Annotated in this window: 56 protein-coding genes and 2 pseudogenes (1 of these 58 only partly in view); 37 read left to right on the plus strand and 21 right to left on the minus strand. The window is 71.7% G+C overall.

The window, feature by feature from the left end; all coding sequences use genetic code 11:
- Window positions 1-615 precede the first annotated feature (615 nt).
- Window positions 616-1,173, minus strand: a complete 558-nt coding sequence (locus ACZ7LV_RS34910; protein WP_471945377.1) for a hypothetical protein — start codon at window positions 1,171-1,173, stop codon at window positions 616-618.
- Window positions 1,174-1,438: 265 nt separating this feature from the next.
- Between ACZ7LV_RS34910 and ACZ7LV_RS34915 the strand changes: the two genes are divergently transcribed.
- The 7 genes from ACZ7LV_RS34915 (at window position 1,439) to ACZ7LV_RS34945 (ending at window position 9,536) form a co-directional block, all read left to right on the plus strand.
- Window positions 1,439-1,624, plus strand: coding sequence for a hypothetical protein (locus ACZ7LV_RS34915; RefSeq protein ID WP_471945378.1), 186 nt, complete (start codon window positions 1,439-1,441; stop codon window positions 1,622-1,624).
- Window positions 1,621-1,710, plus strand: coding sequence for a K(+)-transporting ATPase subunit F (gene kdpF, locus ACZ7LV_RS34920; RefSeq protein ID WP_401672192.1), 90 nt, complete (start codon window positions 1,621-1,623; stop codon window positions 1,708-1,710). Before ACZ7LV_RS34915 ends, kdpF (ACZ7LV_RS34920) begins: the two co-directional genes overlap by 4 nt.
- A 7-nt stretch (window positions 1,711-1,717) precedes the next feature.
- Window positions 1,718-3,379: a potassium-transporting ATPase subunit KdpA gene (gene kdpA, locus ACZ7LV_RS34925; RefSeq protein WP_471945379.1), complete on the plus strand. Its 1,662-nt coding sequence runs from the start codon at window positions 1,718-1,720 to the stop codon at window positions 3,377-3,379.
- Between the two features lie 32 nt (window positions 3,380-3,411).
- The gene (gene kdpB, locus ACZ7LV_RS34930) at window positions 3,412-5,511 is read left to right on the plus strand and encodes a potassium-transporting ATPase subunit KdpB (protein WP_471945380.1); all 2,100 of its coding nucleotides are present in this window, start codon (window positions 3,412-3,414) and stop codon (window positions 5,509-5,511) included.
- 5 nt (window positions 5,512-5,516) lie between these two features.
- The gene (locus tag ACZ7LV_RS34935) at window positions 5,517-6,185 is read left to right on the plus strand and encodes a potassium-transporting ATPase subunit C (RefSeq protein WP_401672183.1); all 669 of its coding nucleotides are present in this window, start codon (window positions 5,517-5,519) and stop codon (window positions 6,183-6,185) included.
- Between the two features lie 121 nt (window positions 6,186-6,306).
- Window positions 6,307-6,990, plus strand: a complete 684-nt coding sequence (locus ACZ7LV_RS34940) for a response regulator (protein WP_471945381.1) — start codon at window positions 6,307-6,309, stop codon at window positions 6,988-6,990.
- Between the two features lie 2 nt (window positions 6,991-6,992).
- Window positions 6,993-9,536, plus strand: a complete 2,544-nt coding sequence (locus tag ACZ7LV_RS34945) for a sensor histidine kinase (RefSeq protein WP_471945382.1) — start codon at window positions 6,993-6,995, stop codon at window positions 9,534-9,536.
- Between the two features lie 595 nt (window positions 9,537-10,131).
- On the opposite strand, the gene ACZ7LV_RS34950 is transcribed toward ACZ7LV_RS34945, so the two are convergent.
- Window positions 10,132-10,698, minus strand: coding sequence for a universal stress protein (locus ACZ7LV_RS34950; protein ID WP_471945383.1), 567 nt, complete (start codon window positions 10,696-10,698; stop codon window positions 10,132-10,134).
- A gap of 325 nt (window positions 10,699-11,023) precedes the next feature.
- On the opposite strand from ACZ7LV_RS34950, the gene ACZ7LV_RS34955 reads away from it, so the two are divergent.
- The 6 genes from ACZ7LV_RS34955 to kdpA (ACZ7LV_RS34980) all read left to right on the plus strand — a co-directional run bounded on the left by ACZ7LV_RS34955 (window position 11,024) and on the right by kdpA (ACZ7LV_RS34980) (window position 17,739).
- Complete coding sequence (locus ACZ7LV_RS34955) at window positions 11,024-11,509, plus strand: SAV_915 family protein (protein WP_471945384.1); 486 nt, start codon at window positions 11,024-11,026, stop codon at window positions 11,507-11,509.
- A gap of 12 nt (window positions 11,510-11,521) precedes the next feature.
- Entirely contained in the window at window positions 11,522-12,853 is a 1,332-nt protein-coding gene (gene lysA / locus ACZ7LV_RS34960) for a diaminopimelate decarboxylase (RefSeq protein WP_471945385.1), read from the plus strand.
- 101 nt (window positions 12,854-12,954) lie between these two features.
- On the plus strand, window positions 12,955-13,044 hold the full coding sequence (gene kdpF / locus ACZ7LV_RS34965; RefSeq protein WP_063797361.1) for a K(+)-transporting ATPase subunit F: 90 nt from the start codon (window positions 12,955-12,957) through the stop codon (window positions 13,042-13,044).
- Window positions 13,044-15,209 (plus strand): potassium-transporting ATPase subunit KdpB, encoded by a 2,166-nt coding sequence (kdpB, locus tag ACZ7LV_RS34970; protein WP_471945386.1) that lies wholly within the window; start codon window positions 13,044-13,046, stop codon window positions 15,207-15,209. Before kdpF (ACZ7LV_RS34965) ends, kdpB (ACZ7LV_RS34970) begins: the two co-directional genes overlap by 1 nt.
- 2 nt (window positions 15,210-15,211) lie before the next feature.
- Entirely contained in the window at window positions 15,212-16,084 is an 873-nt protein-coding gene (locus ACZ7LV_RS34975) for a potassium-transporting ATPase subunit C (protein ID WP_471945387.1), read from the plus strand.
- Between the two features lie 5 nt (window positions 16,085-16,089).
- On the plus strand, window positions 16,090-17,739 hold the full coding sequence (kdpA, locus tag ACZ7LV_RS34980) for a potassium-transporting ATPase subunit KdpA (RefSeq protein ID WP_471945388.1): 1,650 nt from the start codon (window positions 16,090-16,092) through the stop codon (window positions 17,737-17,739).
- A gap of 122 nt (window positions 17,740-17,861) precedes the next feature.
- Here the strand turns inward: kdpA (ACZ7LV_RS34980) and ACZ7LV_RS34985 are convergent, their stop codons facing one another.
- The 3 genes from ACZ7LV_RS34985 to ACZ7LV_RS34995 form a co-directional block, all read right to left on the minus strand.
- A complete protein-coding gene (locus ACZ7LV_RS34985) occupies window positions 17,862-18,068 on the minus strand; it encodes a DUF5999 family protein (RefSeq protein WP_365448143.1) in 207 nt (68 codons plus the stop codon).
- 335 nt (window positions 18,069-18,403) lie between these two features.
- Window positions 18,404-18,997 carry a hypothetical protein gene (locus tag ACZ7LV_RS34990; RefSeq protein WP_401672156.1) on the minus strand — a complete coding sequence of 198 codons (594 nt, stop codon included), beginning with the start codon at window positions 18,995-18,997 and terminating at the stop codon, window positions 18,404-18,406.
- A 253-nt stretch (window positions 18,998-19,250) separates the two neighbouring features.
- Window positions 19,251-19,397: a hypothetical protein gene (locus ACZ7LV_RS34995; protein WP_471945389.1), complete on the minus strand. Its 147-nt coding sequence runs from the start codon at window positions 19,395-19,397 to the stop codon at window positions 19,251-19,253.
- Between the two features lie 164 nt (window positions 19,398-19,561).
- Here ACZ7LV_RS34995 and ACZ7LV_RS35000 point away from each other — a divergent pair, with 164 nt between their 5' ends.
- The 3 genes and pseudogenes from ACZ7LV_RS35000 to ACZ7LV_RS35010 all read left to right on the plus strand — a co-directional run bounded on the left by ACZ7LV_RS35000 (window position 19,562) and on the right by ACZ7LV_RS35010 (window position 23,437).
- Window positions 19,562-21,079, plus strand: a complete 1,518-nt coding sequence (locus ACZ7LV_RS35000; protein ID WP_471945390.1) for a glutamate-cysteine ligase family protein — start codon at window positions 19,562-19,564, stop codon at window positions 21,077-21,079.
- Window positions 21,080-21,198: 119 nt separating this feature from the next.
- Window positions 21,199-21,999, plus strand: coding sequence for a CPBP family intramembrane glutamic endopeptidase (locus tag ACZ7LV_RS35005; RefSeq protein WP_401672382.1), 801 nt, complete (start codon window positions 21,199-21,201; stop codon window positions 21,997-21,999).
- A gap of 473 nt (window positions 22,000-22,472) precedes the next feature.
- Window positions 22,473-23,437: pseudogene (locus tag ACZ7LV_RS35010) on the plus strand (IS481 family transposase).
- Between the two features lie 10 nt (window positions 23,438-23,447).
- On the opposite strand, the gene ACZ7LV_RS35015 reads toward ACZ7LV_RS35010, so the two are convergent.
- The gene (locus tag ACZ7LV_RS35015; protein ID WP_471945391.1) at window positions 23,448-24,257 is read right to left on the minus strand and encodes a PhzF family phenazine biosynthesis protein; all 810 of its coding nucleotides are present in this window, start codon (window positions 24,255-24,257) and stop codon (window positions 23,448-23,450) included.
- Window positions 24,258-24,857: 600 nt separating this feature from the next.
- Between ACZ7LV_RS35015 and ACZ7LV_RS35020 the strand changes: the two genes are divergently transcribed.
- Window positions 24,858-25,493 carry a PadR family transcriptional regulator gene (locus ACZ7LV_RS35020; RefSeq protein ID WP_401672146.1) on the plus strand — a complete coding sequence of 212 codons (636 nt, stop codon included), beginning with the start codon at window positions 24,858-24,860 and terminating at the stop codon, window positions 25,491-25,493.
- 84 nt (window positions 25,494-25,577) lie between these two features.
- Here the strand turns inward: ACZ7LV_RS35020 and ACZ7LV_RS35025 are convergent, their stop codons facing one another.
- On the minus strand, window positions 25,578-26,006 hold the full coding sequence (locus ACZ7LV_RS35025; RefSeq protein WP_471945392.1) for a type II toxin-antitoxin system Rv0910 family toxin: 429 nt from the start codon (window positions 26,004-26,006) through the stop codon (window positions 25,578-25,580).
- A gap of 268 nt (window positions 26,007-26,274) precedes the next feature.
- Between ACZ7LV_RS35025 and ACZ7LV_RS35030 the strand changes: the two genes are divergently transcribed.
- The 3 genes from ACZ7LV_RS35030 (at window position 26,275) to ACZ7LV_RS35040 (ending at window position 29,023) form a co-directional block, all read left to right on the plus strand.
- Window positions 26,275-26,820, plus strand: coding sequence for a hypothetical protein (locus ACZ7LV_RS35030; protein ID WP_471945393.1), 546 nt, complete (start codon window positions 26,275-26,277; stop codon window positions 26,818-26,820).
- Between the two features lie 78 nt (window positions 26,821-26,898).
- On the plus strand, window positions 26,899-27,897 hold the full coding sequence (locus tag ACZ7LV_RS35035; RefSeq protein ID WP_471945394.1) for an EamA family transporter: 999 nt from the start codon (window positions 26,899-26,901) through the stop codon (window positions 27,895-27,897).
- A gap of 190 nt (window positions 27,898-28,087) precedes the next feature.
- Complete coding sequence (locus ACZ7LV_RS35040; protein WP_471945395.1) at window positions 28,088-29,023, plus strand: DMT family transporter; 936 nt, start codon at window positions 28,088-28,090, stop codon at window positions 29,021-29,023.
- On the opposite strand, the gene ACZ7LV_RS35045 is transcribed toward ACZ7LV_RS35040, so the two are convergent.
- On the minus strand, window positions 29,010-29,693 hold the full coding sequence (locus ACZ7LV_RS35045) for a pyridoxamine 5'-phosphate oxidase family protein (RefSeq protein WP_471945396.1): 684 nt from the start codon (window positions 29,691-29,693) through the stop codon (window positions 29,010-29,012). The genes ACZ7LV_RS35040 and ACZ7LV_RS35045 overlap by 14 nt on opposite strands.
- A 35-nt stretch (window positions 29,694-29,728) precedes the next feature.
- On the opposite strand from ACZ7LV_RS35045, the gene ACZ7LV_RS35050 reads away from it, so the two are divergent.
- Both ACZ7LV_RS35050 and ACZ7LV_RS35055 read left to right on the plus strand, forming a co-directional pair.
- Complete coding sequence (locus tag ACZ7LV_RS35050; RefSeq protein WP_471945397.1) at window positions 29,729-31,051, plus strand: aminotransferase class I/II-fold pyridoxal phosphate-dependent enzyme; 1,323 nt, start codon at window positions 29,729-29,731, stop codon at window positions 31,049-31,051.
- 33 nt (window positions 31,052-31,084) lie between these two features.
- Window positions 31,085-31,432: pseudogene (locus ACZ7LV_RS35055) on the plus strand (glyoxalase superfamily protein); the annotation flags it as partial.
- Between the two features lie 41 nt (window positions 31,433-31,473).
- On the opposite strand, the gene ACZ7LV_RS35060 reads toward ACZ7LV_RS35055, so the two are convergent.
- The gene (locus tag ACZ7LV_RS35060) at window positions 31,474-32,427 is read right to left on the minus strand and encodes a DMT family transporter (RefSeq protein ID WP_471945398.1); all 954 of its coding nucleotides are present in this window, start codon (window positions 32,425-32,427) and stop codon (window positions 31,474-31,476) included.
- Window positions 32,428-32,489: 62 nt separating this feature from the next.
- Between ACZ7LV_RS35060 and ACZ7LV_RS35065 the strand changes: the two genes are divergently transcribed.
- Window positions 32,490-33,392, plus strand: coding sequence for a LysR family transcriptional regulator (locus tag ACZ7LV_RS35065; RefSeq protein ID WP_471945399.1), 903 nt, complete (start codon window positions 32,490-32,492; stop codon window positions 33,390-33,392).
- A gap of 206 nt (window positions 33,393-33,598) precedes the next feature.
- Here ACZ7LV_RS35065 and ACZ7LV_RS35070 read toward each other — a convergent pair whose 3' ends face one another.
- Window positions 33,599-34,066, minus strand: a complete 468-nt coding sequence (locus tag ACZ7LV_RS35070; protein WP_471945400.1) for a pyridoxamine 5'-phosphate oxidase family protein — start codon at window positions 34,064-34,066, stop codon at window positions 33,599-33,601.
- A 153-nt stretch (window positions 34,067-34,219) separates the two neighbouring features.
- Here ACZ7LV_RS35070 and ACZ7LV_RS35075 point away from each other — a divergent pair, with 153 nt between their 5' ends.
- Entirely contained in the window at window positions 34,220-34,861 is a 642-nt protein-coding gene (locus ACZ7LV_RS35075; protein ID WP_471945401.1) for a cysteine hydrolase family protein, read from the plus strand.
- 3 nt (window positions 34,862-34,864) lie between these two features.
- Here ACZ7LV_RS35075 and ACZ7LV_RS35080 read toward each other — a convergent pair whose 3' ends face one another.
- On the minus strand, window positions 34,865-35,332 hold the full coding sequence (locus ACZ7LV_RS35080) for a Rieske (2Fe-2S) protein (RefSeq protein ID WP_471945402.1): 468 nt from the start codon (window positions 35,330-35,332) through the stop codon (window positions 34,865-34,867).
- A 181-nt stretch (window positions 35,333-35,513) separates the two neighbouring features.
- On the opposite strand from ACZ7LV_RS35080, the gene ACZ7LV_RS35085 reads away from it, so the two are divergent.
- The 7 genes from ACZ7LV_RS35085 to ACZ7LV_RS35115 all read left to right on the plus strand — a co-directional run bounded on the left by ACZ7LV_RS35085 (window position 35,514) and on the right by ACZ7LV_RS35115 (window position 41,576).
- Complete coding sequence (locus ACZ7LV_RS35085) at window positions 35,514-36,269, plus strand: HipA family kinase (RefSeq protein WP_471945403.1); 756 nt, start codon at window positions 35,514-35,516, stop codon at window positions 36,267-36,269.
- Window positions 36,266-36,682, plus strand: coding sequence for a DUF3037 domain-containing protein (locus ACZ7LV_RS35090; protein ID WP_471945404.1), 417 nt, complete (start codon window positions 36,266-36,268; stop codon window positions 36,680-36,682). Before ACZ7LV_RS35085 ends, ACZ7LV_RS35090 begins: the two co-directional genes overlap by 4 nt.
- 135 nt (window positions 36,683-36,817) lie before the next feature.
- On the plus strand, window positions 36,818-37,579 hold the full coding sequence (fabG, locus tag ACZ7LV_RS35095) for a 3-oxoacyl-ACP reductase FabG (protein ID WP_471945405.1): 762 nt from the start codon (window positions 36,818-36,820) through the stop codon (window positions 37,577-37,579).
- An 11-nt stretch (window positions 37,580-37,590) separates the two neighbouring features.
- Entirely contained in the window at window positions 37,591-38,352 is a 762-nt protein-coding gene (locus ACZ7LV_RS35100; RefSeq protein WP_471945406.1) for an SDR family oxidoreductase, read from the plus strand.
- Between the two features lie 233 nt (window positions 38,353-38,585).
- Window positions 38,586-40,166 carry an ABC transporter substrate-binding protein gene (locus ACZ7LV_RS35105; RefSeq protein ID WP_471945407.1) on the plus strand — a complete coding sequence of 527 codons (1,581 nt, stop codon included), beginning with the start codon at window positions 38,586-38,588 and terminating at the stop codon, window positions 40,164-40,166.
- Window positions 40,167-40,247: 81 nt separating this feature from the next.
- Entirely contained in the window at window positions 40,248-40,940 is a 693-nt protein-coding gene (ung, locus tag ACZ7LV_RS35110; protein WP_401672109.1) for a uracil-DNA glycosylase, read from the plus strand.
- Window positions 40,941-41,054: 114 nt separating this feature from the next.
- Window positions 41,055-41,576, plus strand: coding sequence for a hypothetical protein (locus tag ACZ7LV_RS35115; RefSeq protein ID WP_471945408.1), 522 nt, complete (start codon window positions 41,055-41,057; stop codon window positions 41,574-41,576).
- Window positions 41,577-41,601: 25 nt separating this feature from the next.
- On the opposite strand, the gene ACZ7LV_RS35120 is transcribed toward ACZ7LV_RS35115, so the two are convergent.
- Window positions 41,602-42,069: a hypothetical protein gene (locus ACZ7LV_RS35120; RefSeq protein ID WP_471945409.1), complete on the minus strand. Its 468-nt coding sequence runs from the start codon at window positions 42,067-42,069 to the stop codon at window positions 41,602-41,604.
- 167 nt (window positions 42,070-42,236) lie between these two features.
- Window positions 42,237-42,749, minus strand: a complete 513-nt coding sequence (locus tag ACZ7LV_RS35125; RefSeq protein ID WP_471945410.1) for a DinB family protein — start codon at window positions 42,747-42,749, stop codon at window positions 42,237-42,239.
- 135 nt (window positions 42,750-42,884) lie between these two features.
- On the opposite strand from ACZ7LV_RS35125, the gene ACZ7LV_RS35130 reads away from it, so the two are divergent.
- Window positions 42,885-43,799 (plus strand): Gfo/Idh/MocA family protein, encoded by a 915-nt coding sequence (locus tag ACZ7LV_RS35130; RefSeq protein WP_471945411.1) that lies wholly within the window; start codon window positions 42,885-42,887, stop codon window positions 43,797-43,799.
- On the opposite strand, the gene lnt is transcribed toward ACZ7LV_RS35130, so the two are convergent.
- From lnt to ACZ7LV_RS35160, 6 genes are all read right to left on the minus strand, one after another.
- Complete coding sequence (gene lnt / locus ACZ7LV_RS35135; protein ID WP_471945412.1) at window positions 43,714-45,282, minus strand: apolipoprotein N-acyltransferase; 1,569 nt, start codon at window positions 45,280-45,282, stop codon at window positions 43,714-43,716. The two genes, ACZ7LV_RS35130 and lnt, sit on opposite strands and share 86 nt — an antisense overlap.
- A 71-nt stretch (window positions 45,283-45,353) precedes the next feature.
- Window positions 45,354-45,833 carry a nuclear transport factor 2 family protein gene (locus tag ACZ7LV_RS35140; RefSeq protein WP_401672093.1) on the minus strand — a complete coding sequence of 160 codons (480 nt, stop codon included), beginning with the start codon at window positions 45,831-45,833 and terminating at the stop codon, window positions 45,354-45,356.
- A 115-nt stretch (window positions 45,834-45,948) separates the two neighbouring features.
- Entirely contained in the window at window positions 45,949-46,947 is a 999-nt protein-coding gene (locus tag ACZ7LV_RS35145; RefSeq protein WP_471945413.1) for a hypothetical protein, read from the minus strand.
- A 58-nt stretch (window positions 46,948-47,005) separates the two neighbouring features.
- Entirely contained in the window at window positions 47,006-47,575 is a 570-nt protein-coding gene (locus tag ACZ7LV_RS35150; protein WP_471945414.1) for a chloramphenicol phosphotransferase CPT family protein, read from the minus strand.
- A gap of 28 nt (window positions 47,576-47,603) precedes the next feature.
- Window positions 47,604-47,783 (minus strand): hypothetical protein, encoded by a 180-nt coding sequence (locus tag ACZ7LV_RS35155; protein ID WP_471945415.1) that lies wholly within the window; start codon window positions 47,781-47,783, stop codon window positions 47,604-47,606.
- A gap of 119 nt (window positions 47,784-47,902) precedes the next feature.
- Window positions 47,903-48,781, minus strand: coding sequence for an undecaprenyl-diphosphate phosphatase (locus ACZ7LV_RS35160; RefSeq protein ID WP_471945416.1), 879 nt, complete (start codon window positions 48,779-48,781; stop codon window positions 47,903-47,905).
- Between the two features lie 259 nt (window positions 48,782-49,040).
- Between ACZ7LV_RS35160 and ACZ7LV_RS35165 the strand changes: the two genes are divergently transcribed.
- Genes ACZ7LV_RS35165 through ACZ7LV_RS35175 form a run of 3 tightly spaced genes read left to right on the plus strand, consistent with a single transcriptional unit; the run spans window position 49,041 to window position 51,891 of the window.
- The gene (locus tag ACZ7LV_RS35165) at window positions 49,041-50,246 is read left to right on the plus strand and encodes a Gfo/Idh/MocA family protein (protein ID WP_471945417.1); all 1,206 of its coding nucleotides are present in this window, start codon (window positions 49,041-49,043) and stop codon (window positions 50,244-50,246) included.
- Window positions 50,243-51,169 carry a DUF6807 domain-containing protein gene (locus tag ACZ7LV_RS35170; RefSeq protein ID WP_471945418.1) on the plus strand — a complete coding sequence of 309 codons (927 nt, stop codon included), beginning with the start codon at window positions 50,243-50,245 and terminating at the stop codon, window positions 51,167-51,169. The genes ACZ7LV_RS35165 and ACZ7LV_RS35170 overlap by 4 nt, the downstream gene beginning before the upstream one ends.
- A complete protein-coding gene (locus ACZ7LV_RS35175; protein ID WP_471945419.1) occupies window positions 51,163-51,891 on the plus strand; it encodes a cupin domain-containing protein in 729 nt (242 codons plus the stop codon). The genes ACZ7LV_RS35170 and ACZ7LV_RS35175 overlap by 7 nt, the downstream gene beginning before the upstream one ends.
- Window positions 51,892-51,919: 28 nt before the next feature.
- Here the strand turns inward: ACZ7LV_RS35175 and ACZ7LV_RS35180 are convergent, their stop codons facing one another.
- Window positions 51,920-52,387, minus strand: coding sequence for a winged helix-turn-helix transcriptional regulator (locus ACZ7LV_RS35180; RefSeq protein WP_471945420.1), 468 nt, complete (start codon window positions 52,385-52,387; stop codon window positions 51,920-51,922).
- A gap of 118 nt (window positions 52,388-52,505) precedes the next feature.
- Here ACZ7LV_RS35180 and ACZ7LV_RS35185 point away from each other — a divergent pair, with 118 nt between their 5' ends.
- Window positions 52,506-53,684, plus strand: coding sequence for a thiolase family protein (locus ACZ7LV_RS35185; RefSeq protein WP_471945421.1), 1,179 nt, complete (start codon window positions 52,506-52,508; stop codon window positions 53,682-53,684).
- A 7-nt stretch (window positions 53,685-53,691) separates the two neighbouring features.
- Here ACZ7LV_RS35185 and ACZ7LV_RS35190 read toward each other — a convergent pair whose 3' ends face one another.
- A complete protein-coding gene (locus tag ACZ7LV_RS35190) occupies window positions 53,692-54,498 on the minus strand; it encodes a TVP38/TMEM64 family protein (RefSeq protein ID WP_471945422.1) in 807 nt (268 codons plus the stop codon).
- Between the two features lie 49 nt (window positions 54,499-54,547).
- On the opposite strand from ACZ7LV_RS35190, the gene ACZ7LV_RS35195 reads away from it, so the two are divergent.
- Window positions 54,548-54,855 carry the start of a DNA alkylation repair protein gene (locus tag ACZ7LV_RS35195; RefSeq protein WP_471945423.1) on the plus strand. It continues 415 nt past the right edge of the window, so 308 of the gene's 723 nt are visible here — the first part of the coding sequence; its start codon is at window positions 54,548-54,550; its stop codon lies beyond the right edge, outside the window.

The raw sequence follows: 54,855 nt of genomic DNA on the forward strand, positions 1-54,855 counted from the left end.
CGGGTCGGGGCCGTCGTTCGGACTCGACGAGGTTCGGGTCGGGGCCGTCGTTCGGACTCGACGAGGTTCGGGTCGGGGCCGTCGTTCGGACTCGACGAGGTTCGGGTCGGGGCCGTCGTTCGGACTCGACGAGGTTCGGGTCGGGGCCGTCGTTCGGACTCGACCAGGTTCGGGTCGGGGCCGTTGTTCGGACTCGACGAGGTTCGGGTCGGGGCCGTCGTTCGGGGTGAGCCTGTGCGTGTCCGGATGGAGCGGGCGGCGGGATCCGGGGTCGTGCCTGATCGGCGTACGCGCCAGGGCCGTCCGTCGTGCAGGGCCGGCGCTGCCCCGGCCGGGTCGAGCGTGCGGGCGGTACGGGGTGGTGCGTGCCGGACGGCGTTCGCGCGCACGGGCAGCCGGTCGTTCGGGGACCGGGTCGGGCCCGGGCGGCCGTACCGGGTCACGAGGCCGGGGCTGACGGCTGCCGGTCCGCCTGGTTCCGTCCGGGCCCGGTGACCTTGCCCGCCTCGTCGCGAAGAGCCGCCCCCGACTGCCCGGCGCACTCGCACGTGACGTCCTCGACGCACGGAGGCGTGGGCGGCGCCGCCCACGCAGGTGTGGGTGGGACGGGTGGCCTCAATCCAGGCCCGACACCTTGAAGACGGAGTGTGCCGTCTCGCCGTCGATCCTGACCGAGACACGGCTCAGCGCCGTGGTCCCGCAGAGCAGGAAACCGGAGGCCTCCGCCCGGCGGGCGTCCTCGTCGAGGCGGCGCCACAGCTCGGGGTTGTCCATCAGCACCCGAGGGTCGATCTCGAACCGGGCGCCGAAGGCGTCGCGCAGCAGCAAGCGCTGCGAAACACCGTCCAGGCAGCTCACGGAGACGAGCAGATCTGTACGGACCCGGCGGGAGCGCAGCAGAGAGCGGGCGACGATCCAACCCTCGCCGGCGGCGACGCGGGACGGGCAGAGCACCGCGAGCAGCAGCAGGGCGAGGACGGCCCAGAGCACCGCTCGCCACGCCGTCAGGGTGCCGGCAGCCCAGTCCAACAGGAGCAGCAGGGCCAGCAGCACCCCGGCACAGCCGATCGCGCCGCGCACATCACGGGCCCAGTGCCGGTCGTGGACCGGCGGAGCGGGGTGGGGGGCGGGCAGGTCGGTCAGAGCCCGGTTCGGGTCGTCACGGTGTCCCATACGGCCGACGGTAGGGGCCTCGTGCGCGACGTCCAGGGGCATTGACGGCTCTCTGACGTGGGCGCGAGGACTTCTTGACGGCACGACGGCACGACGGCACGACGGCACGACGCGACCGCCGCGCAGGTCACACCGCCGGCGACAGGGCGTCGGAAGGGCTCTGAACGGCAGACGCGACGGTGACGTCGAGCATGCCGGGCGCCCGCAGAGCCGGTCCACAGCCGTGCGGACGGCGTCGCCGTCAGGGTCTCGTCAAGGCCGCGCAGTGGGCCGTAAGGGACACGTCAACGACGGTCGAAACCGGCCAAGGAGGAGGTTTCCTCTAACAAGTCCGTGTCCATTCGAATCTCGACTCCAGGAGTTCACGATGGCCGATCTGGCCTTCGTCGTCACCACGATCGCGCTGTTCGCGCTGGTGATCCTCGTCGCCAAGGGGGTGACGAAGCTGTGACCATCGAAAACGTAGTCGGCCTGGTCGTGGCCGTCGCCCTGCTCGGCTATCTCGTCCTCGCCCTGATCTTCCCGGAGAGGTTCTGAGCACGACATGGGTCCCGTACTTGCCGGCGTACTCCAGCTGCTCGCCCTGATCGGCGCACTGGCGATCGTCCACGTCCCCCTTGGCAACTACATGGCCAAGGTCTACTCCACCGACAAGCACTGGCGTGTCGAGAAGTGGATCTACAAGGGCATAGGTGCCAACCCCGACACCGAGATGCGCTGGACCGCGTACCTCCGCGGCGTCCTCGCCTTCTCGGCGATCGGTGTCCTCTTCCTCTACCTGCTCCAGCGGCTCCAGGGCGTCCTGCCCGGATCGCTCGGCTTCGCGGCGATCGACCCGGACCAGGCGTTCAACACGGCCGTGTCGTTCGTGGCCAACACCAACTGGCAGTCGTACTACGGCGAACAGGCCATGGGCCACGTCGTCCAGACCGGCGGTCTGGCCGTGCAGAACTTCGTCTCCGCGGCCGTCGGCATGGCCGTCGCGGTGGCGCTGGTGCGCGGCTTCGCCCGCTCCCGCACCGGTGACCTCGGCAACTTCTGGGCGGACCTGGTGCGCGGCACCGTCCGCATCCTGGTGCCGCTCGCGTTCATCGGCGCGGTCGTCCTGGTCTCCCTCGGCGCCATCCAGAACTTCTCCGGGATCCACGAGGTCGGCCAGTTCATGGGCGGCACGCAGGAGTGGAACGGCGGCGCGGTCGCGTCGCAGGAGGCGATCAAGGAGCTGGGCACCAACGGCGGCGGCTACTTCAACGCCAACAGTGCCCACCCCTTCGAGAACCCGACCCCGTTCACGAACCTCTTCGAGATCTTCCTGATCCTGGTCATCCCGTTCTCCCTGACCCGCACCTTCGGTGTGCTGGTGGGTTCGGTCAAGCAGGGCTACGCGATCCTCGCGACCATGGCCACGATCTGGATCTCCTTCGTCGGTCTGATGATGTGGACCGAGTTCGCCCACCACGGCCCGGCGTTCGACATCGCGGGTGGCGCGACGGAGGGCAAGGAGCTCCGCTTCGGTATCGGCGGTTCGTCGCTCTTCGCGGTCTCCACCACCCTGACCTCGACCGGTGCGGTCGACTCCTTCCACTCCTCCTTCACCGGCCTCGGTGGCGGCATCACGATGCTCGGCATGATGCTGGGCGAGATCGCGCCCGGTGGCGTCGGTTCCGGCCTCTACGGCATGCTGATCCTCGCGATCATCGCGGTGTTCATCGCCGGTCTGATGGTGGGCCGTACGCCCGAGTACCTGGGCAAGAAGATCGGCACCCGTGAGATCAAGCTGGCGGCCCTCTACATTCTGGTGACCCCGGCACTCGTGCTGGTCTTCACCGCGATCGCCATGGCGCTGCCCACTCCGGGCAACTCGATGACCAACAGCGGGGCGCACGGATTCTCCGAGATCCTGTACGCCTACACGTCCGCCGCGAACAACAACGGCTCGGCCTTCGCCGGCCTGAACGCGGACACCCAGTGGTTCAACACCACGCTCGGTATCGCCATGCTGCTCGGACGGTTCGTGCCGATGGTCTTCATCCTGGCACTCGCGGGCTCGCTCGCCGAGCAGAAGCCGGTGCCGGCGACCACGGGCACCCTGCGGACGGACAAGCCGCTGTACACCGGCCTGCTCGTCGGCACGGTCATCATCATCACCGGTCTCACGTACTTCCCGGCGCTGGCGCTGGGACCGCTGGCCGAGGGGCTGGCGTGATGACCACTCGCATACAGAAGCAAGAGGACTCGATGTCCACAGCCACTCCGACCCGGGCGCCGCACAGCGACGTACCCACCGGGCACAAGTCCGCAGAGGGCCGTGTCGGCGCGGGCCTCTTCGACCCCAAGCAGCTCGTCAGGTCGCTGCCGGACGCCTTCCGCAAGCTCGACCCGCGGGTGATGATCAAGTCGCCCGTGATGTTCGTGGTGTGGATCGGCTCCGTCCTGACCACCGTCTTCTCCTTCACGGACCCGACCGACTGGTTCGGCTGGACCATCAGCGCCTGGCTCTGGCTCACGGTGATCTTCGCCAACCTGGCCGAGGCCGTGGCCGAGGGGCGTGGCAAGGCGCAGGCCGACACCCTGCGCAAGGCCAAGACCGACACGGTGGCCCGGCGCCTCGTGGGTGACCGCGAGGAGCGGGTGCCCGGCACCGAGCTGCGTATCGGCGACCTGGTCGTCTGTGAGGCAGGCGACGTCATTCCCGGCGACGGCGACGTCGTCGAGGGTGTCGCGAGCGTCGACGAGTCGGCGATCACCGGTGAGTCGGCCCCCGTGATCCGGGAGTCGGGCGGCGACCGTTCCGCGGTCACCGGCGGCACGAAGGTGCTCTCCGACCGCATCGCCATCAAGATCACGACGAAGCCGGGCGAGACCTTCATCGACCGGATGATCAGCCTCGTCGAGGGTGCCTCCCGGCAGAAGACGCCCAACGAGATCGCGCTGAACATCCTGCTCGCCTCGCTGACGATCGTCTTCCTGCTCGCCTGCGCCACGCTGCCCCCGCTCGCGAACTACGCGGGCACCGACCTGACGATGGTCGTGCTGGTCGCCCTGCTGGTCTGTCTCATCCCGACGACCATCGGTGCCCTGCTGTCCGCGATCGGTATCGCCGGCATGGACCGCCTGGTCCAGCGCAACGTCCTGGCGATGTCGGGCCGCGCGGTCGAGGCCGCCGGCGACGTCTCCACCCTGCTGCTCGACAAGACCGGCACCATCACCCTCGGCAACCGTCAGGCGTCGGAGTTCGTGCCGGTGAGCGGCGTGACGGCCGCCCAGCTCGCGGACGCCGCCCAGCTGTCGTCGCTCGCCGACGAGACGCCCGAGGGCCGCTCCGTCGTCGTCCTGGCGAAGGAGAAGTACGGACTGCGCGAGCGCCACCAGGGCGAGCTGTCGCACGCCGAATGGATCGCCTTCACCGCCCAGACCCGGATGTCCGGTGTCGACGTGGACGGCAGGAAGGTCCGCAAGGGCGCGGCCGGTTCGGTCACCGCCTGGGTGAGCGAGCGCGGCGGCGAGATCGCCGAGGACGCCGGCCGGTTGACCCGTCGGATCTCCGAGGCGGGCGGCACCCCGCTGCTCGTGGCCGTCGAGGACGCCGACGGCGCCCGCGTGCTGGGCGTCATCCACCTCAAGGACGTCGTGAAGGACGGCATGCGCGAGCGGTTCCAGGAACTGCGCCGCATGGGCATCAAGACCGTCATGATCACCGGCGACAACCCGCTCACCGCCAAGGCGATCGCCGAGGAGGCCGGCGTCGACGACTTCCTCGCGGAGGCGACTCCCGAGGACAAGATGGCGCTCATCAAGCGGGAGCAGGCGGGCGGAAAGCTGGTCGCGATGACCGGTGACGGCACCAACGACGCCCCGGCGCTCGCGCAGGCCGACGTCGGCGTGGCGATGAACACCGGTACGTCGGCCGCCAAGGAGGCCGGCAACATGGTCGACCTCGACTCCAACCCGACGAAGCTCATCGAGATCGTCGAGATCGGCAAGCAGTTGCTGATCACGCGCGGTGCGCTGACCACCTTCTCCATCGCCAACGACGTCGCGAAGTACTTCGCGATCATCCCGGCGCTGTTCGCGGCGGTCTACCCGGGCCTGGACAAGCTGAACATCATGCAGCTGTCCTCGCCGGACTCGGCGATCCTGTCCGCGGTCATCTTCAACGCGCTGGTCATCATCGCGCTGGTGCCGCTCGCCCTGCGGGGTGTGCAGTACCGGCCGGTGAGCGCGGACCGGCTGCTCCGCCGCAACCTCGGGATCTACGGACTCGGCGGCCTGATAGCCCCCTTCATCGGCATCAAGATCATCGACATGATCATCTCCCTCATTCCCGGAATCGGCTGATCGCCATGAACAACTCGGTATCCAACACCGCCCGGTTGCTCGGGGCGGGCCTGCGCGCCCTGCTCGTGCTGACCCTGGTGACGGGCGTCATCTACCCGCTGGTCGTGACCGGCGTCGCTCAGGGCCTGTTCAGCAACAAGGCGAACGGCTCAGAGATCAGCTCCCAGGGCAAGGTCGTCGGCTCCTCCCTGATCGGTCAGGCCTACAACCTGCCGCTGAAGAAGGGCCAGGAGACCCCGGAGCCCGACCTCCAATGGTTCCAGGGCCGCCCGCAGAACGGCCTGGGCACCAACAGCGTCAACACCCAGTACTCGCTCATCCTCTCCGGCGCGACCAACCGCTCCGGTGACAACGAAGAGCTCATCCAGTGGGTGAAGGACGCCAAGGCCGCCGTGGTCAAGGACAACTCGGTGCCCGGCTGGACGGTCAAGCCCTCCCAGGTTCCGGCGGACGCCGTGACGTCCTCCGGCTCCGGGCTGGACCCGCACATCTCGCCCGCGTACGCGGACATCCAGGTGCACCGGGTCGCCGAGAAGAACGGTCTGCCCGTCGCCGAGGTCCAGAAGCTCGTGGACAAGAACACCGAGGGGCGCTCGCTCGGCTTCATCGGTGAGCCCCGGGTCAACGTCCTGGAGCTGAACGTCGCGCTCAAGGAACTCGTGGCCAAGAGCTGATGGCGTTACGCGAGTCACGCGGGAGTCGGCGGCCGGAGACACCCTCCGGGACGGCCGGCTCCCGCCGCCGTGGCGCCGGTCGCGTCGCGACCGGCGCGTTCGAGAGGAAAGGCGCACACCCATGACCCGGGTGCTGGTGGTGGAGGACGACCCACAGCTCGTGAGAGCCCTCGTGATCAACCTGCAGGCGCGCCGCTACGGAGTGGACGCGGCGCCCGACGGCGCCACGGCCCTCCGCCTCGCGGCCGCCCGTCAGCCCGACGTGGTGATGCTCGACCTCGGGCTGCCGGACATGGACGGCATCGACGTGATCAAGGCACTGCGCGGCTGGACGAAGGTCCCGATCGTGGTGCTGTCGGCCCGCCAGGCGTCCGATGAGAAGGTCGTGGCGCTGGACGCGGGCGCGGACGACTACGTCACCAAGCCGTTCAGCATGGACGAACTCATGGCCCGCCTGCGGGCGGCCGTCCGCCGCACCGAGGAGATGCCCGTGGCCCCCGAGCGGACGGTGGTGCAGACCCCGGACTTCACCATCGACCTGCTCGCCAAGAAGGCCGTACGGGACGGACGGGACGTGCGGCTCACACCGACCGAATGGCATCTGCTGGAGATCCTGGTCACCCACCCCGGCCGGCTCGTCACACAGAAGCACCTGCTCCAGGAGGTCTGGGGAGTGTCCCAGCGCAACAAGACCAACTACCTGCGGGTCTACATGGCCCAGCTCCGGCGGAAACTGGAAGCGGATCCCTCGCACCCCCGCTACCTCATCACCGAACCCGGCATGGGTTACCGCTTCGAAGGGTGAACATGGCACGCGGCAAGCTTCGGATCTACCTCGGCGCCGCCCCGGGCGTCGGCAAGACGTACGCGATGCTCTCCGAGGGGCACCGGCGCGTCGAACGGGGCACCGACTGTGCGGTGGCGTTCGTCGAGCACCACAACCGCCCACGCACCGAGGTGATGCTGCACGGCCTGGAACAGGTCGCCCGTCGTCAACTCGAATACCGGGGCGGCGTGTTCAGCGAGATGGACGTGGACGCGGTGCTGGCCCGCCGACCCCAGGTGGCGCTGGTCGACGAACTCGCGCACACCAACATCCCCGGCTCCCGCAACGCCAAGCGCTGGCAGGACGTCGAGGAGTTGCTGGCGGCGGGCATCGACGTCATCTCGACGGTCAACATCCAGCACCTGGAGTCCCTCGGCGACGTCGTCGAGTCCATCACGGGCATCCGGCAGCGCGAGACCGTCCCCGACGAGGTCGTGCGGCGTGCGGACCAGGTGGAACTGGTCGACATGTCGCCCGAGGCGCTGCGCCGCCGGATGGCGCACGGCAACATCTACAAGCCGGACAAGGTCGACGCGGCGCTCTCCAACTACTTCCGGCCCGGCAACCTCACGGCCCTGCGCGAACTGGCGCTGCTGTGGGTGGCCGACCGCGTCGACGAGTACCTCACCGAATACCGCAACGAACACCGGGTGTCCAAGATCTGGGGTTCGCGTGAGCGGATCGTGGTCGGGCTCACCGGCGGCCCGGAGGGCCGGACCCTCATCCGGCGGGCCGTGCGGCTCGCGGAGAAGGGCGCCGGCGGCGAGGTGCTCGCGGTCTACATCTCCCGCAGCGACGGCCTGTCCGGGGCCTCTCCCAAGGAACTGGCCGTCCAGCGCGCCCTGGTGGAGGACCTCGGTGGCACCTTCCACCAGGTGGTGGGCGAGGACATCCCCGCCGCGCTGCTGGACTTCGCACGCGGCGTCAACGCCACCCAGATCCTGCTCGGCGTCTCCCGCCGCCAGACCTGGCAGTACGTCTTCGGGCCGGGCGTCGGAGCGACCGTCGCCCGTGAGTCGGGACCCGACCTCGACGTGCACCTCATCACCCACGCCGAGGTGGGCAAGGGACGCGGACTGCCTGTCGCGCGCGGCGCCCGCCTCGGCCGCTCCCGCATCATCTGGGGCTGGCTGATCGGTGTACTGGGCCCCCTGCTGCTGACCCTCCTGCTGACCGGGGTCACGCCCGAGGTGGGCCTGGCCAACGACATGCTGCTGTACCTGACGCTCACGGTGGCCGCGGCCCTGCTCGGCGGACTGCTGCCGGCGCTGGCCTCCGCGGTGGTGGGCTCACTGCTGCTCAACTGGTTCTTCACGCCACCGGTCCACACCCTGACCATCGCCGACCCGAAGAACATCGTCGCCATCGTCATATTCGTAGGCGTGGCGGTGTCGGTGGCCTCCGTGGTGGACCTGGCCGCCCGGCGTACGCACCAGGCGGCCCGGCTGCGGGCGGAGTCGGAGATCCTCTCCTTCCTCGCGGGAAACGTGCTGCGGGGTGAGACCAGCCTGGAGGAACTGCTGGAGCGGGTGCGTGAGACGTTCGGCATGGAGTCGGTGGGGCTGCTGGAGCGGGAATCCGACGTCGCCCCCTGGACCTGCGCGGGCAGCGTGGGCCCGAGGCCTGCCGGGTCGCCGGACGACGCGCACGTCGACATGCCCGTCGGTGACCACATGGCGCTCGCGCTGAACGGCCGGGTGCTGCCCGCCGAGGACCGGCGGGTGCTCGCCGCGTTCGCCGCGCAGGCCGTGGTCGTCCTGGACCGCCGCCGGCTCCAGGAGGAGGCGGACCAGGCGCGCAGGCTCGCCGAGGGCAACCGCATCCGTACGGCGCTGCTGGCCGCCGTCAGCCATGATCTGCGGACTCCGCTCGCGGGTATCAAGGCCTCCGTGACGTCGCTGCGTTCGGACGACGTCGAGTGGTCCGAGCAGGATCAGGCGGACCTGCTGGAGGCGATCGAGGAGGGCGCGGACCGGCTCGACAACCTGGTCGGCAATCTGCTCGACATGTCCCGGCTGCAGACCGGAACGGTCTCCCCGCTGCTGCGAGAGATCGACCTCGACGAGGTGGTGCCGATGGCCCTCGGGGGCGTCCCCGAGGGCAGCGTGGAGCTGGACATCCCCGAGACGCTCCCCATGGTCCAGGTCGACAAGGGGCTGCTGGAGCGGGCGGTGGCCAACCTCGTGGAGAACGCGGTCAAGTACAGCCCGCCGGACAGCCATGTGCTGGTGTCGGCGAGCGCCATCAACGACCGGGTGGAAGTACGGGTCGTGGACCGTGGACCGGGCGTCCCCGACGAGGCCAAGCAGCGCATCTTCGAGCCGTTCCAGCGCTACGGCGACGCCCCGCGCGGGGCCGGGGTCGGACTGGGCCTGGCCGTCGCCCGCGGCTTCGCCGAGGCCATGGAGGGCACGCTCGACGCCGAGGACACTCCCGGCGGCGGCCTCACCATGGTGCTGAGCCTGCGGAGAGTACCCGGCCGCCGACCGGGCCGACCGGACTATTCGGCGCAGGTGGTGTCGTAGCGAGGGGCCGACTCGACCGGTCGCAGCGCCGGAGGGCCTTGCGGCCGGCGGGGCACGGCCACTGGGGCATGACCAGTCCGATGCCACGGCGCCGTGCGTCAGCGGGTGGTGCGATTGCGGGTGTGGGTGTCCGGGGTGGTGGGTGACGGGAGGGTGCGTGCCGGGTGGTGTGTGACGGGAGTGGTGCGTGCCGGGTGGTGGGTGACGGGAGGGGTGCGCACCGGGTCGTGTGTGGCCGGAGTTGTGCGTGCCTGGTGGTGGGTGACGGTGGTGGGTGACGGGAGGGGTGCGCACCGGGTGGTGTGGCCGGAGCGGTACGTACCTGGTGGTGTGGCCGGAGCGGTACGTACCTGGTGGTGGGTGACCGGAGGGGTGTGCGCCGGGTGGTGGGTGACCGGAGGGGTGTGCGCCGGGTGGTGGGTGACCGGAGGAGTGCGCCGCCAGGTGGTGCGGGCCCAGGTCGTCCGTGTCCGGGGTGGTGCGTCGCTGGATGATGTGTCACCGGACGGGGGCGTCACCAGTCGGTGCGTGGCGGGGGTGCCGCGTCGGGTGTGTTCACGGGATCGTCCGTGACGGGTCGGTGGGGGGCGCGGCCTCAGGACTCCGGGCGCACGGCTTGCGGCCGCTCACGGAAGTTCCTCGTGTCCAGCCGCAGCCGCCAGGCGTTACGACGGTGCAGGGCCGCCAGTTCGGCTTCCAGCGGTGACGGCGGCACCGCGAGCACGGGGCAGTGGGCGTGGGTCAGGCAGTAGCGGCTCACGGAGGGGCCGAACGCCCGGTGCCAGAGACCCCGGCGCCCGGCGCCGACGACCAGCACGTCATCCACACGGTCCGCCACGTCCACCAGGGCGCGGGCCGGCGTGCCGTGGGCCACCAGCGCGCACATCGCGACCCCAGGACCCTCCTCACCGAAGGCATCCCGGAGCGCGGTCAGCAGCCGCTCACGGGCCGGCTCGCGCCACTCGTACGCCTGTACGCACGACGCCGTGGACCGGTTCGCGACGAGCTGCCCGCCGGGCGGCTCCCACGCCAGCACCGGCCACAACTCGGCGCCCCGGGACCGGGCTTCCTGGGCCGCCCGGCAGAGCGCGGTCAGGCTCCCCAAGGAGCCGCTCACGCCGACGACGACACGCGCGGCACCGGAATGGTCGTGATCGGCCATGACTCCACCGTTCCTTCACACACTCGCGTGGCCCCTGCCCGCGTGCGGCTCGTGCGGCCGCACCCCCCATCTCACCTCGCCGCGCGGCGAGGGAACAGACGGAACGTCACTTCTTGGCACGCCTCTAGCGCCCGCGGCGGGGCCGTCGGGCCGCTCCGTCAGCAACCCGTCAGCGTCGGCCCGCTCGCCGTCAGCATCGCGTCATGACCCGTCGGCGCCGCCGGATGCCGGGCTTAGCGTCTGGCGAGAGCCCCGGTCCGCATCCGGCGCCGGGACACATCAGCCACAGACAGCAACCAGCTCAGGATCCTCCAGGAGGCATCCCATGGCAGAACTCACGTGTGACGACCCGGAGCCCTGTGAACGGATCCCGGCCGGACCTCTCTACGTTCCCGTCCGGCCGGGACCGGCAGGCTCCGCGGCTCGGCTCTTCCGCAGCCCCCTCGGCGACCGCACGGCCGTGGGCTTCACCTCCGAGCAGCGACTCAAGGCGACCCTTGGCCCCGACCAGGCGTGGATCCGGCTGGCCGAACCCGCCCTGCGCGCGCTGACCGCGCCGCTCGGGGTCACCACCGTCACGATCGACCCGCAGTTCTCGGCACCCGCACCGGCCCGTGAAACCTCCGCGCCGTCCGTGCCGAAGGCCTCCCCCGTCCCGGGGCCCGCCTCCGCTCCCGGGAATGCCGCGCCGCGCGCGGTGCCGGTGCAGGAGACCCCCCGAGGCGTCTCCTGGAACCCCCAGGCCGTCGGCGCCCTGCGCGTGACCGGCGCCGCCGCCCTCGTCTCCGCGCTCGCGCTGTGGATCGGTTGAGAGGACCGCACGATGACCACGCTTCACGAACCCGCCGTCACCACCACCGACGCCCTGTCGGTGTGGCCGGCCTCCACCACGGAGCGGCACCCCGGCGAACTTGCCGTGGGCGGTGTACCGCTCGCCGAGATAGCCGAGCGCTTCGGCACACCCGTCTACGTCCTCGACGAGGCGGAAGTGCGTGAACGCTGCCGCACCTACCGGCACGCCTTTCCCGAAGCCGACGTGGTCTACGCGGCCAAGGCGTTCCTGTGCCGCGCGATGCTCCACTGGGTGGAGGAGGAAGGCCTCGGACTCGACGTCTGCTCCGCCGGTGAGCTGGAGATGGCGGTGACCACGGGCTTCCCGCCGGAGAAGATCGTGCTGCACGGCAACGCCAAGTCGCCCCGCGACCTGGAGACCGCGCTCCGGCTCGGGGTCGGCCGCATCGTCATCGACGGCCCGTCCGAGATCGCCCGGCTGGCGGCGGCCGTCGGGCCCGAGGGGCACCAGAAGGTCATGGTCCGGGTGATCCCCGGCATCAGCGCCGGCGGACACGCCAAGATCCGCACCGGCACCGACGACCAGAAGTTCGGCCTGTCCATCTCCGACGGATACGCCCAGCACGCCATCGCCCGCATCCTCGACCAGCCGCAGCTCCAACTGACGGGCCTGCACTGCCACCTGGGCTCACAGATCACCAGCGTCAAGCCGTATCTCTCGGCGGTGCGGCGCATGGTCGGCCTGATGGCCCGCCTGCACGAGCAGTACGGGCTGGTCCTGCCGGAGCTCGACCTCGGTGGCGGCCACGGCATCGCCTACCGTCCGGGCGAACCGGCCCTGGACCTCACCACGCTGGCCCGCAAGGTGCGCACCGAGCTGACCGAGGCGTGCACGGCGGCCGGGCTCGCGGTGCCCCGTCTGATGATCGAACCGGGCCGCGCCATCGCCGGTCCGGCGGGCGTCGCCCTCTACCACGTCCTGGCCGTGAAGCAGACCGGCTCGCACACGTTCGTCGCCGTCGACGGCGGTATGAGCGACAACCCGCGGCCCGCGCTGTACGGCGTGCGCTACGCGCCCCGGCTGGTCGGCCGGCACAGCACGGCCGCCCCGGCCCCGGTGACCGTGGTCGGCCGGCACTGCGAGGCCGGTGACGTCCTCGCCGCCGATGTGGAACTGCCCTCGGACGTACGGCCCGGCGATCTCCTCGCCGTCCCCGTCGCGGGCGCGTACCACCTGTCCATGGCATCCGGCTACAACATGGTCGGCCGGCCGCCCGTGACCGCCGTCGCGGACGGCCGTGCCCGGCTCCTGGTCCGCCGCGAGTCCCTGGACGACATCCGCAGCCGCGACGTGGGCCTGTAGCCCGCGCCGCCCCTTGCCCACCTCCGGCCGAGTGCCGGCCACGTCCTCGGCCGGAGGTGTCACTTCCCCCTCTTTTTTTGCAACGACATGTGAGGAAAGCCGTGACGGCCGAGAACGTGGTGGGGCTGATCGTCGCGATCGCCCTGCTCGCCTATCTGGTGGTGGCTTTGATCAAGCCGGAGCGCTTCTGATGACCGCGCCCGCACCCGTCAGGGAGAGACCCGCCGAGGCGGTGCGGCCCTCGGCGCCGGAGCCCGCGCGCAGGATCGGCGCCGGCCTGCTCGATCCGCAGCAGCTCTGGCGTGCGCTGCCCGCCGCCCTTCGCAAGTTGAACCCGGTCACGCTGGCCCGCAACCCGGTCATGTTCGTCACCGAGATCGGTGCCGTGCTGACCGCAGGACTCGCCTTCGCCAGGCCGTCGTTGTTCGGCTGGCTCATCACCGCCTGGCTCTGGCTCACGGTCGTCTTCGCCAACCTGGCCGAGGCGGTCGCGGAGAGCCGCGGCCGGGCCCAGGCCGACTCGCTGCGCGGTATGCGCGGCCGGACCGTCGCGCGGCGGCTCGTGGGCGGCGTCGCGCACGTCCGATCGGGCGAGTACGTCGAGGAACCGGTGGGCGCGGGGGAGTTGCGCAAGGGTGACCTCGTGGTCGTCGAGGCCAACGAGCTCGTCCCCGGCGACGGCGATGTGATCGAGGGCGTCGCCAGCATCGACGAGTCGGCCATCACCGGCGAGTCCGCTCCGGTCATCCGGGAGTCGGGAGGCGACCGCTGCGCCGTCACCGGCGGCACCCGCGTGCTGTCCGACCGGATCGTCGTCCGGATCACACAGGAGCCCGGCGAGTCCTTCCTGGACCGGATGATCTCCCTGGTGGAGGGCGCCGACCGGCAGAAGACCCCGAACGAGCTCGCGCTCAATCTGCTGCTGGTCATGCTCACCTTCGTCTTCCTGGTCGCGGTCGTCACGCTCCAGCCGATGGCGGTGTTCTCCAAGGACTTCATGGCCGCCGCCCACGACACGGAGGCGCTCACCGCGGACGGCGTCACCGGCATCGTCTTGGTCTCGCTGCTGGTCTGCCTGATCCCCACGACCATCGGCGGGTTGCTCTCCGCGATCGGGATCGCGGGCATGGACCGGCTGGTGCAGCGCAACGTGCTCGCCATGTCGGGGCGCGCGGTGGAGGCGGCGGGCGACGTCAACACCCTGCTGCTGGACAAGACCGGCACCATCACTTTCGGCAACCGGCGGGCCGGCGCGCTGCTTCCCATCGGCTCGGTGACGGGAGGCGAACTCGCCGAGGCCGCCCTGCTGTCCAGCCTCGCCGACGAGACGCCCGAGGGCCGCTCGATCGTCGAGTACACGCGGGAGAAGTTCGACCTGGAGCGGACCGCGCACCCCGACGCCGGATGGGTGCCGTTCAGTGCCATGACCCGGATGTCGGGCGTCGACCTGCCCGGCGGCCGCCGGCTGCGCAAGGGTGCCGCCGCCGCGGTGTCTGCCTGGGTCCGGGACAACGGCGGTGAGGTGCCCGCCGGACTCCGTGAGTGCGTCAACCAGGTCTCGGCCTCCGGCGGTACCCCGCTCGCGGTCGCCGAACGCGTCGGAGACGAACCGGCGCGACTGCTCGGCGTCGTCCACCTCAAGGACGTCGTGAAGACCGGCCTGCGCGAACGCTTCGCGGAGCTGCGCCGGATGGGCATCCGCACGGTGATGGTCACGGGTGACAACCCGGTGACCGCCAAGGCGATCGCCGACGAGGCGGGCGTCGACGACTTCCTCGCGGAGGCCACTCCCGAGGACAAGCTAGGGCTGATCAAGAAGGAGCAGGAGGGCGGGAAGCTGGTCGCGATGACCGGTGACGGCACCAACGACGCCCCGGCGCTCGCGCAGGCCGACGTCGGCGTGGCGATGAACACCGGTACGTCGGCCGCCAAGGAGGCCGGCAACATGGTCGACCTCGACTCCGACCCGACCAAGATCATCGACATCGTCGAGATCGGCAAGCAACTCCTCATCACCCGGGGCGCGTTGACCGCGTTCTCGCTCGCCAACGACATCGCCAAGTACTTCGCGATCCTCCCGGCGATCTTCGCCGGGCTCCACCCCTCGCTCGACGCGGTCAACGTCATGCGACTGCACTCGCCGACTTCGGCCATCCTGTCGGCGGTGATCTTCAACGCGGTGATCATCGTCGCGCTGATCCCGCTCGCCCTGCGCGGGGTGCGCTACCGCCCGGGCAGCGCCGACAAACTGCTCACCCGCAACCTGTGGGTCTACGGCGCGGGCGGGCTTCTCCTGCCCTTCCTCGCGATCAAGTTCATCGACGCCGCCGTGGTCCAGTTCATCCCGGGAATCTGATCATGAAACTCCTCTCCAGGACGCCTGCCTGGATCGGCCACCCCGTGGCGGCGATCCGCGTGGTCGTCGTCCTCACCCTGTTCGTCGGTCTTGCCTACCCCCTGGGGATGACCGCGATCGCCCAGGTCCCGGGACTGCGGGACGACGCCCGCGGCTCCCTGCTCGCCGAGGGCGGCAGCAGGCTCATCGGCCAGTCCTTCCTGGACGGCGACGGCAACCCGATCCCGTACTACTTCCAGCCCCGGCCCTCGAACGCCGGCGACGGCTACGACGCCGCCGCCTCGGCCGCCGGCAACCTCGGCCCGGAGTCGACGGTGGACGTCCTCGGCCCCGACGGCAAGCAGAGCCTGCTCAGCCAGGTATGTGGCCGCAGCAAGGCGGTCGGCGAGCTCGAGCGGGTCGACGGCTCGCGCCCGTACTGCACGGCCGGCGGCGTCGGAGCGGTCCTCGGTGTGTTCCGCGCGGACGGCACCACCGGTCGCGCCACCCGCGTGGTCAGTCTCAACCAGGCCTGCCCGTCGACGCCGTTCCGCACGGAGTACGAGGGAGTGGGTGTCGAGTGCGCGGAGCCGGGCGAGGACTACGGCAAGGCCGTCGTGACCCCGATCCGCGGCGAAGCGTCCGCCGACCCCAAGGTCCCGGCCGACGCGGTCACCGCGAGCGCCAGCGGTCTCGACCCGCAGATCAGCCCCGCGTACGCCGAGCTCCAGACCGCGCGGATCGCCCGTGAACGCGGTCTGCGCGAGAAGGACGTGCGCAAGCTCGTCGACACCTACACCACGGGCCGCGGCCTCGGCGTGCTCGGGGAGCCGGCCGTGAACGTCGTCGAGCTCAACGCGGCACTCGACCGCGCCCGGCCCATGAAGGGGATCTGACCGACATGTACGGCTGGCTTCAGGCCACCCTGGTCCTCGCGGTCGTCGTCGGACTGCACGTCCCGCTCGGCGACCACATGGCGCGGGCCCTCGACGGGGGGCGGCACGGACGCCCCGAGAAGGTCCTGTACAAGGTCTGCGGCATCGACCCGGACAAGGAACAGGACTGGCGGCACTACCTGTTCGCGATCCTCGCGTTCAGCGCGGCGAGCATCGCGGCCCTCTTCGCGCTGTTCACCCTGCAGGGCCGGCTGCCCTGGTCCACGGGCCACGAGGGCATGCCGTGGCGGCTCGCCCTGCACACCGCGATCAGCTTCACGACCAACACGAGCTGGCAGAACTACGCCGGCGAGTCGACCACCGGCCACCTGGCGGTGATGGCGGGCCTGGGCGTCCAGGCGTTCGCTTCCGGCGCAGTCGGCCTGTGCGTGGCGCTGGCCCTCATCCGGGGCCTGACGCGTCGTGACACCGACCGGCTGGGCAACTTCTGGGTGGACCTCACCCGTTCGATCTTCCGGATCTTCCTTCCCCTGGCCGTCGTCTTCGGCATCGTGCTGATCGCCCTGGGCGTTCCGCAGAGCCTGGGTGGCGCGCACACCGTCACGACGGTCGCCGGGGGAGAACAGACGCTGCTCGGCGGCCCGGTCGGCTCATGGGAGCCGCTGAAACTGATGACGGGTGACGGCGGGGGCGTCTTCAACGCCAACAGCGCCCACCCGTTCGAGAACCCCACCGCGGTCACCAACGCGATCGAGATCGTGCTGATGCTGCTGATCCCGACCGCCTTCATCCGCGCCTACGGCCGGATGATCGGCTCCCTGCGGCAGAGCTGGACCCTGCTCGCCGTGGTGGGCATCCTCTTCGGCCTGCTGCTCGCGGCCGGCAACCTGGCCCAGAGCGCCCACAACGGCACCGTCACGGAGGCTGTCGGCGGACAGTACGAGGGCACCGAGACCCGCTTCGGCGTCCCCGCCTCGACGCTCTTCGGCGTGGCGGCCACCGGTTCGGCCGACGGAGCGGCGAACGCGTCCTACGACAGCTTCTCCAGCCTGGGCGGTGGAGTGCTGCTGTCGGCGATGATGCTCGGCGAGATCGCCCCCGGCGGCACCGGCAGCGGGCTGTACGGCCTGATCATGGCGGTGATGGTGGCGGTCTTCATCGGCGGACTGATGGTCGGCCGAACACCCGAGTACCTGCGCAAGCGGCTCGGCTTCGGGGAGATGCGCTACGTCGTGCTCTACACGCTGGTCTCACCGACCGTCGTGCTCGCCTGCGTGGCGCTGTCGGTCGCGCTGGGCCACGGTCCGTCCTCCATGGGCAACCCGGGGCCGCACGGGCTGACCGAACTCACGTACGCGTACACCTCCAACGTCAACAGCAACGGAAGCGCGATGGCCGGCTTCAACGGGGCCACCGACTTCCACAACCTGCTGATGTCGGCGGCGATGCTGATCGGCCGCTACCTGCCGATGGCGTTCCTGCTCCCGCTCGCCGGACGGCTGGCCCGGCAGCGGCCGGGCGTGGTCACCGTGGGCACGTTGCAAGCGCGAGGCGTGAACTTCGTGGTCCTGGCCACCGGTGCCGCGCTGCTGCTGGCGCTGCTCAACTACCTCCCGGCCCTCTCCTTGGGGAGCCTGGCGGAGGGACTGATGTAGCACGCGCATGAACGACTACGGGCAGTGAGGGTCGCCGAACACGCGTCGGGGCCGGTGCGCGGTGTACGTCCGCGGGCCGGCCCCATGGTTCTGCCGGGCGGTGCGGGCCGCCCGGTCCGTGCTCAGGCGGCGGTCATCACCTGGCTGCCGGCGGGCAGCCGGTGCGGGGCGATGATCTGGCCGTCCGGCAGAAGCTCACCGGTGTCCTCGAAGAGCACGACACCGTTGCACAGCAGGCTCCAGCCCTGCTCCGGGTGGTGCGCCACGAGACGGGCGGATTCCCGGTCGGCGGAGTCGGCGGTCGGGCACGGTGACTGGTGCTGGCACATGGAAGGGATCTTTCGCTCTGTTGTGTCGTCGGTGATCGCTGTCGTGTCTGTTCCGCGGCGTGAAGCTTCGTTCATAGCCGCCCCCCCGTTGTCATCAGTCGGTCGAACCCAGTGTTGCCCCACGGGCGTCTTTCCGCAGGGATTTCGCCGCACCGCTCCTCACAGGTTGATGACGCATCACCCGCGCGGACGGTTCATCCCAACTGCACTGTCACTTCGGGTGGTTCGGGGTGGCCTGATGGGGCTAGTCCGTACGGGTCGAACAACGCCGTACCCCGCCACCTGGAATCCGGTGACGGGGTACGGGAGCAGGCCGTGCGGTGTCCGCCCGGCGGTCAGGCCGGGGAGCCGAGCAGGGGCGTCGGCGGGGCCGGCGGCACCCGCAGGGTCAGCACCGGGAGCAGTTCGGCGACCCGGTGCGGGCGGTTGGCCGCGATGCCGGGCGGGGCCGGAGCCAGCGGGACGAGCAGATCGGTCGCCGCCGGGTGGCCGGCGGTGCCGTCGGAGGCGTGGTCCTCGTGGAGCCAGAGCGTGAGCATGTACAGACCCGGCACGGACAGCAGACGTGCCTGGTACGACTGGGTGAGAGTCTCGGCCTGACGCAGCGCGCGCTCGGTGGAGACGATGTACGGCCCCTCGAAGAAGTGCGAGAAGGCCCAGCCGTCCGGCGTGAGCATGCTCTCCGCCGCGGCGACCGCGTGGTCGCCGGAACGGATCAGGAAGCGCCATCCGGCCAGTCGGGTGACCGGCTCGCCCTTCGCGGTGATCCGGTCCAGCACATGGACCGGCAGCGGCAGCTCGGGCGTGACAGGACCCTGGGCGTTGCGCAGGGCGGGGGTTCGGGCCTCGCGGACCGCGGTGGGGGAACCGAGGGCCGTGAGGACGGAGCGAAGTGCGGGCGCGGGTGCCGGGGGGACAAGCAGCGGCATGGTGGGTCGCCTCTCATTCGACAGGCAGGGTGGCGCGACGGGGCGGGGCGGACGGCGCTGTCAGCTCACGGGGGCAGGGAGGCAGGCAACCGGGGTCCGCGAACGATGGTGTGGGTGTGAGGCCTGCCGGGCGTGATCGACGACGACAGTTTCCTCCGACCGTGGGCGCGCCTGCTGCCCTGCCGACCGAGTTTATACGACATTTGTTCAGCCGGTGTTTCGTCTAACCGTTTCCGGGCACTCGCACAAGAGTTCATTCGGTCAGCGATACGTGGAAAACATCCCGTTTCCGAAGGGGGGACACCGCCATGACCTCGCAGAATGCCCGAGCAGCGGTCGGCCAATTCTCGTCGGCGTTTTTCACGAGGTCTTCGGCGTCGAAAAGTGCATGCTGCGTCATGCCCGGTGAATGTGCCACCGATCTTTCTTGGCCCAAGTGGCCAGAGTAGCGGCTGCGGTCGTTCACCGGGGGCGTTATGGATCGCCGGGGCTGGGCATCATCCACCCTGACCCGGACACCGGCGGCCGGATCTTTCGGCCCGCCCACCGAGGAGGGACGCTTCGATGGGGGAGAAGGTCGTGGCGGGCGCGTTCGACCTGTCCGATCGCCAGCGCTACCGCACCAAGCTCCAGCAGTGCCTGCAGGGACTGGAGCGACTGCTGGAGGAGAAGCGGTTCGATCGGCCCAAGAACCTGATGGGGCTGGAGATCGAGCTGAATCTCGCGGGTGCCGACGGCATGCCAAAAATGCTCAACGGTCAGGTCCTGGAAAGGATCGCGAGCCGCGACTTCCAAACAGAACTCGCCATGTTCAACCTGGAAGTCAACATCGCCCCCCACCGGCTGGGGGGTCGGGTATTCGACCGGCTGGAGGAAGAACTCCGCACGTCACTGGCATATGCCCACCGGAAAGCCGGTGAAGTGGACGCCGGAATCGTGATGATCGGTATTCTGCCGACCCTCGAGCGCGACGACCTGGTCTCCTCGAACCTCTCCGACGTGGACCGCTACGTGCTGCTGAACGACCAGATCGTGGCGGCCCGGGGCGAGGACTTCACGCTCGACATCGACGGGGTCGAACATCTGACCTGCACCTCGAAGTCGATCGCGCCCGAGGCCGCCTGCACCTCCGTGCAGCTGCATCTCCAGGTCACCCCGGGGCGGTTCGCCGACGTGTGGAACGCCGCGCAGGCCGCTACCGCCGCGCAGATAGCGATGGGCGCGAACTCGCCGTTCCTGTTCGGGCGGGAGCTGTGGCGCGAATCGCGGCCGCCGCTGTTCCAGCAGTCCACCGACACCCGCCCGCCCGAGCTCCAGGCCCAGGGCGTCCGGCCGCGCACCTGGTTCGGGGAACGCTGGATCAGCTCGGCGTACGACCTCTTCGAGGAGAACCTGCGCTACTACCCGGCGCTGCTGCCGATCTGCGACGACGAGGATCCGCTGGCCGTGCTGGACGCGGGCGGCGTGCCGAAACTCGCCGAGCTGGTGCTGCACAACGGCACGGTCTACCGCTGGAACCGGCCCGTCTACGGCATCGCCGACGGCGTCCCGCATCTGCGCGTCGAGAACCGGGTCCTGCCCGCCGGTCCGACCATCACCGACGTCATCGCCAACGCGGCCTTCTACTACGGCCTCATCCGCGCGCTCGCCGAGGACTCCCGGCCGGTGTGGACCCGGCTGCCCTTCGAGGCCGCCGAGGCGAACTTCGACGCCGCGTGCCGGTACGGCATCGAGGCGCGCTTCACCTGGCCGCGTCGGGGCCGGTACGGCGGGACGACCGAGGTCGACGCGGTAAGTCTCGTACGCGACGAACTGCTGCCGCTCGCCGCGGCCGGGCTGGACGCCTGGGGCGTGGAGCCGGCCGACCGGGACCTGTATCTCGGCGTGATCGACGAGCGGTGCAGGCGACGGGTGAACGGGGCGTCCTGGCAGGTCGCGACCTTCCACCGGGCCCTGGAGGGCGGGCTGTCCCGCGAGGCCGCGCTGGCCGCGACGACCCGGCGCTACGCCGAGCTGATGCGGCAGGGCGACCCCGTGCACACCTGGCCCGTGGGGCTTCCGGAGGCCGCTGTCCGGACGTAGGCCGTCGGCGCCGGGCAGGGGGCGGGAGCCGTGGCACAGGTACGTCTGCGAGGCTGTCCAGCGCACATCCAGGTGACGTGGACGAGGATGTGCGCTGAGAGACTCGGCTGGAGGCGGGCGTGCAGGGTGAGGCGGGAACCGTGAAGGGTGCCACGGCGGGCGGGACGCCGTCGCGGCGGGTGCTGCGGGACGAGACCCTGCTCGTGCTCGGGCTCTCGCTCGGCGCCAGCGCCGTGTCCGCGCTCATCAGCTTCGTGGGATCCGTCACCCGGCCGGGCGGGCTCAAGGACCAGGCCGCCACGCTCAACGCCTCCGCCGCGCCGGGCCGGCCCTGGCTCGACCTGGCCTGGCAGCTGTTCGGGATCACGACCGCGCTGATTCCCGTCGCCCTGGTCGCGCACTTCCTGATGCGCGAGGGGCAGAGTCTCAGGACCCTCGGGTTCGACCGCTCCAGGCCCTGGCCCGATCTCGGGCGCGGAGCCGTCGTCGCCGCCGTCATCGGCAGCACCGGCATCGCCTTCTACCTCGCCGCGCGCGGTCTCGGCTTCAACCTCACGGTCGTCCCCGAGGCGTTGCCGGAGGTGTGGTGGAAGTTCCCGGTGCTGATCCTCTCGGCGCTGCAGAACTCGATCGTCGAAGAGGTCATCGTCGTCGGGTACCTGCTTCGCCGGCTGGACCAGCTGGGGTGGTCGCCCGGTGCGTCGCTGGCGGCCAGCTCCGTGCTGCGCGGCTCGTACCACCTCTACCAGGGCATCGGCGGCTTCATCGGCAACATGGTGATGGGCGTGGTCTTCGTCTGGCTGTACCGGCGCTGGGGACGCGTCGGCCCGCTGGTGGTCGCCCACTCGCTCCTCGACATCGGCGCGTTCGTGGGGTACGCCCTGCTCGCCGGCAAGGTCGACTGGCTCCCGACGGCCTGAAGGGCTGCGGCATGCCTCGGCGTGGCCCGTCGGGTGCGCCCGTGTCTTCGGCGGTCCCTGCGGCGTAGGCCCGGGGGCTCGCGGGCTCGGGTCCTTGGGGCGGGCCTGAGTCCTGGACGTCCTGCGCTGGACGGGGTCGCGCGGCCCCTGGCGCTATCCGCTGGACGGCGCGCGTGGCTCCGGCGTCCAGCGGACGGGCCTGCGCCTGCCGGCGGTCTGCGCCGTCGGGTCCGCGCCCTCGGCGCGGCCCGCAGGTCGGTCCCGCGCGTCCCCGGCGTGGTCCGTCGGGCAGGTCCTGCGGACTGGGTGTGGTCCGTCGGGCCTCGCTGTGGTCCCGCGTCGGCTTGGTCCGGGCGGTGAGTCCTAGGTGTACTCGGCCGTGAGGTTGGTGACACGCCTGCCGTTGTTGTTGATCATGGAGGGACCTCCGGGCGTAGTGGAGATTGCCGTCTTCACTCACCTCGGAGGTCCTGGTGGCCCACGCTAATGCCCGGCTGACCTTTCACGGCAGATGCCTGCTGGTGCGTCGCGTTGTCTTCGACCGGCGTCCGGTGGCGCATGTCGCCAAGGAGCTGGGAGTCTCCCGGCTGTGCGGCCATCGCTGGGTCAACCGCTAACGGGCCCAGGGCTGGCCGGGCCTGCACGACCGCTCCAGCCGTCCCCGCACCTGCCCCAGACGCACCCCTGCCGAGGCCGAGGAGCGCGTTCTTGAGGCCCGTCGGCGCCTGCGCCGGGGACCCGAGCAGATCGCTGAGGCCACCGGTGTTGCGGCCCGAACGGTCAGCCGGATCCTGCGCCGCCACCACAGGCCGCCGCTGGCGGCCTGTGACCCGCTGACCGGGCAGGTGATCCGTGCGGTGCGCACCAGCACCGCACGCTACGAGTACAACCAGCCCGGCGGCCTGGTCCACGTGGACGTCAAGAAGCTCGGAAGGATCCCCGACGGCGGCGGCTGGCGGGCCCACGGCCGCAGCGAGACCGTCCGGGGCCGGGGCATCGGCTACGACTACGTGCACGCCGCCGTCGACGACCACTCCCGCCTGGCCTACGCCGAGATCCTGGCCGACGAGAAAGGCACCACCTGCGCCGCCTTCCTCACCCGCGCGGCCGCGTTCTTCGCCGGCCACGGCATCGCCCGCATCGAGCGCGTGATGACCGACAACGCCCGCAACTACCGCACCTCCGGCGCGTTCCGGGAGGCATGTCAAAGCCTGGGCGCGAAGCAGAAGTTCACCCGGCCCCACTGCCCCTGGACCAACGGCAAGGTCGAACGCTTCAACCGCACCCTGCAGGCCGAATGGGCCTACCACCAGGTCTTCGCCAGCACACCGAACGCGCCGACGCACTCGCGCCCTGGCTGCACTTCTACAACACTGGCCGCCGACACACCGCACTCGGCGGCCAGCCACCGATCACCCGACTGTCACCAAAGTCATGACCGAGTACACCTAGGCCAGTAGGTCGCCCTCGATCACCGTTGTCGCCCGGCCGCTGAGCAGGGTGCGGTCGTCGCGGAGTTCTGTGTGGACGCGGCCCGAGCGGGGTGAGGCCTGCAGTCCTGTCAGTTCGGTGCGGCCGAGGCGCTGGGACCAGAACGGGGCCAGCGCGGTGTGCGCGCTGCCGGTGACCGGGTCCTCGTCGATGCCGACGTTCGGGAAGAAGCACCGGGAGACGTAGTCGTAGCCGAGGGCGGGCTCCTCCGCACGGGCGGTGGCGATCACGCCGCGCGACGAGTGGGCGCCGATGGCCCGGTGGTCGGGGCGCAGCGCGTGGACGGTCCGCTCGTCGGCGAGTTCCACCAGCAGGTCCCCGACGTTCGGCCCGGTGTCGTAGGCGGCGAGCGGCCGCGCGCCGAGCGCGTCGGCGAGGCCCTCGGGGAGGTCGACCGGCGTGAGCGGGGCGGTGGGGAAGTCCAGGGTCGTCGAACCGTCCTCGCGGCGCGTGGCCACGAGCACGCCGCTGCGTGTGGCGAACCGTACGGGCCCCTCGTGGGCACCGGTGCTGTGCAGGACATGGGCCGTGGCGAGCGTGGCGTGCCCGCACATGGCCACCTCGGCGACCGGCGTGAACCAGCGCAGCGCCCAGTCGGCCTCGCCGCCCTCGGGCAACGGGTGGGCGAAGGCCGTCTCCGCGTGGTTGACCTCCTGGGCCACGCTCTGCATCCAGTCGTCCTCGGGGAAGGCGTCGAGGAGCAGGACCCCGGCCGGGTTGCCGGCGAAGGGGCGGTCGGTGAAGGCGTCGACGATTCGTATCCGCATGGGCCCTGACGTTAGGACCCGCACGGAGCCGCAGGCCAAGGCCAATTCGCGACCACTGGACCGTTCCTCAGTGAAGTTTGGCTGTTCGCTTGTGGCCGGCCGACCGTGCTCCGGACTGGTGACAGGCCGACCACGCACGGCTCCGGGCGGCCAGCGTCAGGCGCGGGTGCTGGCGAACAGGGGATCGAGCGGCTCGCCCTCGTATCCGACCACGAGGCAGGCCGCGGCGACCGATCCTCGGGAGAGCTCCACGAGCCGGGCCAGGCCGCCGCCTCGGACGGCAGTCCGTCCGGATCGAAACCGAGCGCCCGGGCCGCGCGGTCGCGTCGTCGGTCCCCGCCCTCACCGACGAAGCAGAAGGCGTCGCCTGAGGCCGCCCGCTGGGTCCGTCGCGTCGAGATCCGCGACGCCGGCGAAGAAGTCGATGACCTCCGGGTCGGCAACCAGGAGGGGCAACAACGCGCCGCGGCCGGCACGCGTGGCGCTTGTTTGTCGAACTGTTCCGATATATCGTTGAAGCATCGCGACAGATCAACGGTAGATCTGCGCTAGATCAACGACCGGGCAGCGGCCGGTCGACGGACAGATGGAGTGATGACCATGCACAACCACGGATACGAGCGCGGACACGGACACGACGGCCCCCGGCGCGGACGCGGCGACTTCGAGGCGCTGCGCGCGGCCTTCGGTCCCTTCGGTCCGGGCGGACACGGTTTCGGCCACGGTGGCCCGGGAGGCTTCGGTGGCTTCGGGCCCGGCCCCTGGGGAGGTCGAGGTCGCGGAGGTCCGAGGGGAAGGGCGCGGCGCGGTGACGTACGCGCCTCGATCCTGGCCCTGCTCAAGGACCGGCCGATGCACGGCTACGAGATGATCCAGGAGATCGCCGAGCGCAGCGGCGGGGCCTGGAAGCCCAGCCCCGGCTCGGTGTACCCGACCCTTCAACTGCTGGAGGACGAGGGCCTGATCGTCAGCGAGTCCGAGGGCGGCAAGAAGTTGTTCTCGCTCACCGACGAGGGCCGCACGGCGGCCGAACAGGGCCCGGAAGCCCCCTGGGAAGAGGCCTCGCGCGGCGTCGACTGGGAGGCGCTCGGCGAGATCCGGCAGGCCGGCTTCGGGTTGATGGAGGCCTTCAGCCAGGTCTGGAAGACCGGCGACAAGGAGCAGCGCGAGAAGGCGCTCACCGTCATCAACGAGGCCCGCAAGAAGCTGTATCTGATCCTCGCCGACGAGGACTGACACCTGCCCTACGGCACCACAGGCGCCCCGTGGAACGATCCGCGGGGCGCTCCGCCGTACGTCGGGGCCGAGGCGCGCCGCCCCTCAGGTCACCAGCCCCGCCAGTTTCCGCAGCGACTCGTCGAGCGCGGCCGTCGCCGAGTCCTTGAGCTTGCCCGCCATCAGGGAGACCGCGGCGCCGGTGAACTCCCCGTCGATGCGGACCGTCGTCGCGTCGTCGTCGGGGACCAGGGTGTAGCGCGTGGCGACGGTCACCGACATCGGGCCCTTGCCGCGAATCGCCAGTACCCGGGCCGGTGTCAGCTCCTCGACGGTCCACTCGACCTCGGCCGGGAAGCCCATGAGCCGCATGTTCTCCTTGAAGGTGGCGCCGGTCTCCAGGGTCGTGGGGCCTCCGTCGGGGAAGTCGGTGTGGGTCGCGTTCCACTCCCCGTAGGCGGACCAGTCCGTGAGCTGGGCCCACACCTTCTCGGCCGGCGCCTCGATGCGTGCCTCCGCGCTGACTTCGGCCATGCGACCACCTCTTCGTATCGGGCTTCGGTGTCGCGGAACGTAGCCGCAGGGCCCGCAACATTCAATACTGACGACCTGTCAGGAAATGTGGACGCCCGCGCCGTGCGACGGGACGGCGTGCGACCGGACGGCCTGCGACGTGGCCGGTTTCAGCCTGATCTCATCCCCAAGGAGGAGATTCCGGCCAGGGATGTCCCCTGTCCGTGGGACGGGAAAATGGTTCTGGCCGGGGATGACCGGATCGGAGGGGACTGATGGGGTGGAGGGTGTGCAGCATCCGATCCCCCGGCAGCAGTCCGGCGAACACCCCGGCGTGGACAACGATGCCACTCTCAGCGACGAGCTGGCGGCGGTGGTCGCGGGTGCCCGCAGGCGGGCCGTGCGGGACGGGGACCGGCAGGTCGACACCGCCCATCTGCTGCACTCGCTCCTGGAGCACGATCCCGAGGTGCGTGCCGTCTTCGACAGTGAACCGCAGCTCGCGCGGCTGCTCGGCTACCTCGTGCAGCGCAGCATCGGTTACGGCCTGCGCTGGCAGACCGCCGTCGAGGACTCCGGCACCGTCCCGGTCGTGAGCGGTGTCCCGGGCCGCTCGCCCCTGGCCGCCGCGGCGATGGCGTACGCCGCGGAACGCGCCGCGCGCCGCGGCGACGGGCGGGCCCGAGGGCTCGACCTGCTCGCGGGGATCGTCGTGGACCCGCGCTCGCGTGCCGTGGAGGTGCTGGAGCGGGCGGGGGTGGAGGCGCCCGAGTTGTTCCTGCGGATCGAGCACGGCGCGCGGGAGTGCGTCGAGGGCTTCGAGGCCGGCTGCTGAGCGGCGGCCCGAAGTCCAGCCGGTGAGACAGGAGTCATCAGGGGTGACGGTCATGTCGTCGCCTGTCATCATGTCCGGATGCACACGTCAGTCAGCACGCGAAGCAGCCGCGGCAAGGGTGCCGGCCTCGCTCTCGCGCTCGGGTCGGCCCTCGCCTTCGGCGGCTCGGGAGTCGCGGCCAAGCCGCTGATCGAGGCGGGCCTGGACCCGCTGCACGTGGTGTGGCTGCGGGTGGCCGGCGCCGCGCTCGTCATGCTGCCGCTCGCCGTACGTCATCGCGCGCTGCTGCGCCGCCGCCCCGCGCTGCTCGCCGGATTCGGCCTGCTGGCCGTCGCCGGTGTGCAGGCGTGCTACTTCGCCGCGATATCGCGCATCCCGGTCGGCGTCGCGCTGCTCGTCGAGTACCTCGCACCCGCCCTGGTGCTCGGCTGGGTGCGGTTCGTGCAGCGGCGGCCCGTGACCCGCGCCGCGGCGCTCGGCGTCGTGCTGGCCGTCGGCGGCCTCGCCTGCGTCGTCGAGGTGTGGTCCGGACTCGGCTTCGACGCCCTGGGGTTGCTGCTCGCGCTGGGCGCCGCCTGCTGCCAGGTCGGCTACTTCGTGCTGTCCGACCAGGGCAGCGACTCCGGCGACGACGCCCCGGATCCGCTGGGCGTGATCGCCTACGGTCTCCTGATCGGCGCCCTCGTGCTGACGGTCGTGGCCCGGCCCTGGGGGATGGACTGGTCGGTGCTCGCGCACTCCGCGCACATGGACGGCACCGCCGTCCCGGCCGCGGCGCTGCTCGCCTGGATCGTGCTGATCGCGACCGTCGTCGCATACGTCACCGGCGTGCTCTCCGTGCGCAGGCTCTCCCCGCAGGTCGCGGGCGTGGTGGCGTGTCTGGAGGCGGTCATCGCGACTGTCCTGGCCTGGGTGCTGCTGGGGGAGCACCTCTCCGCGCCGCAGATCGTGGGCGGTGCGGTCGTCCTGGCCGGGGCCTTCATCGCACAGTCGTCGACGCCCGCCAAGGGCTCGCCCGACCCGGTGACGAGCGGTGGCGCCGAAAGGGAGTTGTCCGCCCGGGGCACGGCCGCCTAGGGTGATGATCATGCACACGGACGCACGCGTTCTTCCGCCCCCGGCCGCCTGAGGCGGGCCCCTCGCACCTCCCCGCCCCGCGCCGTCGCGCCGGGCGGGACGGTACTGCCCGCGGAAGCCGTCCCCGGACCGCGCCGAGCGTCGGTCCTTCCCTGACTCCTGCGCTCCTGCGCACGTGCGGAGAACACGCGTGTCCACTGTCGTTTCCGGCCTGCCCGTCGGGCGAGGCCTCTTGTATCTGATCGTCGCCGGTGCCGCCTGGGGCACCGCGGGCGCCGCCGCCTCACTGGTCTACCGCGCCAGCGACATGGGCTCCGTCGCCCTGTCCTTCTGGCGCTGCGCGGCCGGCCTGCTCCTGCTGCTCGCCGCCCGGCGGATGCGGCCGCGGGCCGTCGCCGCCGCTCCCGAACCGCTCGCCCGCAAGGCCCTGCGGATCGGCGCCATCGGCCTTGGGCTCGCGGTGTTCCAGACGGCCTACTTCGCCGCCGTCTCGGCCACCGGCCTCGCCGTCGCCACCGTCGTCACCCTCGGCGCGGGCCCGGTCCTCATCGCGCTCGGCGCGCGGCTGACGATGGGGGAGCGGCTCGGCCGGGCCGGCGTCCTCGCGGTCGCGGGTGCGCTCGGCGGCCTCGGGGTGCTGGTGCTCGGCGGCGGCGACACCGCCGTACGCCCGTGGGGTGTCGCTCTCGCGCTGCTCTCCGCCGCCGGGTACTGCGCGATGACCCTGCTCACCCGGTACTGGGGCCGCAACGGCGACGCCGACGCCTCCGCCACCACCGTCTGGGCGTTCGCGGTCACGACCCTGTGCCTGCTGCCCCTCGCGCTGACGGAGGGCCTGGTGCCGCACACGGCGCGGCCCGGCCTGCTGCTGTGGCTCCTCGTCTACATCGCGGCGGTCCCCACGGCCCTCGCCTACGCGCTCTACTTCGCCGGCGCGGCCGTCGTACGGTCGGCCACCGTGTCCGTGATCATGCTGCTGGAGCCGGTCAGCGCGGCGGTCCTGGCCGTCACCCTGCTCGGCGAGCGGCTCACCACCGCCACCCTCGCCGGCACCCTGTTGATGCTGGGCTCCGTCGCGGGCCTGGCGGTGGCCGAGGCGCGCGGGGCGCGCGTCAGCGCGCGGTGAGGTAGCCGGGCAGGTCGGTGCCGGGCGCCAGGGCGGCGTCCGGGACCGGCGTGCCGTACCCCTTGCTCAGCGGGACCACGCCGGCCCAGTGGGGGAGCGCCAGGTCCTCGGGCTCGTCGTTGACGCCGCCGGTGCGGGACTTCGCGGAGACCTCGTCGAGGTCGAGGCGGATGACGGCGGTGGCGGCGAACTCCTTCTTGTTGGCAGGCCGCGAGTCGCGCGACCGGCCCGCCACCACATGGTCGACCAGCGCGTCGAGGGCCAGCCTCTTCTCCTCGGGATCCGTGACGTCCTGGGCGACGCCGTGCACCACCACGGAGCGGTAGTTGATCGAGTGGTGGAAGGCCGAGCGGGCCAGGACCAGCGCGTCGACGTGGGTGACCGTCAGGCACACCGGCAGGCCGGGGCCGTCCTGCCGCCCGGTCATCCGCAGCGGGCGCGAGCCGGTCGAGCCGTGCACGTAGAGCCGCTCGCCCACCCGGGCGTAGAGCGTCGGCAGGACCACCGGCGCGCCGTCGCGGACGAAGCCGAGGTGGCAGACGTACCCCTCGTCGAGTATCGCGTGCACGGCGTCCCTGTCGTAGGACGCGCGCTCCGGTGACCGCGTGGGGACGGTGCGGTCGGTCGGGGTGTAGGCGGCCGTCGACGTCGTCTCCTGGGTCCCCTGCATGGCGCTCTCCATTGCACTAGTGCATACTTGTCTTTGTGCTAGGAGAATATCGGATCGAAGGCCGGGGTGCCGCGGAGATTTCCGCCAGCGTGGAGCGCGCGGTGGCGGCGGGTGCGCTGGTACCGGGGCAACTACTTCCACCCATGCGGGAGTTGGCGTCCCGCCTGGGGGTGAACCCGAACACCGTGGCCGCCGCCTACCGGACCCTGCGTGAGCGCGGGGTCATCGAGACCGACGGGCGGCGCGGCAGCCGGGTGCGGCACAGGCCGGCCACCACGGGCCGCGAGGAGATCGCGGTGGACGTGCCGGAGGGCGTGCGTGACATGGCCGCCGGGAACCCGGACCCGGCGTTGCTGCCGTCGCCGGCGGCCGCGTTCGCCGAGGCCGCCGGCCGGGCGCCGGTGCTGTACGGCGAGACGCCCGTGGAGCCCGAACTGGCGCGGCTGGCACGGGCCGGGATGGACGCCGGGGGAGTGCCCGCCGGCCATATCGCGGTGACCTCCGGTTCGCTGGACGCCGTCGAGCGGGTGCTCGCCGCCCACCTCAAGCCCGGCGACGCGGTGGCCGCGGAGGATCCCGGGTGGGGCGGGCTGCTCGACCTGGTCCCGGCGCTCGGGCTGCGCACCCTTCCCGTCGCCCTCGACGACGAGGGCCCGCTGCCCGACCAGGTGGACCGTGCGCTCACGGCGGGTGCCAGGGCGCTGGTCGTCACGGACCGCGCCCAGAACCCGACCGGTGCCGTGCTGAGCGCCGCACGCGCGCGTGCCCTGCGCTCGGTGCTCGGCCGCCACCCCGCGGTCCTGCTGATCGAGGACGACCACGGCCACGGCATCGTCGACCTCCCGCTGCACCCCTTGGCAGGCGTCACCCGGCACTGGGCCTTCGTCCGCTCGGCGGCCAAGGCGTACGGCCCCGACCTGAGGCTCGCCGTGCTCACCGGTGACGAGGTCACGCTGGACCGGGTGCGGGGGCGGCAGCGCCTGGGGCCCGGCTGGGTCAGCCGGATCACCCAGCGCGCCGTGGCCCATCTGTGGGCGCACGGGGCGGTGGACACGCCGGCCGTCGCGGCGGCCTACGGACGGCGCCGGGGCGCGCTCATCGACGCGCTCGCACGCCGGGAAGTGGCGGCGTACGGGCGTACCGGCCTGAACGTCTGGATCCCGGTGCCGGACGAGACGGCCGCCGTCGCCCGCCTGCTGCACGCCGGATGGGCCGTCGCCCCCGGCGCCCGCTTCCGCATGGACGCCCCGCCCGGCATCCGGGTCACCGTCGCCACACTCACCGAGGCGGAGGCGGAACCCCTGGCGGACGCCATCGCCACCGCCGTGCGCCCGGCACCGGCGCGCAGCCATGTGTGAGCCGGGTGCGGGGGTGCCTGGAGGGATGGCCCCATGAGCGACGATCGCGCCACGCGCGAGGACGTCATCCCGGTCCTGCGCGGGGCCGACGCCGCCGCGGCGGTGCGCCGGTACGAGCGCCTGGGGTTCGCCCGGCAGTGGGAGCACCGCTTCGCGCCCGGGTGGCCGGCGTTCGTCGAGGTCGCCCGAGGGCCGGTGGGCCTGTTCCTGTCGGAGCACACCGGCGACGCCCGCCCGGACACGCTGGTCCATCTGCGGCTCACCGACGTCGACGAGGGCGCCGCCGAGTTCGGCGTGCCGGTCGAGGCGGCTCCGTGGACCCGGGAGGTCGAGCTGCGGGACCCCGACGGCAACCGGCTGCGGATCGGGACGCCGAAGGACCGGACGACCGGACACCGGCCCCCGGGTGGCAGGCGCCCGGCTCAGCTCTTGGGCCGCACCTGTGTCAACGCCGCCCCCGCGAGGACGATCACCGCCCCCACCGGTGTCGACCATGCCAGGGACTCGCCGAGGACCGCGACGCCCGCGGCGGTGGCGATGACCGGGATGAAGTAGGTGACCATCTGGGCGGTGGTCGGCCCGACCTCGGCGACCAGTCCGTACTGGATGAGCACCGCGAGCCCCGTGCCCAGGGCGCCCAGGGCCGCGACAGCCAGCAGCGGCACCACCGGGAAACTGCTCGGCATGCTGGTGAACAGCGGTGTCACGACGGCCAGTTGCAGCGCGGCCAGCAGCAACTGCGCGCCGGTCAGCGACAGGTGCGAGTCGCCGGAACCGGCCAGTGTGCGCCGGACGTAGATCCAGCCGATCGGATAGCTGAGCGAGGCCAGCAGCGCCAGGGCGGTGCCCCTGGGATCGACGCCGGTGAAGCCCTGCCAGGCGCCGAGCACCGTCAGCACCCCGAGGAAGCCCAGGCCAAGACCGGCGACCCGGACCCGGGTGGGCCGGTCCTCGGAGAGGGCGACCATCGACAGGGCCATGCCCCACAGCGGCGAGGTGGCGTTGCAGATGCCGGCGAGCGTGGACGGAATGGTCAGCTCGGCGTAGGCGAAGAGGGAGAACGGCAGCGCGTTCAGCAGGAACGCGGCGACCGTCAGACGGGCCCAGGTGCGCACCCCGCGGGGGAGTCGCCGGCGTTTGGCCGCCATCGCCGCGGCGAGCACCGCCGTGCCGAACAGCAGTCGGCCGAAGGTCACCTGGAAGGGGGCGTAGCCGTCGGTGCCGACCTTGATGAGCAGAAAGCTGAAGCCCCAGACCAGGGAGAGTGCCGCGAAGCGGACTCTCCAGTCGATCCTGCGGCGGGCGGGGGTCCGGACAGGGTCGTGCGTGGCGCCCTGCGTGGCGTGGGTCGTGGCAGTGGTCACGGAAGCAACCATGCGGGACTCGATCTCGTAGAACAAGCGAGATTTCGCACGCTGTATCTCGTAGTATCCCTTACATGTTGAGCCTGGACCGCCTTCGTACCCTCGACGCGCTCGCCCGGCACGGTTCGGTGAGCGGCGCGGCCGAGGGGCTGCACATCACCACCTCGGCCGTGTCCCAGCAACTGGCCAAACTGGAGCGCGAGGTCGGCCAGCAGCTGCTGGCCAAGCACGGCCGGGGGGTCCGGCTCACCGACGCGGGCCGGCTGCTGGCCCAGCACGCGACGCGCATCCTGTCGCAGGTCGCCCTCGCCCAGTCCGACCTGGAGGCCCAGCGCGGGCAGGTCGCCGGTGAGCTGCGCCTGGCGGCGTTCCCGACCGCCGCGCGCGGACTGTTCCCCACCGCGCTCGCCACCCTGCGCACCGCCCACCCCGCGCTGCGGCTGCGCACCTGCGAGCTGGAGCCGGAGCGCGGGATCCAGGGCGTGGTGCGCGGCGACCTGGACCTGGCGGTGGTCCTGGACTGGTACAACAAGCCGATGGCGCTGCCCGACGGCCTGGTCAAGGCGTCGATCCTGGACGATCCCGCCGACGTGGCGATGCCCGTCGGACATCCGCTCGCCGACCGGGACGAGGTGGACCTCGGGGAGTTCGCCGAGGACGAGTGGATCACCTGGGGGCAGGGCGAGTTCTGCCACGAGTGGCTGATGTTCACCCTGCGCTCGCGTGGCGTCGAGCCGATCCTCGGGCACCGTGCCGCCGAGACCCACACCCAGCTCGCGCTCGTCGCGGCCGGGCTCGGGGTCTGCGTCTGCCCGCTGCTGGGCCGCCACCCCATGCCCGCTGGGGTCGTCACCGTCCCGCTGAAGCAGCGGGTGCGACGCCATGTGTACGTCGTCTGGCGGGCGGACGCCGACCGCCGGCCGTCGATCCGGGCGGCGGTGGCGGCGCTGCGGTCGGCGGGCGAGGGCGTCGGCTGAGGCCCGCGCTACCGCGAACACGCTCGCGCCACAGCGAAAGCGAACGCGCCACAGCGAAAGCGAACGCGCCCTCGCTACCGCGATCACGCCCGCGCTACCGCGAACGCGCCCTCGCCACAGCGAAAGCGATCACGCCCGCGCGACCGCGATCACGCCCTCGCTACAGCGAAAGCGATCACGCCCGCGCGACCGCGATCACGCCCTCGCTACAGCGAACCGAGCTTGCGGAAGTCCCAGGAGACCGTTTTGGACGGCGTGAGCCGTAGCCACGCGTGGCGACCGTCGTGCGGCATCTCCTCCAGTCCGAAGTTCTTGCGGGCGAACAGAGTCTCCGGCAGGTCGAGTTCGGCGCACAGCTCGCCGGTGCGCGGGGCCTCGCCCACGAACTCGACGGTCCCGGACAGCTCGACGCCGCGCAGTTCGTCGTACTCCTCCCCGGTGTCGACCACGACCGCCACCCGTGGATCGCGGCGCAGGTCGGCCCACCGCTTGCTGCGCACCACGGAGTACAGCCACATCGACGTGCCGTCCCAGGCGAACCACAGTGTGCTGACGTGCGGTGCCCCGTCGGCCGAGACGGTGGCGACCCGGCAGGTGCGCTGGCCGGTGAGGAACGCGTCCAGCTCACCGGGCGTCATCATGATCTTCCGGCCCCGGCGCTGTGTGGCTGTCATGTGCTTCCCTCGGCTTCCCCTCGAAGGGACGGGATACGACGGCCGCCAGAAAATCATCTGACGGTATGTCAGAAAAGCATGGACCGTCTTCCGTCGCTGTGCAATGGTGGCTGATCCCAGCGGCTCCCGCACCGCCGACCGTCAGGGGGCGCCATGCCGTCGTACGCACAGCTCGGCGAACTGCTCGACCCCGCGACCACGGTGCTCCTCACCGTCGAGTGCCAGCAGGGCGTGGTCGGCCAGGACAGTGCCCTGCCCGAGCTGGCGAAGGAGTTCCGCTCCTCGGGCGCCCTCGACAACGTGGCCCGGCTGGTGGCCGCCGCCCACCGCGGCGGCGTCCAGGTGATCCACGCGATCGCCGAACGCCGCCCCGACGGGCGCGGCGCCAACCGCAACGCCCGCCTCTTCCTTGCCGCCGAGCGGCTGCCCGTACGGCAGCTGTCCGGGACCGCGGCGGTGCGTGTGGCGGCCCCCGTCGAGGTCGCCGAGGAGGACTTCGTCGTACGGCGCCTGCACGGCCTGTCGCCGATCCAGGGCACCGAGGTCGACGCGCTGCTGCGCAACCTCGGGTGCCGCACCCTGGTCGTCGCCGGCGTCTCGGCCAACGTGGCCGTGCCCAACGCGGTGTTCGACGCCGTGAACCGCGGCTACACGGTCGTGGTGCCGTCCGACGCCGTCGCGGGGGTGCCCGCCGACTACACCCCCGCGATCATCCGCAACACCCTCGCGTTGGTCGCCACGGTCGCGACCACGGACGAGGTGCTCGGCTGCTTCGGACGGCCGCGTCGACGCTGACCCTCAGGCGAGGCGGATCTCGTCGCCCGAGACGACGATCTCCGAGGCCTCCAGCGGCTGGGTCGCCGGACCCTGCTGCACGCTGCCGTCGGTGGCGGAGAAGTGGCTGTTGTGACAGGGGCAGATGATGACCCCGTCCTTGACGTCCTTCACCGCGCAGCCCTGATGGGTGCACTTGGAGGAGAACGCCTTGTACTGGCCCGCCGTCGGCTGCGTGACCACCAGGTCGCCGAGGACCTTCCCCCCGCCCTCCGGGATGTCGGAGGTCTTGGCGAGGGCGGTGCCCGCACCGGCACCGGCCCCGGTGTCGGATCCGGCCCCGGAGTCCGCTCCGGCGGCGGAGCCGGTACCGGACGACTCGTCGCCCGACCCGCACGCGGTCAGTGCGACGGCGAGCCCGGCGGCTCCGGCCGCCGCCATGACGGTGCGGCGGGCCGGACCCGACTCGGTGTGAAGCGATTGGCTGGGCATGCTGGCATTCCCTTCCACGGGCGCTGGGTGATCCCTGATCTGTTCAGCAGTACGGCCGACGGAGGGCCGAAGTTCAGCGGCCGGGCCCAACTTCACTCGATCGAGATCTGGCGGGAACGGCCCCTACGCGGTAGCGGCAGGCCGCGTCCGACGACGCCGAACACGACAGTAACCTGGGGCGATGCTCAAGGAAGTCATCGCGACCCGCTACATCACGCCGCTGCGTGAGGGCGGCTCGCTGCCGGGGCTCGTCGAGGCGGACGACTTCGGGACGTACGTGATGAAGTTCACCGGCGCCGGGCAAGGGCGCAAGACGCTCGTCGCCGAGGTCGTCTGCGGTGAGCTAGCCCGCCGGCTCGGCCTGCGCGTCCCCCGTCTGGTGACCGTCTCCCTGGACCCGCTCCTCGGGCTCGGCGAGCCCGACCAGCAGGTGCAGGACCTGCTGCGGTCCAGCGGCGGGCCCAATCTCGGCATGGACTTCCTGTCCGGCGCGCTCGGCTTCGACCCCCTCGCCTTCTCGGTGAGCCCCGAGGAGGCCGGGCGGATCGTCTGGTTCGACGCGCTGGTCAACAACGTCGACCGCTCCTGGCGCAACCCCAACCTGCTCATGTGGCAGGGCGACCTGTGGCTCATCGACCACGGCGCGACCATGATCTGGCACCACAACTGGCCCGGGGCGCACACCTCCGCCGCCCGCCCCTACGACGCCTCCGACCACGCGCTGCGCACCTTCGCGCCGGACGTCGCGGCGGCCGCCGCCGGGCTCGCCCCCCTGGTCACGGAGGACCTGCTGGCCGAGGTCACCGCCGAGATCCCCGACGCCTGGCTGACCGGCGAGCCCGGCTTCGACACCCCCGACGAGCTGCGCGGGGCCTATGCGCGGCCGCTGCTGGCGCGCGCCGCCGTCATCCACGAACGCATCGAGGGGATCCAGTGAGCGAGCGCCACATCACCCGGGCCGGACAGGGCGGCGGCCGGGACGTCTTCGAGTACGCGCTGCTGCGGGTCGTGCCGCGCGTCGAACGCGGCGAGTGCATCAACGCGGGCGTGCTCGTGTACTGCCGCGCCAAGGCGTACGTCGGGGCCCGCACCCACCTCGACGAGGGGCGGCTGCTGGCCCTCGACCCGGACGCGGACGTGTCGGGGGTGCGGGCGGCGCTGCGCGCGGTGGAGCGCGTCTGCGGTGGCGGCGAGGCGGCGGGACAGGCGGCGGGCGACGACGCCGGGCGGCGTTTCCGCTGGCTGATCGCGCCCCGTTCCACGGTCGTCCAGCCCGGCCCGGTGCACACCGGGCTGACCTTCGATCCGGGGGCCGAGGCCGAACGGCTGCTCGATCTGCTGGTGAGGTGATGGATCACATGCACCCGATGGGCCGTTGACACCGAGTGCCAGGGCTTCTAGCGTCACAGCTGCTGAAGGTACTAAGCGGTCGCTCATCGATCTGGGCGCCGTGGAGCCGCATCCCAAGGGCGAGGAGAAGCAGCAATGTCCACCACTGAGCAGCGGGTCGCAGTCGTCACCGGCGCCGCGCGCGGCATCGGGGCCGCCACCGCCGTACGCCTGGCCGCCGAGGGCCGCGCGGTCGCCGTGCTCGACCTCGACGAGGCCGCCTGCAAGGACACCGTGGAGAAGATCACCGCGGCCGGTGGCAAGGCCATCGCCGTCGGCTGCGACGTCTCCGACGAGGCGCAGGTCGAGGCGGCCGTCGCCCGGATCGCCGAGGAGCTCGGCGCGCCGGTGATCCTCGTCAACAACGCGGGCGTGCTCCGCGACAACCTGCTGTTCAAGATGAGCGTCACCGACTGGGACACCGTCATGAACGTGCACCTGCGCGGTGCCTTCCTCATGGCGAAGGCCTGCCAGAAGCACATGGTGGACGCCGGCTTCGGCCGTGTCGTCAACCTCTCGTCCTCCTCGGCGCTCGGCAACCGCGGACAGGTCAACTACTCCGCCGCCAAGGCCGGTCTGCAGGGCTTCACCAAGACCCTCGCCAAGGAACTCGGCAAGTTCGGCGTCACCGCCAACTCCGTCGCCCCCGGGTTCATCGCCACCGACATGACCGCCGCGACCGCCGAGCGGGTCGGCATGGGCTTCGACGACTTCAAGGCGGCCGCCGCCTCCATGATCCCGGTCCAGCGCGTCGGCGAGCCCGAGGACATCGCCAACGCCATCGCCTTCTTCACGGGCGAGGCGGCCGGATTCGTCTCCGGCCAGGTGCTGTACGTCGCCGGCGGACCGCTCGACTAGGGGGCACGGACATGAACGAACTGCCTGAACTCTCCGGCAAGGCCGCCCTCGTCACGGGCGGCAGCCGCGGCATCGGTTACGGCGTCGCCGAGGCGCTGGTGGCACGGGGTGACCGCGTGTGCATCACCGGCCGCAACGAGGAGGCCCTGAAGGAGGCCGTCGAGAAGCTCGGCGCCGACCGGGTCGTCGGTGTCGCGGGCAAGGCCCACGACCTCGACCACCAGGCCGTCGCCGTCGAGCGCGCGATGGAGGCCTTCGGCCGGGTCGACTACCTGGTCAACAACGCCGGCACGAACCCGGTCTTCGGGCCGATCGCCGACCTCGACCTCAACGTGGCGCGCAAGGTCTTCGAGACCAACGTCGTCTCGGCGCTCGGGTTCGCCCAGAAGACCTGGCACGCCTGGCAGAAGGAGAACGGCGGGGCCATCGTCAACATCGCCTCCGTCGCCGGTCTCTCCCCCTCGCCCTTCATCGGCGCGTACGGCATCAGCAAGGCGGCGATGATCAACCTGACCCTGCAGCTGGCGCACGAGTACGCGCCGAAGGTGCGGGTCAACGCGATCGCCCCGGCCGTGGTGAAGACCAAGTTCGCGCAGGCCCTGTACGAGGGCCGGGAGGCGGAGGCCGCGTCGGCCTATCCGCTCGGCCGGCTCGGTGTGCCCTCCGACATCGGCGGCACCGCCGCGTTCCTCACCTCGGCGCAGGCGGACTGGATCACCGGTCAGACGCTCGTCGTGGACGGCGGGATCTACCTCAACGCCGGGGTCCACTGACCTGACCGGATCGGTTCCTTCCGGATGAGGGCGCCGGCTCCGTCAACGACGCTCGCTCGACGCGAATTTGTTGACGAAATCGGCGCCCTTGTCGACAGATCGGCGGCCCACGAGGTGATGACAACGTCGTCATGTGGAAGCTGATCAATGAGCTCGCGCAAGCATGGTTCAGGCCGAGTTTGCCTGCGATAGGGTCTGCCGACCCTTGGTACGGCAGATCGAGGAGCGTGCGCGTGTTCAACCGGAACCGAGGCCTGCGGCAAGTGGCGGCGATCGCTTCCATATCCGTGTTGGCCGGTTGCAGCCTGTTCTCGGACGGCGAGCCCGCCGAGGGGGGCCCGATCGTCGTGGGGACCACCAGCGCCCCCAGCACGCTGGATCCGGCCGCCTCCTGGGACGGCTCCTGGGAGCTGTTCCGCAACATCTACCAGACGCTGCTGAGCTACCCCACCGGCGCCACCACGCCTCAGCCGGACGCCGCCGAGAGCTGCAAGTTCGCCGACGCGACCAACCGGGTCTACAGCTGCAAGCTGCGCGGCGGGCTGACCTTCTCCGACGGCGACGCGCTGGACGCGCAGGCCGTCAAGCACTCCATCGACCGGATCCTGGCCATCGACGCGCCGGGCGGACCCGCCGGGCTGCTGGGCAGCCTGGAGCGGGTGCAGGCGCTCGGCGACCGCGAGGTCGTCTTCCATCTGAAGACCCCGGACGCCACCTTCCCGTTCGTGCTCGCCACCCCCGCCATGTCCGTCGTCGACCCCGACGACTACCCGGCCGACAAGCTCCGTGAGGACGGCGGGGTGACCGGCTCGGGGCCGTACCTCCTCGACTCCTACGACGAGGGCGCACGGGCCGAACTCGTGCGCAACGGCAGCTACAAGGGCTTCGCCGAACGAAGAAACGATGCGGTCACGATCCGTTACTTCCAGGAGTCCGGCGCCATGGTCAAGGCGCTGCGCGACCAGGACATCGACGTGACCTATCGCGGCCTCGCCGCGGACGACGTCGTCGCGCTGCAGGGCCGGGACGCCGACGAGACCCTCCAGCTCGTCGAGGGCGCGGGCGCCGACATCAGCTACCTGGTGTTCAACCCGAAGGACTCGTGGGCCGGGAACGCGGCCGTGCGCCAGGCCGTCGCCCAGGTCGTCGACCGGCCGAGGATCGCCCACGCGATCTACAAGGACACCGTCGACCCGCTGTACTCGATGGTCCCCAAGGGCCTCACCGGCCACACCACCGGCTTCTTCGACAACTACGGCGACCCCGATCCGGACAAGGCGCGCTCGATCCTCAGCGAGGAGGGCATCGACGAGCCGGTCCCGCTCACCTTCTGGTACACCACCGACCGCTACGGCTCCGAGACCGCGGTCCTGTTCCAGGAGCTCAAGCGGCAGTTGGAGGCCTCCGGTCTGTTCCAGATCACCCTGAAGAGCCGGCCCTGGAAGACCTACGTCGAGGGCTACCAGAAGGGCGAGTACCCGGTGTTCGGGCGCGGCTGGTTCCCCGACTTCCCGGACGCCGACAACTACATCGCGCCCTTCGTCGGCGAACAGAACGCCCTCGGTACGCCGTACGCGGCGCCCAAGATCACCGGAGTGCTGCTGCCCCGCTCCCGCCGTGAGAGCGACCGCGCCCAGGTGGAGGCCGACTTCGAGGAGGCCCAGCAGATCCTCGTCCAGGACGTACGGCTGCTGCCGCTGTGGCAGGGCAAGCAGTACGTCGCCGCCAGCGTGGAGATCTCCGGGGCCGAGCGCGCCCTGGACCCGTCGACGATCATGATGGTGTGGGAGCTCTCCCGCAAGACGAGCTGGTGAGGCGGCCCCCGGCGGCCGTTGTCAGTGGTCGCCGGTAGGTTCTGTGCTCCGGAACCGACCGCACACCGTAAGGAAGTTGACGTGACCGACATCGCCATGCTGCCCGAGTCCTGGCGCGGGGTCCTGGGCGACGAACTGCACAAGCCCTACTTCAAGGAGCTGACGGAGTTCGTGGAGGAGGAGCGGGCTGCCGGTCCCGTCTACCCGCCGCGTGAGGAGGTCTTCGCGGCGCTCGACGCCACGCCCTACGAGCGGGTGAAGGTCCTGGTCCTCGGCCAGGACCCGTACCACGGGGAGGGCCAGGGGCACGGCCTGTGCTTCTCGGTGCGCCCGGGAGTGAAGACCCCGCCCTCGCTGCGCAACATCTACAAGGAGATGCAGCAGGAGCTGGGCCTGCCCGTCCCGGACAACGGCTATCTGATGCCCTGGGCCCGGCAGGGCGTGCTGCTGCTCAACGCGGTGCTGACGGTGCGGGCCGGCGAGGCCAACTCGCACAAGGGCAAGGGCTGGGAGAAGTTCACCGACGCCGTGATCCGCGCGGTGGCCGAGCGGCCGGACCCGGCCGTGTTCGTGCTGTGGGGGAACTACGCGCAGAAGAAGCTGCCGCTGATCGACGAGACCCGGCACGTGGTGGTGAAGGGGGCGCACCCCTCGCCGCTGTCGGCGAAGAAGTTCTTCGGCTCGCGTCCGTTCACGCAGATCGACGAGGCGATCGCGCGGCAGGGGCACGAGCCGGTGGACTGGCGCATCCCGAACCTCGCCGACCAGGCCTGACACCCGCGCGGAGGGGGCGGGCCGGCGTCGCGGGTCGGCCCCGCCTCGCCGGTATTGCCCCCGGTGGCCGTTAGCGTCGGCGGGGACGGGACGTCGGTGAGCTCGGAGGACGCGGTGTCGGAGCAACAGGAGCAGGCGGCGCCGGATGCCGTGATGACGCGGATCGGGCAGGTCGTCATGCTGTTCCACGCGGGGGACCGTGAGGAGGCCCGGCAGCGCTTCCTCAAGCTGTGGGCGGAGCTCGGCGCGGACGGCGCCCCGCTGCACCGCTGCACGCTGGCCCACTACATGGCCGACGCCCAGGACGATCCCTGCGACGAACTGGCCTGGGACCTGAGGGCGTTGGGCGCCGCGGAGGAGCTGAGCGACGACCGCCCCGCGGCCCACGAGGGCGCCCTCGCGGTCCGCGCCCTGTATCCCTCCCTGCATCTGAACCTCGCCGCCGACTACATCAAACTCGGCCGCTCCGACGCCGCCCGTATCCATCTCCGCCGGGCCCGGGGAGCGGCCGACGCGCTCGCCGACGACCCCTACGGGCAGGGGGTGCGGGCGGCCATCGGGCGGATGGAGCTGCGGCTCGGGGACGGGGGTTCGCCGGGCGGGAGCGCCTGGGGACCGCCTCGGCAGCGCCCGTGAGCCGGACCACACCGGGGCCGCGACCTCACCGGCCGTAGGTCTGCTCGCAGATCACCGCCTCCGGGCTGTCCGGGCGCCAGCCGCCGTACTTCCTGCCGAGGGCACACACGTCGGTGTCCGTGCCGAGGGTGGGCGAGACGTCCGGGACCGTGGCCGGCGGCTGCCGTGGGCGGCGCGGCTGCGGGCTCGGCGGGTCGGAGTGCGACCGGGACTGCGCGCGCGGGGACGGGACTCGCCGGGCCGGCGCTGCCGGGGGCTGCGCCGTGGGGCGGTGCGACTCCGGCGCGGCGGTGCCGGGCCGGCGGGACGGGCCGATCAGCTCCAGGGCCTCGCGGGCCGGTGCCTGCACGATCTGCGGCTCGGTCCGGCCGTCCGGGCCCGGGGCCGGCGCCGACGGCACGGCGGCGGGGCCCCGCTGGACGGTCACACAGCCCGAGACCGCGCTGAGGGCCACGGTGACGAGCAGCGTCGCGGTGGTCGTCGTTCGATGCACCCGCGCCACTCTGGTGGCTCGGGCCCCGCGGAACCCGGTGGACAAGCGCAGGTTGCTCCGGACGGGTGAAGTGAGCCCCCGCAGGGAGGGCCCCCACGTTGCCGGGCTGACGTCCAGGCGTCCGCGCCCGGCCAGTCCGGGCCTGGCCGGGCGGCGAGCAGGGGGCCCTAGTCGCCCGTCGCGCCGTCCACGCGCTCGCGGATCAGATCCGCGTGGCCGTTGTGGCGGGCGTACTCCTCGATCATGTGGGTGTAGATCCAGCGCAGGTTGTACGGCTTGCCCTTGTGGCGGCTGCGGCCCTTGGAGAGGTCGTCCAGTGCGAAGTCGGCGGCGTTGCGGCGGGCGGTCTCGATCTCCGCCTGCCACGTGGTGTACGCCTCGGCCCAGGTGTCCGCCTCGGTGAGGTGGAACTCGCCGTCGCGGTCCTCCTCGGTGTAGTAGAGGGGGCCGGGGTCGTCGCCGACCAGCACCTTGCGGAACCAGCTACGCTCCACCTCCGCCATGTGGCGCACCAGCCCCATCAGGGACAGCTCGGAGGGCTCCACGGCCGGGGTCCGCAGCTGTGCGTCGCTCAGCCCCTCGCACTTCCACGCCAGGGTCCGCCGGTGGAACTCCAACCAGCCCTCCAGCATCGTCCGTTCATCGGCGTCCTGGGCGGGTGCGCTGCGCTCCGTCGTCATCCACGCATCCTCGCCCACGCCGGGCGTTCCACCAAGGGGGCGGCCGTGGCCTCGGCGGTAGCGCCGTCCGGCGCGCGTCGGGGCCCCCGTATGCTTCCCGGCAGACCCCCGCAGGCAAGCAGTGAAGGAGCCCCCGTGAAGGTCGGCTGCATCGGACTCGGTGACATCGCGCAGAAGGCGTATCTGCCGGTGCTCGGGGTCCAGCCCGGGGTCGAGCTGCATCTGCAGACCCGGACGCCCGCCACGCTGGACCGCGTCGCCGACAGCCTTCACCTGCCGCCCGCGCAGCGCCACGCCACCCTCGACGACCTGCTCGCCCAGGACCTCGACGCCGCCTTCGTGCACGCGCCCACGCTCGTGCACCCCGAGATCGTCACGCGGCTGCTGGAGGCGGGCGTCCCGACGTACGTCGACAAGCCGCTGGCGTACGAACTCGCCGACTCCGAGCGGCTGGTGACGCGCGCCGAGGAGCTGGGCGTGAGTCTCGCCGTCGGCTTCAACCGGCGGCACGCGCCCGCCTACGTGCAGTGCGCCGACCACCCGCGCGAGCTGATCATCCTGCAGAAGAACCGCGTCGGGCTCCCCGAGGAGCCCCGCACGATGATCCTCGACGACTTCATCCACGTCGTGGACACGCTGCGCTTCCTGGTGCCGGGCGAGATCGACGACGTGACCGTGCGCGCCCGCAGCGTGGACGGCCTGCTGCACCACGTCGTGCTCCAGCTCGCCGGCGACGGGTTCACCGCGCTCGGTGTGATGAACCGGCTCAGCGGGTCGGCCGAGGAGATCCTGGAGGTCTCCGGCCAGGACACCAAGCGGCAGGTGAGCAACCTCGCCGAGGTCGTCGACCACAAGGGCCAGCCGAGCCTGCGGCGACGCGGCGACTGGGTGCCGGTGGCCCGGCAGCGCGGCATCGAGCAGGCGGTGCTGGGCTTCCTCGACGCCGTGCGGGCGGGCACGCCGCTCAGCGCCAGGGACGCGCTGGCGACTCACGAACTGTGCGAGCGGGTGGTCCTGTCGGTTCAGGAGCGCTCCGGCGCGGCCGCCTGACCGACCGCCCGCCCTCGACGAGCACCAGGACGAGCAGCACCAGCACGGCGGCCTGCGCCGGCCAGGCGCCGAGGCGGGCGTACGGCGTGAGGCCGTCGACCAGCGGCACCTCGTACACCTGTGCCGCGCTCGCGTCCGTCCCGAGCGGCGGGCCGATCCGCCGGCCCTCGGGGCCGTACACGGCGGAGACGCCGGTCAGGGTCGCGTGCACCATGGGGCGGCCGCTCTCGGCGGCGCGCAGCGCGGCCAGCGAGGCATGCTGCGCGGGCGCCCAGCTCTGCTGGAACGTCGAGGTCGCGGACTGGGCGACCAGTACGTCGGCGCCGCCGCGGTTGAGACTGCGGCTGATGTCGGGGAAGGCCGACTCGAAGCAGACCATCGGGCCGATCCGCAGCCCGTCCCCGGCGTCCATCACGACCTGCTCGGTGCCGCGCCTGCGGTCCTCGGCCGCGGCCTCGCCGACGGAGGTGGCCCAGCCGAACAGCGAGCGCAGCGGGACGTACTCGCCGAACGGGACGAGCCGCATCTTGTCGTAGCGGTCGCCGGTCGGGCCGTCCGGGCCGATCAGCACCGAACTCTTGTAGATCCCGGGCCGGTCGGAGCGGCGGGCGTCCACGTTGACCAGGATCGGGGCCCCCGTCTCGCGGGAGAGCGCCGCGACCCGCCCCGCCAGGTCGGGCCGGCTGCCGAGGTCGTAGCCGACGCTGCTCTCGCCCCAGACGATCAGGTCGGGATCCTGCCCGGCGAGCCGGCGGGTGAGGTCTTCCTCGCGGTCGAAGCGGGGGCCGGGGCCGGGGACGACCCCGGGCTGGACGACGGCCACCCGGGCCTCGCCCTCGCCGTGCGGGCGGGGCGACCAGACCGAGGCCGCGGTCGTCGCGGCGGCGGTGGCGAGCAGGGCGGCCAGCGCCGGGGTCCGGGACGCGCGCACCGACACCAGCACGGCGACCGCGACATTGACGGCCACCAGCAGCAGGCTCAGCAGCCACACCCCGCCCACCGAGGCCAGCCGCAGCGCCGGTCCCACCTGCCACTGGCTGGCGCCCAGCATGCCCCAGGGCCCGCCGAGCCCCTGCCACGACCGGACCAACTCCACCGCCAGCCAGCCCGACGGCAGCACCAGCAGCGCGGCCGCGATACGGCGTGGTGCGGGCACGCCGCCGAGGAAGCGGCGGACGAGCCAGCCCCACGGCGCCCACAGCGCGCCGAGCAGGGCCGCGATGACGAACGTGAAGACATGCAGGTTGGGCAGCAGCCAGTGGTGCACGGCCAGCATGAAACCGAAGCCGCCGCACCAGCCGTCGTAGAGAGCCCGCCGGCCCGTCGGCGCGGTACGGACCAGCAGGATCCACGGCACCAGGGCGACGAAGGCGAACCACCACAGGGAGGGGCCCGGGAAGGCGAGCATGGGCAGTGCGCCCGCCACCGCGGCGGCCGCGCAGCGCCACCACGGGGAGTCGAGCCGGCGGCCCGGCGTCTTCATACGGCGCCTCCCTCCCCCCCCCGTGGCTCCAGTGTGCGCGCTGTCGGCGATCCCGGTACGGCGAGCGCCACTCAGTCGATCACAGGTACCCCGGAGCCCTGCGGCATACGCCGCCACTTCTCCCGCACGACGACCTCGTGCAGCCGCCAGCCGTCGTCCGTGCGCCGGACCTCGAAGGCGTACCGGCCGCCGCACACGAAGTCGGGGGCCGCCGCGCCGTCCGCGGCCAGGCGCATCGGATTGACGTAGTCCGCCTGGACTCGCGCCGTGTCCCCGGTGTCCCGCTCCAGGACGCCGAAACGGATCCGGCGGTTGACGACGAGGTGCTGGCGCATGGCGAACACCCGCAAGCTCTCGGCAAGCCAGGTGGCGACCTGTCCGGCGTCCCCCTCGATGCCGCCGGCCGAGCGGTAGTCCGCCCGCCCGTCCGGGGTGAACAGCTTCCGGTACGCCTCCCAGTCGCCGTCGTCCACCGCCACGGCGTAGTCGGTGACCAGACCGTCGACGGCCAGCCTGTCCATCACGGTCGCGAGCTCCACGCGCTGCGTCATCGGCTCAGTGTTGGGCACGGGACGGGCCGCGCCAAGAGGGCGTGCCGTGGTAATCGGTGGTCGTACCGGCCGGTGCCGCCTCCTCGTGATGCCCGGCGCGGACCGACCGCGCTCCTCAGTGGTCCGCGTCCTTGAACGGATGAGGGGAGACGTGCTCCCGTACGGTGCGCCACCGTGACCTGGTCTGCTCGACGACGCCGTCCCACTGCCGGCGGACCTCGTGATCGGAGGGGCGGTCGCCGTGCCGGATCCGGCCGAGTTCGTCCCGTACCTCTCGTCCCCATGCCGCCGACACGACGAGGACGAGCATGGCCGCGAAGAGCGCGGAGATCAGCGCGAAGACGGCGCCGACCACCCCGTAGCGTCCGACGGAGGTGTTGAAGAGATGGGGCATGTAGAGCTTCACGGCCACGGAGTACGCCACGGTCAGAACGGCGCCGGTGACGCCGAAGGGCAGCAGGTCGGGCCAGGCGATCCGCCGTGCGGACAGGATCCAGCCGCTCCAGACGAGGAACGCGGCGGTCACCGGTACCTGACACACCAGGACGGCCAGGCCCAGCACGTCCCAGCCGGAGAACGCGGAGAGCAGCAGGTTGGTGAGTCCGTAGCCCGCGAGCGTGAGGATCCACCACAGGCCGTTGCGTGTGTTGCGCATGCTGAGGGGCTTGAGTTCCCATGTCTGTTCGAAGAGACGCTGGGTGGCCCGCGCGAAACTCAGCACCGAGATCGTCAGGAACACGGCTCCGAAGACGCCCACGCTCGCATCGGTCCCCTGGGGCGGAGCGAACAGCGAGCTGACGGCCGTGGCGCTCGCGCCGGTGAGGTTGTAGCGCCTGATGATCTGCTCCGCGGCGTCGTACTGCGCGAAGACGGCGCCCGCGAGGATCGACAGCGGGACCAACGCCGTCAGGGCGCTGGAGGCCAGCGCCATGGAGCGGTCGAAGCCCACGATCTTCTGAAACCGGTTGACGACCCGCAGCGCGAAGGCGGGCCGCAGCCAGAACGTCAGCGTCCGGAACAGACGCTCCCGATTGCTCCCCGCCGTGCTGCCCTCCGTGAAGCGAGACCTGTAGAAGCGGGGTGAGCCTAACCGACCGTGGTCACGCCGTCGCACGACGACACGAGGGGCGTCCCCGTCGACGGCGTGACGCCCGATGCCGCCGCGGAATGCCTCAGTCGGCCTCGCGCAGGCGCTGGAAGGCCGTCGGGGTGGGGCGGGTCGGCAGGAAGTCCTTGATCCGGCGGGCGCATTCGGCGGGGTCCGAGGCGGCGGTGTCGCATTCGAGGTCGTAGACGCCGTGCGCGTGGACCTGCTTCAGCTGGCCGGCGGCCAGGCCGGGCGGCCGGTCGCCGCGCTCCCGCTCGCGCCGCTCCAGCTCGTCGACCGGGCACCGCACGCCGACGAGGACCACGTCCTCGGGCTCGAAGAGGGAGAGGCAGTCGGCGAGCCGCCAGTCGGCGCTCAGGATGTGGTCCATGACGACGTTGTTCCCGGCGGCGGCCATGCCCGCGACCGCGCGGTGGTAGCCCTGCCAGGTGCGGTGCAGGACGGTGTCGAGCGCGTCCGGCGGCACGGGGACGCGGGAGCGCATCGCGTGGAAGGTGTCGGCCGCCATGTGGAAGCAGGGTTCGTCGAGGATCCGCAGCAGTTCGGCCGCGATGCTCGACTTCCCCGAACTGGACGTGCCGTTGAGGAAGATGATCAGGCCACGGCGCGGTGGTACGGCGCTGAGATGTCTCATGTACGTCGGTCCCGCCCCTGTCGTGTCCTCAGGCCGCCTCGATGATCGCATCGCGGATCGCCGCGGCCCACTCGACGACCAGCAGCTCGTACTCCGCGCGCTCCTGCGGCGACAGCGAGCCGCCCGCGCGCGTCCACAGGGCGCGGATCTGCTCGTTCACCTCGGCAGCGGAGCGCGCTGAACCAGGGGTCACGGAATCGGGGGACATGCGAGCAAGCGTAGGGGTAGGCACTGACACTGCGCTACCGGGCGGCTACTCGTCCCGTATGGGTTCGGTCACGGCGGAAAAAAGTGCGGTCCCCGGGAGAGTTCCCGGGGACCGTGGTCTCAGCCGCCTGCCGACTCCGCCGCGTGCGGACTCAGCACGCCGAACGTCACCAGGGCGATGATCACGATGCCGAGCGCGATCCGGTACCAGACGAACGGCATGAAGCTCTTGGTCGAGATGAACTTCATGAACCAGGCGATCACCGCGTATCCGGTGACGAAGGCGATCACCGTGGCGAAGATCGTCGGTCCCCAGGTCACATGGTCGCCCTCCATGGCGTCCTTGAGCTCGTATCCTCCCGAGGCGAGCACCGCCGGGATGGCGAGGAGGAAGGAGTAGCGGGCCGCCGCCTCGCGGGTGAAGCCCATGAAGAGGCCGCCGGTGATGGTCGCGCCGGAGCGGGAGACGCCCGGCACGAGCGCCATGGCCTGGCAGAGGCCGAAGATCAGGCCGTCCCGCACGCCCAGTTCCTTGAGCGTCTTGCGCTCCCTGGCCGCCCGGTGGCGCCCGCCGGTCTCGTCGCGCGCGGCTATCCGGTCGGCCACGCCCATGATGATGCCGACGACGATCAGCATGGTGGCCGTGATGCGCAGATCGCGGAACGGGCCGACGATCTGGTCCTTGAGCGTCACGCCGAGCAGACCGATCGGGATCGAGCCGACGATCACCAGCCAGCCCATCCGCGCGTCGTGGTCACCGCGCCACGCCTTGTCGTAGAGGGACCGGCTCCAGGCCGAGATGATGCGCCCGATGTCCTTGCGGAAGTAGATCAGCACGGCCGCCTCGGTGCCGATCTGGGTGATCGCCGTGAAGGCGGCACCGGGGTCCTCCCACCCCGAGAAGGCGGCGGTCAGGCGCAGATGCGCGCTGGAGGACACGGGGAGGAATTCGGTCAGCCCCTGGACGAGCCCGAGGATGAGTGATTCGAACCAAGACATGAAGTTACGGAGTCCAAGTGCCGAGCGCGGAACGGACGGAGACACACCTAGCCCCCGCGCGCGGTGATCGGGTGTGTTGAGGGGCAGCGTAGCGCCCCCTGCCGACACGGTGGACACAGGGGTTTCCCAGGGGATCGGCGGTGCTCCGCCGGGGGTGTTGACCGGCCGCTGCGCCGGGCCTACGTTGCCCTGCGGGGAAAGCGCTTGCTGCACGTGCTCGCCACATGCCCAGGACCCCGGAGGAGTGCTGATCAGGTAGATGGCCACACCCGCGACTCCGGTGCCTGCGGCCGATACGCCGTCCGCGACGACCCCCGTCCCGCTTGCCGGCCGCCCCCTGAGAGCCGCCGTGGTCGGCACCGGCGGCATCGCCCGCGGCTGTCATCTCCCGGCGCTCGCCCGGCTCGCGGAGGAGGGCGGCGCGGAGATCGTGGCGGCCGTCGACATCGACCGCGCCGCCGTCGAGGCGTTCTGCGTCCAGGGCGGCATCCCGCACGCCTACACCGACATGGCGCTGATGCTGCGGGAGCGGCGGCCCGACCTGGTGACGATCTGCACGCCGCCCATGCTGCACCGCGAGCAGACCGTCGCCGCGCTGCGCGCCGGTGCCTGGGTGTGGTGCGAGAAGCCGCCCGTGCCTGCGCTCGCCGACTTCGACGCCGTGGAGGCCGCGGAGGGCGCCGCGGGCGGGCCGTACGCGGCCGTCGTCTTCCAGCACCGGTTCGGCTCGGGCGCCGCCCACGTGCGCCGGCTGCTCGCCGGACAGGCCATGGGACGGCCGCTGGTGGCGCACTGCCAGACCACCTGGTACCGCGACGCCGCGTACTACGCGGTGCCGTGGCGTGGCCGGTGGGGGACGGAGGGCGGCGGGCCCGCCATGGGGCACGGCATCCACCAGATGGATCTGCTGCTGGATCTGCTCGGCCCGTGGAGCGAGGTGCGGGCGATGGCCGGCCGGCTGGTGCACGACGTGGAGACCGAGGACGTCTCGACCGCCCTCGTCCGTTTCGAGAGCGGCGCGTTGGCCACGGTCGTCAACAGCGTCCTCAGCCCCGACGAGGTGAGCCGCATCCGCGTCGACTGCGAGCGCGCCACCGTCGAACTCACCCACCTCTACGGCTACGCCAACGCCGACTGGCGGATCACGCCGGCGCCGGACGTACCGGCCGAAGAGGCGCAAAGGTGGCGTGACTTCGGGGCCGACGTGCCCAGTTCGCATCTGGCGCAGCTGCGTGAGCTGGTCGCCGCCATGCGGGCGGGCGAACGGCCCCGCAGCAGCGGACCGGACGGGCGCAAGAGCCTGGAACTGGTCACCGCGCTGTACAAGTCGGCGTTCACCGACGCCACCGTCCGCCGGGGCGAGATCGGGCCCGGCGATCCGTACTACACGGCGCTGCACGGAGATGCGCCCGCCTGGGCGCCCGTCGCCGGCGGGGCCGCGGCGGATCAGGAGGTGCCCGCATGACAGGACCGCACGTCGTCCACGCGCACGGGGACCGGATCGCGGTCCTCGAACCGACCGCCGGCGTCGAGCTGTTCCGGTACGTCTACCGGCCGGAAGCGGCCTGGGAGGCCCCGAAGCCGTATCTGCACCCCGTGCGGACCCTGGGCGGCGCCGTCGTCACGGACTACCGGCCGAACGACCACCGCTGGCACAAGGGCCTGCAGATGACGGCCTCCCACCTGTCCGGCCAGAACCTGTGGGGCGGCAACACCTATGTGCACGGGCAGGGTTATCTGGCCCTGCCCGAGCGCGTGGGGTCCATGGCGCACGCCGGCTTCGACGAGGTCGTCTCGAACGGCACCCGCGCGGTGATCGCGCAGCGGCTCACCTGGCACCCCTGGGGCGGACAGCTGTGGGCCGACGAGCGGCGCCGTATCGAGGTGCACGACGTGGACCCGGCGGCGGGTTCCTGGGCGCTCACCTGGACCAGTGCCGTCACCAACCGGCGCGACGAGCCCCTGCTGTTCGGGAGCCCGACCACCGCGGGGCGCGAGATGGCCGGCTACACGGGCCTGTTCTGGCGGGGACCGCGCGCCTTCCGGGACGGGCGCGTCCTCGGGCCGGACGGCGAGGGGCCGGGCCTGATGGGCGAACAGGCGCCCTGGCTGGCGTACTCGGGCGAGCACGACGGCGTCGACGGCCACGCCACGCTGGTGTTCGCGCACGCCCCCGAGAACGACCACAGCGGCGCCGGCGGCACCCACCCCGCTCACTGGTTCGTCCGCAATGAGCCGTTCGCCGCGGTCGCCCCCTCGTGGGCCTTCCACGACGAACTGGAGCTCGCGCCGGGCGCCACCCTCACCCGCCGCTACCGGGTCGTCGTCGCCGACGGCGCCTGGGAACGGGACCAGATCACCAAGTACCTGGAGGCGCACCCGTGGTGACCACCGAAGGACTGCCCGGCCTGTTCACCGGCCTGCCGGGCGGTGTCGCCGTGTCGCACCTGTCCGTGTACGACTGGCCGGCGGCTGACGGGGCGTGCGGCGGAACTCCCCATCTGCATCTGACCTGTTCGGAGGCGTACGTCGTCACCGGCGGCCGGGGGGCGGTGCAGACGCTCACGACGTCCGGGTACGAGGTCACACCGCTCGCGGCAGGCACCGTCGCCTGGTTCTCGCCGGGCACGATCCACCGGCTGGTCAACGACGACGACCTGCGCATCACCGTGCTGATGCAGAACAGCGGGCTGCCGGAGGCGGGGGACGCGGTGCTCACGCTGCCGCCCGAGTACCTGACGGACCCGCGGACGTACGCCGCCGCCACCACGATCCCGGTGGACGCGCCCGTCGCCGAGCAGGAGCGCGTGGCGCGCGCGAGGCGCGATCTCGCGCTGGAGGGCTACCGGGCGCTGCGGGCGTCCGGCCCGCAGGCGCTGGCCGAGTTCCACCGGGCGGCGGGCGCGCTGGTGCGGCCCCGGCTCGCGGAGTGGCGCGAGCGCTGGCGGCGGGGCGCCCGGTCGGCCGCCACGGCGACGGGGGAGCAGCTCGACCGGCTGGAGCGGGGGGACGTCTCCCACCTCGCGGCGGCCGTCGTCAGGTCCGAACAGCCCGTGGCGCGCGGGAGGTTCGGCATGTGCGGACGGCTCGACGTCTATCCCGGCGAGTAGCCCGCAGCAGGCCCTGACCTGGCCGTGGCTAGGCCGCCTCGGGGCCGGTGACGGTCCAGCCCGGGGACCGGGGGTGAGGGGTCAGGTCTCCGGAGCGGACCGGCTCGCCGCAGGACCCGCAGGTGACCCGCGGAGCCACTTCGTGGCCGCAGCTGTGTTCGAGGATCATCGGGCGGTCGTCCCCGCGCAGATGGCGGTCGCCCCAGTCCATGAGGGTGAGCAGGACGGGCTGGAGTTCGAGGCCCGCCTGGGTGGGCCGGTACTCGAAGCGCTGCGGGCGCTCGCTGTACGCCTGCTTGGTGAGGATCCCGGCGTCGACCAGGCGGCGCAGCCGGGTCGCCAGGATGTCGCGCGGGGCGCCGATGTTGCGCACGAGCTGATCGAAGCGGCCGTTGCCCAGGAGCGCCTCCCGCAGCACGAGCAGCGAGTACTTCTCGCCGACGAGCGCCAGGGTGTCGGCGATCGAGCAGGGGCGCGGGTCCTTGGTGGCGGCCATGACGCCCAGTCTAGGCGAGGGTTTGATTTTCCAACCCACGGGGCTATGGTGAGTTCGAAATTCCTACTCACCGGTAATCGACCCGGTGCCCGCTCCGGCGGCCAAGGAGGCCCGCACCATGCGAGACGCAGTCATCGTCGAAGCCGTACGCACCCCCATGGGCAAGGGCAAGCCGAACGGCTCGCTCGCGCACATCCACCCCGTCGAACTCCTGGCCCACACCCTGCGCGCGCTCGTCGAGCGCTCCGGCGTCGACCCGGCCCTGATCGACGACGTCATCGGCGGCACCGTCGACCAGGTCGGCGAGCAGGCCATGAACACCACCCGGTACGCCGTGCTGTCGGCGGGCTTCCCCGAGACCGTCCCCGCGACCACCGTCGACCGGCAGTGCGGCTCCTCCCAGCAGGCCGTGCACTTCGCGGCGCAGGGCGTGCTGGCGGGCGCGTACGACATCGTGGTCGCCTGCGGGGTCGAGTCCATGAGCCGCGTGCCGATGTGGTCGAACGTCCCGCCCGGCAAGGACCCCTTCGGGCCCGGCGTCGCCGAGCGGTACCCGGAAGGCCTGCTCCCGCAGGGGATCAGCGCCGAACTGATCGCCGCCAAGTGGTCCCTGACGCGCGAGCGGATGGACGCCTTCGCCGTCTCCTCGCACCACAAGGCCGCCGCGGCCTGGGACGGCGGCCTGTTCGACGCCGAGGTCACGCCGATCGACGGCGTGACGCGCGACGAGTGCGTACGGCCGGGCAGCACCACCGAGATCCTGGCCGGCCTCCGGCCCGCCTACCACGACCCCGCCCTCGCCGAGCGCTTCCCGCAGATCGAGTGGAACGTCACCGCGGGCAACGCCAGCCCCGTCAACGACGGCGCCTCCGCGGTGCTCATCATGTCGAGCGAGACCGCCGCCCGCCTCGGCCTGCGCCCCCTCGCCCGGCTGCACAGCTTCGCCGTCACCGGCTCCGACCCGCTGCTGATGCTGACGGGTGTCGTCCCGGCGACCGAGAAGGTGCTGCGCAGGGCCGACCTGACGCTGGACGACATCGACCTGTTCGAGGTCAACGAGGCCTTCTCCAGTGTCGTGCTCGCCTGGCAGCAGGAGACCGGCGCCGACCTGGCGAAGGTCAACGTGCACGGCGGCGCCATCGCCCTCGGCCATCCGCTGGGCGCGAGCGGCACCCGGCTGACCACCACGCTCGTGCACGCCATGCGCGAGCGCGGGGCCCGCTACGCCCTGCAGACCATGTGCGAGGCGGGCGGGCTGGCCAACGCGATGATCCTGGAGGCCCCGCAGGCCTCCTGAGCGGGCGTCAGCCGCGCAGGTGGTGGCGTTTGCGCCACGCCACCACCGCGCCCGCGAGTCCCGGAACGGCGATAGCGGCCATCGCGATCAGGAACACCGGGGACGTCGGCGTCGAGGCCCGGGCGCCGGCGACGACGTAGGCGGCGGTGTTCGGCAGCGAGCCGAGCGCCGTCGCGAGCAGGAAGGGCAGCCAGCCCATCTTCGACACGGCGGCGCAGTAGTTCGCGGCCCAGAACGGCACGCCCGGGAACAGGCGCACCGCCAGCATCGAGCGGAAGCCGTGCCGGCTGAACTGCCGGTCGACGGTCTTCAGGAACTTGCCGCGCAGCAGCGGCCGCAGCGCGTCCTGGCCGAGGAACCGGCCCAGCCCGAAGGCCATCCCGGCGCCGATCACCGAGCCGGCGACCGCCGCGGCGACGCCCAGCTCGGAGCCGAACAGCGCCCCCGCCGCCAGGTTGAGGAGCGGTCGCGGCACGAAGGCCACCGTGATCAGGCCGTAGGCGAACGCGAAGACGAGCGCCGCGAGGACGCCGCCGAGCTGGGGCGGCCAGCCGTGCGCGAGCAGCCGCTGTGGCTCGAAGAGCAGCACCGCCGCCCCGGCCCCGACCAGCAGGGCGACGAGCACGGAGAAGCGGGCCCAGGGCGACAGCAGAAGTCTCGCGCAGCGCGCGGCGAAGCCGGGACGGACGGCCGCCGCGCCGCCGGAGACGGGCACGGCGGCGGCGAGTTCGGCGGCGGTCACCGCGAGTTCGGTGGCAGTGGCCCGGGGAGAGGCCGGTGCGGTGCCCCCAGAGCGGGTGTGGGCATCGAGCATTGGGCGACCCTAACCGACGGATATGTGTGATCGCCGTATGGTTCGTCTCATGAGCGTCACAGGTGCGCGAACGGCGGGTGTCCCGCACAGCTCTCTCGCCGACACGCTGGTGCCCCGGCTCACGGCCGCCTACACCGGCGCGGCGGACCCGGCGCGCGCGGCGCCCATGCGGGCGTACATGAAGGATGTCGCGCCCTTCCTCGGCCTGGCCACGCCGGTGCGCCGCACGCTGTCCCGCACGGTCGTCGAGGGCATGCCCCGTCCGGACGAGGCCGACTGCGCGGCCGTGGCGCTGCGGTGCTGGGAGTTGCCCGAGCGCGAGTTCCACTACTTCGCGGTCGACTACCTGCGCCGGCA

The sequence above is a fragment of the Streptomyces sp. NPDC107562 genome (genome assembly GCF_055657325.1).

Coding starts and splice junctions, on each gene's coding strand:
- ACZ7LV_RS34910 (WP_471945377.1), bottom strand. CDS start 1,173: ATGGGACACCGTGACGACCCGAACCGGGCTCTGACCGACCTGCCCGCC.
- kdpA (WP_471945379.1), top strand. CDS start 1,718: ATGGGTCCCGTACTTGCCGGCGTACTCCAGCTGCTCGCCCTGATCGGC.
- kdpB (WP_471945380.1), top strand. CDS start 3,412: ATGTCCACAGCCACTCCGACCCGGGCGCCGCACAGCGACGTACCCACC.
- ACZ7LV_RS34935 (WP_401672183.1), top strand. CDS start 5,517: ATGAACAACTCGGTATCCAACACCGCCCGGTTGCTCGGGGCGGGCCTG.
- ACZ7LV_RS34940 (WP_471945381.1), top strand. CDS start 6,307: ATGACCCGGGTGCTGGTGGTGGAGGACGACCCACAGCTCGTGAGAGCC.
- ACZ7LV_RS34945 (WP_471945382.1), top strand. CDS start 6,993: ATGGCACGCGGCAAGCTTCGGATCTACCTCGGCGCCGCCCCGGGCGTC.
- ACZ7LV_RS34950 (WP_471945383.1), bottom strand. CDS start 10,698: ATGGCCGATCACGACCATTCCGGTGCCGCGCGTGTCGTCGTCGGCGTG.
- ACZ7LV_RS34955 (WP_471945384.1), top strand. CDS start 11,024: ATGGCAGAACTCACGTGTGACGACCCGGAGCCCTGTGAACGGATCCCG.
- lysA (WP_471945385.1), top strand. CDS start 11,522: ATGACCACGCTTCACGAACCCGCCGTCACCACCACCGACGCCCTGTCG.
- kdpB (WP_471945386.1), top strand. CDS start 13,044: ATGACCGCGCCCGCACCCGTCAGGGAGAGACCCGCCGAGGCGGTGCGG.
- ACZ7LV_RS34975 (WP_471945387.1), top strand. CDS start 15,212: ATGAAACTCCTCTCCAGGACGCCTGCCTGGATCGGCCACCCCGTGGCG.
- kdpA (WP_471945388.1), top strand. CDS start 16,090: ATGTACGGCTGGCTTCAGGCCACCCTGGTCCTCGCGGTCGTCGTCGGA.
- ACZ7LV_RS34985 (WP_365448143.1), bottom strand. CDS start 18,068: ATGTGCCAGCACCAGTCACCGTGCCCGACCGCCGACTCCGCCGACCGG.
- ACZ7LV_RS34990 (WP_401672156.1), bottom strand. CDS start 18,997: ATGCCGCTGCTTGTCCCCCCGGCACCCGCGCCCGCACTTCGCTCCGTC.
- ACZ7LV_RS34995 (WP_471945389.1), bottom strand. CDS start 19,397: ATGACGCAGCATGCACTTTTCGACGCCGAAGACCTCGTGAAAAACGCC.
- ACZ7LV_RS35000 (WP_471945390.1), top strand. CDS start 19,562: ATGGGGGAGAAGGTCGTGGCGGGCGCGTTCGACCTGTCCGATCGCCAG.
- ACZ7LV_RS35015 (WP_471945391.1), bottom strand. CDS start 24,257: ATGCGGATACGAATCGTCGACGCCTTCACCGACCGCCCCTTCGCCGGC.
- ACZ7LV_RS35020 (WP_401672146.1), top strand. CDS start 24,858: ATGCACAACCACGGATACGAGCGCGGACACGGACACGACGGCCCCCGG.
- ACZ7LV_RS35025 (WP_471945392.1), bottom strand. CDS start 26,006: ATGGCCGAAGTCAGCGCGGAGGCACGCATCGAGGCGCCGGCCGAGAAG.
- ACZ7LV_RS35035 (WP_471945394.1), top strand. CDS start 26,899: ATGCACACGTCAGTCAGCACGCGAAGCAGCCGCGGCAAGGGTGCCGGC.
- ACZ7LV_RS35045 (WP_471945396.1), bottom strand. CDS start 29,693: ATGCAGGGGACCCAGGAGACGACGTCGACGGCCGCCTACACCCCGACC.
- ACZ7LV_RS35060 (WP_471945398.1), bottom strand. CDS start 32,427: ATGGTTGCTTCCGTGACCACTGCCACGACCCACGCCACGCAGGGCGCC.
- ACZ7LV_RS35065 (WP_471945399.1), top strand. CDS start 32,490: ATGTTGAGCCTGGACCGCCTTCGTACCCTCGACGCGCTCGCCCGGCAC.
- ACZ7LV_RS35070 (WP_471945400.1), bottom strand. CDS start 34,066: ATGACAGCCACACAGCGCCGGGGCCGGAAGATCATGATGACGCCCGGT.
- ACZ7LV_RS35075 (WP_471945401.1), top strand. CDS start 34,220: ATGCCGTCGTACGCACAGCTCGGCGAACTGCTCGACCCCGCGACCACG.
- ACZ7LV_RS35080 (WP_471945402.1), bottom strand. CDS start 35,332: ATGCCCAGCCAATCGCTTCACACCGAGTCGGGTCCGGCCCGCCGCACC.
- ACZ7LV_RS35085 (WP_471945403.1), top strand. CDS start 35,514: ATGCTCAAGGAAGTCATCGCGACCCGCTACATCACGCCGCTGCGTGAG.
- fabG (WP_471945405.1), top strand. CDS start 36,818: ATGTCCACCACTGAGCAGCGGGTCGCAGTCGTCACCGGCGCCGCGCGC.
- ACZ7LV_RS35100 (WP_471945406.1), top strand. CDS start 37,591: ATGAACGAACTGCCTGAACTCTCCGGCAAGGCCGCCCTCGTCACGGGC.
- ACZ7LV_RS35125 (WP_471945410.1), bottom strand. CDS start 42,749: ATGACGACGGAGCGCAGCGCACCCGCCCAGGACGCCGATGAACGGACG.
- lnt (WP_471945412.1), bottom strand. CDS start 45,282: ATGAAGACGCCGGGCCGCCGGCTCGACTCCCCGTGGTGGCGCTGCGCG.
- ACZ7LV_RS35140 (WP_401672093.1), bottom strand. CDS start 45,833: ATGACGCAGCGCGTGGAGCTCGCGACCGTGATGGACAGGCTGGCCGTC.
- ACZ7LV_RS35150 (WP_471945414.1), bottom strand. CDS start 47,575: ATGAGACATCTCAGCGCCGTACCACCGCGCCGTGGCCTGATCATCTTC.
- ACZ7LV_RS35155 (WP_471945415.1), bottom strand. CDS start 47,783: ATGTCCCCCGATTCCGTGACCCCTGGTTCAGCGCGCTCCGCTGCCGAG.
- ACZ7LV_RS35160 (WP_471945416.1), bottom strand. CDS start 48,781: ATGTCTTGGTTCGAATCACTCATCCTCGGGCTCGTCCAGGGGCTGACC.
- ACZ7LV_RS35165 (WP_471945417.1), top strand. CDS start 49,041: ATGGCCACACCCGCGACTCCGGTGCCTGCGGCCGATACGCCGTCCGCG.
- ACZ7LV_RS35170 (WP_471945418.1), top strand. CDS start 50,243: ATGACAGGACCGCACGTCGTCCACGCGCACGGGGACCGGATCGCGGTC.
- ACZ7LV_RS35180 (WP_471945420.1), bottom strand. CDS start 52,387: ATGGCCGCCACCAAGGACCCGCGCCCCTGCTCGATCGCCGACACCCTG.
- ACZ7LV_RS35185 (WP_471945421.1), top strand. CDS start 52,506: ATGCGAGACGCAGTCATCGTCGAAGCCGTACGCACCCCCATGGGCAAG.
- ACZ7LV_RS35190 (WP_471945422.1), bottom strand. CDS start 54,498: ATGCTCGATGCCCACACCCGCTCTGGGGGCACCGCACCGGCCTCTCCC.